The organism is Microcoleus sp. Pol10D4, assembly GCF_036701555.1.
Classification (GTDB): Bacteria; Cyanobacteriota; Cyanobacteriia; order Cyanobacteriales; family Microcoleaceae; genus Microcoleus.
Genome location: NZ_JAUBRA010000029.1, coordinates 1 through 57,671 on the forward strand (window position 1 = coordinate 1; position 57,671 = coordinate 57,671).

The 57,671-nt window shown below is 46.2% G+C and carries 52 protein-coding genes and 1 tRNA gene (1 of these 53 running past the window's edge); 19 read left to right on the forward strand and 34 right to left on the reverse strand.

All coding sequences use genetic code 11. The features are described 5' to 3' along the window. The 4 genes from QUA36_RS15910 to QUA36_RS15925 all read left to right on the forward strand — a co-directional run. Window positions 1-367 (forward strand): hypothetical protein (locus QUA36_RS15910; RefSeq protein WP_333458349.1); only part of this gene is annotated, 367 nt, incomplete at its 5' end. Between the two features lie 90 nt (window positions 368-457). Then, on the forward strand, window positions 458-925 hold the full coding sequence (gene smpB, locus QUA36_RS15915; protein WP_190736615.1) for an SsrA-binding protein SmpB: 468 nt from the start codon (window positions 458-460) through the stop codon (window positions 923-925). Window positions 926-1,822: 897 nt separating this feature from the next. Further along, complete coding sequence (locus QUA36_RS15920) at window positions 1,823-2,539, forward strand: tetratricopeptide repeat protein (RefSeq protein WP_333211142.1); 717 nt, start codon at window positions 1,823-1,825, stop codon at window positions 2,537-2,539. After that, on the forward strand, window positions 2,536-2,766 hold the full coding sequence (locus QUA36_RS15925) for an Osc7112_2153 family protein (RefSeq protein ID WP_333458350.1): 231 nt from the start codon (window positions 2,536-2,538) through the stop codon (window positions 2,764-2,766). The genes QUA36_RS15920 and QUA36_RS15925 overlap by 4 nt, the downstream gene beginning before the upstream one ends. 278 nt (window positions 2,767-3,044) lie before the next feature. On the opposite strand, the gene QUA36_RS15930 is transcribed toward QUA36_RS15925, so the two are convergent. The 9 genes from QUA36_RS15930 to QUA36_RS15970 form a co-directional block, all read right to left on the reverse strand. After that, window positions 3,045-4,508, reverse strand: a complete 1,464-nt coding sequence (locus tag QUA36_RS15930) for an IctB family putative bicarbonate transporter (RefSeq protein WP_333458351.1) — start codon at window positions 4,506-4,508, stop codon at window positions 3,045-3,047. A gap of 171 nt (window positions 4,509-4,679) precedes the next feature. After that, window positions 4,680-4,811 carry a hypothetical protein gene (locus tag QUA36_RS15935; protein ID WP_333458352.1) on the reverse strand — a complete coding sequence of 44 codons (132 nt, stop codon included), beginning with the start codon at window positions 4,809-4,811 and terminating at the stop codon, window positions 4,680-4,682. Further along, entirely contained in the window at window positions 4,786-5,673 is an 888-nt protein-coding gene (locus QUA36_RS15940; protein WP_333458353.1) for a histidine kinase dimerization/phospho-acceptor domain-containing protein, read from the reverse strand. The genes QUA36_RS15935 and QUA36_RS15940 overlap by 26 nt, the downstream gene beginning before the upstream one ends. A 157-nt stretch (window positions 5,674-5,830) precedes the next feature. Further along, window positions 5,831-7,273: a 1-acyl-sn-glycerol-3-phosphate acyltransferase gene (locus QUA36_RS15945; RefSeq protein WP_333450663.1), complete on the reverse strand. Its 1,443-nt coding sequence runs from the start codon at window positions 7,271-7,273 to the stop codon at window positions 5,831-5,833. A 453-nt stretch (window positions 7,274-7,726) separates the two neighbouring features. Further along, a complete protein-coding gene (locus QUA36_RS15950; RefSeq protein ID WP_333458354.1) occupies window positions 7,727-9,733 on the reverse strand; it encodes a ribonuclease R family protein in 2,007 nt (668 codons plus the stop codon). A 310-nt stretch (window positions 9,734-10,043) separates the two neighbouring features. Next, entirely contained in the window at window positions 10,044-10,259 is a 216-nt protein-coding gene (gene rpsR, locus QUA36_RS15955; RefSeq protein WP_006631377.1) for a 30S ribosomal protein S18, read from the reverse strand. 168 nt (window positions 10,260-10,427) lie between these two features. Beyond that, window positions 10,428-10,616 carry a 50S ribosomal protein L33 gene (gene rpmG, locus QUA36_RS15960; protein ID WP_006631376.1) on the reverse strand — a complete coding sequence of 63 codons (189 nt, stop codon included), beginning with the start codon at window positions 10,614-10,616 and terminating at the stop codon, window positions 10,428-10,430. A gap of 38 nt (window positions 10,617-10,654) precedes the next feature. After that, window positions 10,655-11,188 (reverse strand): RDD family protein, encoded by a 534-nt coding sequence (locus QUA36_RS15965; RefSeq protein ID WP_333057226.1) that lies wholly within the window; start codon window positions 11,186-11,188, stop codon window positions 10,655-10,657. Between the two features lie 106 nt (window positions 11,189-11,294). Next, window positions 11,295-11,537, reverse strand: a complete 243-nt coding sequence (locus QUA36_RS15970; RefSeq protein ID WP_333057225.1) for a DUF7219 family protein — start codon at window positions 11,535-11,537, stop codon at window positions 11,295-11,297. A 501-nt stretch (window positions 11,538-12,038) separates the two neighbouring features. Between QUA36_RS15970 and QUA36_RS15975 the strand changes: the two genes are divergently transcribed. Beyond that, window positions 12,039-12,773: an SGNH/GDSL hydrolase family protein gene (locus tag QUA36_RS15975; protein ID WP_333212163.1), complete on the forward strand. Its 735-nt coding sequence runs from the start codon at window positions 12,039-12,041 to the stop codon at window positions 12,771-12,773. A gap of 116 nt (window positions 12,774-12,889) precedes the next feature. Here QUA36_RS15975 and QUA36_RS15980 read toward each other — a convergent pair whose 3' ends face one another. The 3 genes from QUA36_RS15980 to QUA36_RS15990 all read right to left on the reverse strand — a co-directional run bounded on the left by QUA36_RS15980 (window position 12,890) and on the right by QUA36_RS15990 (window position 17,130). Beyond that, window positions 12,890-13,789 carry a DUF4436 family protein gene (locus QUA36_RS15980; RefSeq protein ID WP_333057223.1) on the reverse strand — a complete coding sequence of 300 codons (900 nt, stop codon included), beginning with the start codon at window positions 13,787-13,789 and terminating at the stop codon, window positions 12,890-12,892. 228 nt (window positions 13,790-14,017) lie between these two features. After that, window positions 14,018-15,532, reverse strand: coding sequence for a carotenoid oxygenase family protein (locus QUA36_RS15985; protein ID WP_333212162.1), 1,515 nt, complete (start codon window positions 15,530-15,532; stop codon window positions 14,018-14,020). A 143-nt stretch (window positions 15,533-15,675) separates the two neighbouring features. Continuing rightward, the gene (locus QUA36_RS15990; RefSeq protein ID WP_333458355.1) at window positions 15,676-17,130 is read right to left on the reverse strand and encodes a folate/biopterin family MFS transporter; all 1,455 of its coding nucleotides are present in this window, start codon (window positions 17,128-17,130) and stop codon (window positions 15,676-15,678) included. Between the two features lie 261 nt (window positions 17,131-17,391). On the opposite strand from QUA36_RS15990, the gene QUA36_RS15995 reads away from it, so the two are divergent. Further along, window positions 17,392-17,877, forward strand: a complete 486-nt coding sequence (locus tag QUA36_RS15995) for a cupin domain-containing protein (RefSeq protein WP_333458356.1) — start codon at window positions 17,392-17,394, stop codon at window positions 17,875-17,877. 430 nt (window positions 17,878-18,307) lie between these two features. Here QUA36_RS15995 and QUA36_RS16000 read toward each other — a convergent pair whose 3' ends face one another. Continuing rightward, the gene (locus QUA36_RS16000; protein ID WP_333163389.1) at window positions 18,308-18,514 is read right to left on the reverse strand and encodes a hypothetical protein; all 207 of its coding nucleotides are present in this window, start codon (window positions 18,512-18,514) and stop codon (window positions 18,308-18,310) included. Between the two features lie 431 nt (window positions 18,515-18,945). Between QUA36_RS16000 and QUA36_RS16005 the strand changes: the two genes are divergently transcribed. Together QUA36_RS16005 and QUA36_RS16010 are read left to right on the forward strand one after the other, a co-directional pair. Continuing rightward, complete coding sequence (locus QUA36_RS16005; protein WP_190659577.1) at window positions 18,946-19,149, forward strand: hypothetical protein; 204 nt, start codon at window positions 18,946-18,948, stop codon at window positions 19,147-19,149. Between the two features lie 153 nt (window positions 19,150-19,302). Beyond that, window positions 19,303-19,375 (forward strand) — tRNA-Ala (locus QUA36_RS16010). A 77-nt stretch (window positions 19,376-19,452) separates the two neighbouring features. On the opposite strand, the gene QUA36_RS16015 is transcribed toward QUA36_RS16010, so the two are convergent. Then, window positions 19,453-19,641 carry a hypothetical protein gene (locus QUA36_RS16015; protein WP_333458389.1) on the reverse strand — a complete coding sequence of 63 codons (189 nt, stop codon included), beginning with the start codon at window positions 19,639-19,641 and terminating at the stop codon, window positions 19,453-19,455. Between QUA36_RS16015 and gcvT the strand changes: the two genes are divergently transcribed. Further along, window positions 19,566-20,717 carry a glycine cleavage system aminomethyltransferase GcvT gene (gene gcvT / locus QUA36_RS16020; protein WP_333458357.1) on the forward strand — a complete coding sequence of 384 codons (1,152 nt, stop codon included), beginning with the start codon at window positions 19,566-19,568 and terminating at the stop codon, window positions 20,715-20,717. The genes QUA36_RS16015 and gcvT overlap by 76 nt on opposite strands. Window positions 20,718-20,828: 111 nt before the next feature. Here gcvT and QUA36_RS16025 read toward each other — a convergent pair whose 3' ends face one another. Then, entirely contained in the window at window positions 20,829-21,662 is an 834-nt protein-coding gene (locus QUA36_RS16025; protein WP_333458358.1) for an alpha/beta hydrolase, read from the reverse strand. A gap of 59 nt (window positions 21,663-21,721) precedes the next feature. Between QUA36_RS16025 and gcvH the strand changes: the two genes are divergently transcribed. From gcvH to QUA36_RS16040, 3 genes are all read left to right on the forward strand, one after another. After that, window positions 21,722-22,111: a glycine cleavage system protein GcvH gene (gcvH, locus tag QUA36_RS16030; protein WP_333163397.1), complete on the forward strand. Its 390-nt coding sequence runs from the start codon at window positions 21,722-21,724 to the stop codon at window positions 22,109-22,111. A 307-nt stretch (window positions 22,112-22,418) separates the two neighbouring features. After that, the gene (gene gcvP, locus QUA36_RS16035) at window positions 22,419-25,370 is read left to right on the forward strand and encodes an aminomethyl-transferring glycine dehydrogenase (protein WP_333458359.1); all 2,952 of its coding nucleotides are present in this window, start codon (window positions 22,419-22,421) and stop codon (window positions 25,368-25,370) included. Window positions 25,371-25,620: 250 nt separating this feature from the next. Then, complete coding sequence (locus tag QUA36_RS16040) at window positions 25,621-25,785, forward strand: hypothetical protein (RefSeq protein ID WP_333458360.1); 165 nt, start codon at window positions 25,621-25,623, stop codon at window positions 25,783-25,785. 160 nt (window positions 25,786-25,945) lie between these two features. Here the strand turns inward: QUA36_RS16040 and QUA36_RS16045 are convergent, their stop codons facing one another. The 9 genes from QUA36_RS16045 to QUA36_RS16085 all read right to left on the reverse strand — a co-directional run bounded on the left by QUA36_RS16045 (window position 25,946) and on the right by QUA36_RS16085 (window position 37,647). Continuing rightward, a complete protein-coding gene (locus tag QUA36_RS16045) occupies window positions 25,946-26,818 on the reverse strand; it encodes an MBL fold metallo-hydrolase (protein ID WP_333458361.1) in 873 nt (290 codons plus the stop codon). A gap of 248 nt (window positions 26,819-27,066) precedes the next feature. Beyond that, window positions 27,067-28,305, reverse strand: a complete 1,239-nt coding sequence (locus QUA36_RS16050) for an HhoA/HhoB/HtrA family serine endopeptidase (RefSeq protein ID WP_333458362.1) — start codon at window positions 28,303-28,305, stop codon at window positions 27,067-27,069. 582 nt (window positions 28,306-28,887) lie between these two features. Continuing rightward, on the reverse strand, window positions 28,888-29,970 hold the full coding sequence (locus tag QUA36_RS16055) for an AI-2E family transporter (protein ID WP_333163409.1): 1,083 nt from the start codon (window positions 29,968-29,970) through the stop codon (window positions 28,888-28,890). A gap of 260 nt (window positions 29,971-30,230) precedes the next feature. Beyond that, complete coding sequence (locus QUA36_RS16060) at window positions 30,231-31,301, reverse strand: D-alanine--D-alanine ligase family protein (RefSeq protein ID WP_333458363.1); 1,071 nt, start codon at window positions 31,299-31,301, stop codon at window positions 30,231-30,233. 198 nt (window positions 31,302-31,499) lie between these two features. Then, window positions 31,500-32,840, reverse strand: a complete 1,341-nt coding sequence (miaB, locus tag QUA36_RS16065; RefSeq protein WP_333163413.1) for a tRNA (N6-isopentenyl adenosine(37)-C2)-methylthiotransferase MiaB — start codon at window positions 32,838-32,840, stop codon at window positions 31,500-31,502. A 259-nt stretch (window positions 32,841-33,099) separates the two neighbouring features. Further along, window positions 33,100-34,296, reverse strand: a complete 1,197-nt coding sequence (locus QUA36_RS16070) for a DNA cytosine methyltransferase (protein WP_333458364.1) — start codon at window positions 34,294-34,296, stop codon at window positions 33,100-33,102. 94 nt (window positions 34,297-34,390) lie between these two features. Then, window positions 34,391-34,819 (reverse strand): hypothetical protein, encoded by a 429-nt coding sequence (locus QUA36_RS16075; RefSeq protein ID WP_333458365.1) that lies wholly within the window; start codon window positions 34,817-34,819, stop codon window positions 34,391-34,393. A gap of 59 nt (window positions 34,820-34,878) precedes the next feature. After that, window positions 34,879-36,882: an FHA domain-containing protein gene (locus QUA36_RS16080; protein ID WP_333458366.1), complete on the reverse strand. Its 2,004-nt coding sequence runs from the start codon at window positions 36,880-36,882 to the stop codon at window positions 34,879-34,881. 234 nt (window positions 36,883-37,116) lie between these two features. Then, window positions 37,117-37,647 (reverse strand): FHA domain-containing protein, encoded by a 531-nt coding sequence (locus QUA36_RS16085; RefSeq protein WP_333458367.1) that lies wholly within the window; start codon window positions 37,645-37,647, stop codon window positions 37,117-37,119. 261 nt (window positions 37,648-37,908) lie between these two features. On the opposite strand from QUA36_RS16085, the gene QUA36_RS16090 reads away from it, so the two are divergent. Further along, complete coding sequence (locus QUA36_RS16090) at window positions 37,909-38,130, forward strand: hypothetical protein (RefSeq protein ID WP_333458368.1); 222 nt, start codon at window positions 37,909-37,911, stop codon at window positions 38,128-38,130. On the opposite strand, the gene QUA36_RS16095 is transcribed toward QUA36_RS16090, so the two are convergent. Together QUA36_RS16095 and nfi are read right to left on the reverse strand one after the other, a co-directional pair. Then, window positions 38,127-38,357: a KGG domain-containing protein gene (locus QUA36_RS16095; RefSeq protein ID WP_006631632.1), complete on the reverse strand. Its 231-nt coding sequence runs from the start codon at window positions 38,355-38,357 to the stop codon at window positions 38,127-38,129. The genes QUA36_RS16090 and QUA36_RS16095 overlap by 4 nt on opposite strands. Window positions 38,358-38,817: 460 nt before the next feature. Then, window positions 38,818-39,465 carry a deoxyribonuclease V gene (gene nfi / locus QUA36_RS16100; RefSeq protein ID WP_333458369.1) on the reverse strand — a complete coding sequence of 216 codons (648 nt, stop codon included), beginning with the start codon at window positions 39,463-39,465 and terminating at the stop codon, window positions 38,818-38,820. A 654-nt stretch (window positions 39,466-40,119) separates the two neighbouring features. Between nfi and QUA36_RS16105 the strand changes: the two genes are divergently transcribed. The 4 genes from QUA36_RS16105 to QUA36_RS16120 all read left to right on the forward strand — a co-directional run bounded on the left by QUA36_RS16105 (window position 40,120) and on the right by QUA36_RS16120 (window position 46,099). Next, the gene (locus QUA36_RS16105; RefSeq protein ID WP_333369420.1) at window positions 40,120-40,953 is read left to right on the forward strand and encodes a prohibitin family protein; all 834 of its coding nucleotides are present in this window, start codon (window positions 40,120-40,122) and stop codon (window positions 40,951-40,953) included. Window positions 40,954-41,108: 155 nt separating this feature from the next. Beyond that, window positions 41,109-44,234 carry an EAL domain-containing protein gene (locus QUA36_RS16110; protein WP_445301438.1) on the forward strand — a complete coding sequence of 1,042 codons (3,126 nt, stop codon included), beginning with the start codon at window positions 41,109-41,111 and terminating at the stop codon, window positions 44,232-44,234. Between the two features lie 133 nt (window positions 44,235-44,367). Further along, window positions 44,368-45,105: a Uma2 family endonuclease gene (locus tag QUA36_RS16115; RefSeq protein ID WP_333458370.1), complete on the forward strand. Its 738-nt coding sequence runs from the start codon at window positions 44,368-44,370 to the stop codon at window positions 45,103-45,105. A 277-nt stretch (window positions 45,106-45,382) separates the two neighbouring features. Continuing rightward, window positions 45,383-46,099, forward strand: coding sequence for a Uma2 family endonuclease (locus QUA36_RS16120; RefSeq protein WP_333458371.1), 717 nt, complete (start codon window positions 45,383-45,385; stop codon window positions 46,097-46,099). A 59-nt stretch (window positions 46,100-46,158) separates the two neighbouring features. Here the strand turns inward: QUA36_RS16120 and QUA36_RS16125 are convergent, their stop codons facing one another. Genes QUA36_RS16125 through QUA36_RS16135 form a run of 3 tightly spaced genes read right to left on the reverse strand, consistent with a single transcriptional unit; the run spans window position 46,159 to window position 50,383 of the window. Beyond that, on the reverse strand, window positions 46,159-47,619 hold the full coding sequence (locus QUA36_RS16125; protein WP_333458372.1) for a DUF1802 family protein: 1,461 nt from the start codon (window positions 47,617-47,619) through the stop codon (window positions 46,159-46,161). Between the two features lie 4 nt (window positions 47,620-47,623). Further along, complete coding sequence (locus tag QUA36_RS16130; protein ID WP_333458373.1) at window positions 47,624-49,609, reverse strand: hypothetical protein; 1,986 nt, start codon at window positions 49,607-49,609, stop codon at window positions 47,624-47,626. 54 nt (window positions 49,610-49,663) lie between these two features. Further along, entirely contained in the window at window positions 49,664-50,383 is a 720-nt protein-coding gene (locus QUA36_RS16135) for a hypothetical protein (RefSeq protein WP_333458374.1), read from the reverse strand. A gap of 379 nt (window positions 50,384-50,762) precedes the next feature. Here QUA36_RS16135 and QUA36_RS16140 point away from each other — a divergent pair, with 379 nt between their 5' ends. Further along, a complete protein-coding gene (locus tag QUA36_RS16140) occupies window positions 50,763-51,275 on the forward strand; it encodes a rhodanese-like domain-containing protein (protein ID WP_333458375.1) in 513 nt (170 codons plus the stop codon). A 260-nt stretch (window positions 51,276-51,535) separates the two neighbouring features. Here QUA36_RS16140 and QUA36_RS16145 read toward each other — a convergent pair whose 3' ends face one another. From QUA36_RS16145 to QUA36_RS16165, 5 genes are all read right to left on the reverse strand, one after another. Beyond that, entirely contained in the window at window positions 51,536-52,003 is a 468-nt protein-coding gene (locus QUA36_RS16145; RefSeq protein WP_333285205.1) for an NUDIX domain-containing protein, read from the reverse strand. 37 nt (window positions 52,004-52,040) lie between these two features. Then, entirely contained in the window at window positions 52,041-52,766 is a 726-nt protein-coding gene (locus QUA36_RS16150; RefSeq protein ID WP_333458376.1) for a peptidase, read from the reverse strand. Window positions 52,767-52,856: 90 nt separating this feature from the next. After that, on the reverse strand, window positions 52,857-53,096 hold the full coding sequence (gene secG / locus QUA36_RS16155; protein WP_333030803.1) for a preprotein translocase subunit SecG: 240 nt from the start codon (window positions 53,094-53,096) through the stop codon (window positions 52,857-52,859). 329 nt (window positions 53,097-53,425) lie between these two features. After that, window positions 53,426-55,024: a 2,3-bisphosphoglycerate-independent phosphoglycerate mutase gene (gpmI, locus tag QUA36_RS16160; protein WP_333230614.1), complete on the reverse strand. Its 1,599-nt coding sequence runs from the start codon at window positions 55,022-55,024 to the stop codon at window positions 53,426-53,428. A 426-nt stretch (window positions 55,025-55,450) separates the two neighbouring features. Beyond that, entirely contained in the window at window positions 55,451-56,098 is a 648-nt protein-coding gene (locus tag QUA36_RS16165) for a retropepsin-like aspartic protease (protein ID WP_333458377.1), read from the reverse strand. Window positions 56,099-56,328: 230 nt separating this feature from the next. Here QUA36_RS16165 and QUA36_RS16170 point away from each other — a divergent pair, with 230 nt between their 5' ends. After that, on the forward strand, window positions 56,329-57,671 hold the 5' portion of the coding sequence (locus QUA36_RS16170) for a hypothetical protein (RefSeq protein WP_333458378.1). The gene runs 508 nt beyond the window's last position; only the first 1,343 of its 1,851 coding nucleotides appear in the window; its start codon is at window positions 56,329-56,331; its stop codon lies beyond the right edge, outside the window.

The following is a 57,671-nucleotide window of genomic DNA, read 5'->3' on the forward strand; positions in this document are numbered from 1 at the left end:
TTACAACCGTGCCTGCGGTTCTATAGCCTGCGGTCTACGGTTTGAGCGCCTGACTCTTTTAAGATACAAGGGGCGGGCTGCGCTAAGGGAGTTCCCAATCGATCGCACTACTAATGCTACAATCAGAAAGCCAATTACTATTTTATATAGTGTGGGTATCTCTACAAACGAAGATAACAGCCACTTAACAGCCGAGATATTGGCCCAAAACCAAGCAAGCGCCAGCAAAAAAGGAGCCAGCAAAACCAAATTAACCGCAGGATCAGGAGTAACAGAATCTGGAATTGCAGAATCAGTGATATTGGTGCGCTGCATGATACCGCTTGACATTCACGTTGGTGACATCTTAGCTCAGCCAAATTGGTAATGTCCAGACCGATTATTTAAGTTTTGTCAAGCTTCGATTTTCTCTACAGAGAAGCTAGCGTTATAATAATTAATTTTAACGGAGGTAAAAATGAGCGAAAAAAGCCCAGGATACAAAATTGTTAGCGATAACCGACAAGCGCGCCATCTCTATGAAATTATAGAGACATACCAAGTGGGAATCGAGTTGAAGGGAACCGAAGTCAAATCTATTCGGGAAGGAAAAGCCAATTTGCGGGACGGATATGGCTTAGTTCGGAACGGCGAACTGTGGCTGATCAACGTTCACATTTCGCCTTGGAGAAGTGCTAGCAACTATTTTAATCACGAACCCCGCCGCACACGTAAATTGCTGATGCACAAACAGGAAATTCGCAAATTAATTGGCAAAGTCGAAGAAAAAGGCTTGACTTTAGTGCCGTTAAAAATGTATTTGAAAGGCGGCTGGGTAAAACTTGATATCGGTTTGGGTAAAGGGAAAAAACTGTACGACAAGCGCGAAGATTTGAAGAAACGCGAAGACAAGCGGGATATGGAAAGAGCGATGAAGCAATATTAGTCATTAGTCATTAGTCATTAGTCATTAGTAATGAGTCATGAGTCATGGCTCATTAGACATCTCCGAAAAATAAACTAAAACCTTTGCTACTCTAAGGTTGAAAGTTAATTTATGGAGATGTTTATTAGTCAGGAGTCAATCGATTTTAGATTTTAGATTTTAGATTTTAGATTAAAGAATTGAAGCCTTGACCCCACGGATAAATTCGGGGGGCAAGTTTCATCGGATACAGGTGTTTTACTTCTGGGTACTGAGTCTGCGAAGGAATGAATCCGGGGGCTTGTATCCTGGATGTTTTCGGTCATTAGTGATTCATGATGGGTGATTGCTCATTAATGATTGGCTATTTTAAATCGAGTTCGGTTCATTATTCATCATAATTTTTTTCAAAATCCTCAAGGGAGGATTTTGAGGGCTTCCATCGTCACTACAAACTTAATTAGAGCTATTTCACCGGAGTCCATCTTACAGAAGATTCTATGTTGAGGAACTAAACTCCAGCTCGTTCGCTCCCGGTAGGCAAACGGCCCAGGCTAAGTTCCTAAACTTCATAAATGTGGAATACGCTGTATCTCCTCATAAAGTCGCATACTGTCGATCGACTGACCGTCAGCTAAGTATTATTACTTAGACAAGGCGAACAGTTCCACCTTCTTCCTGCTTCCCGCTTCCTTTTTCCTGAAAATATCCGGATGGCTTGTGGAGTCTCAGGAATGATTAACCTATGCTCGAATACATCTAGGTAGTGGGAGCATTACCCAAGCATTCGGCTGTGGACTGACAAACTCTTATAAGAAATGGGCTCAAACCTGAGTCATTTCGTTTATATGCCATTAGGGTGGCAATTAAATCTGGAAAAAAAATATCGCTCAACTCTCAAGTTAAAAAATGCTAAAAATGACACCATTAGCTAACATTTTCAATGCTATGAAAGAGCCAGGAAAAAAGCATCAGAACTCCAAGTTGGGAGCCTTTTTGCTGATGCTAGCTGTAGGCTTTGGCGGCTGGCAAATTGGGTTGCCGGAACTGGCATCTTTTTTTAATAATATGGCTTTTGAAAACTACAAAGCCAATCGATTCGCTGATACTCAACAAGCATATGAGTTAGCGCTCTGGGTAGATCCAAAAAGCCGAACAGCTCTTTATAATTTAGGATGGCTTTGCGAAGAGGTGCAAGATTTACAATGTGCCAGAGGAAAATATCTGCAAGCTGCAAAACTCGGTCTGCCTGCTGCTTACAGCAACCTGGCTCGATTATATATAGTTGATCAAAAAAACTATCCGGCTGCGGTTCACTTCCTGTGGCAAGGTTTGAAATTAGCTGAGGACGATCAAGTAAAATATTCTTTACTCAAAAACTTGGGATGGGCTCGCCTGGAACAGGGTCGATATTCAGAGGCATTGCAGCATCTGGATGAAGCGATTAAACTTGATAGTGAAGGACCAGCAACTTACTGCTTAAAAGCGCAAGTCCTAGAAAAAATGAAAAATACTAAGGCAGCGCTACCGCAGTGGAAAATTTGTCTAAAGTATGCGGATTCTCAAGAATTCGATGAGGATATATGGATAGGGATGGCACGTCAACGATTAAACGAGGAAAAAACAAATAAATGAAACGCACAGTTTTGTTTTCATCAACCATACTGGCAATTATAACGGTGCTGAAGCTAAGTCAAGCCTCAACAGCACTGCCAACTCCTTCGACTCTTAAAATTACAGTTAATGAATCAGTCGAAACGCCGTTCGACTCCAATCAAGCGAGGAGGCGGCGGTGCAGAGATAGAGATGGTGGAAAATATCCGTGTCCCAGATTCATCATGCCTTCAGAGAGCGAAGCATAAGAGTTATTTTCAATAAATTTTGTAGAGTGTACCATCACCACTTTACAGCAACAGGTATGTAGTATGTAGTAGTATGCAGGGTGCCACGTCCGCACCTTATAGCATTTGAGATTTGAGATTAATAATTGAAGAATTGGAAATAACTTATGGCGATAATGGTTTGCAGCTTGCATAAAGCTGCATTCTTTTTTTGCACTAATATAACTCTTAATCATTGCTGTATCGGCTAGTGCTGGAATCCACACCGGGCGGGGATAAAACCCCGCCAGCAATTCTATCTACTCGCCCTCGGTCAAAGCTGAATCTTGCGGCTGCTGATCCGAGTTTCTGTAAAAACTAGCAATAATCGCCACCATCAACCACCAAAGCATATTAACTTCGGGCCTGTACCAAACTGTATCGACAAAACCGTGGGCCATCATGCCGGCTAAAGTTGCGATCGCCCCAATCAACCAAAACCCCTGATTCGATTTGAGATTTTGGATTTGAGATTTGGGATTGCCGGATTCTTCCTCTAAACTAGAGATTTTAAATTGTGAATCCCGCAGATTTTTTATCTGCAACAAACCTTGATTGACGGTAACAGTCATCAGCCAAAGGAAAGACATTAAACCGATAAAACCGGTTTCCACCGCAATTTCCAGCAGCACGGAATAAGCGCTCAAAGCAGTGAATTTCGGCTTCATATAAAGCGGATAAACTTTATTAAAAGCAGTGTTTCCCGGCCCAATGCCGAGAATTGGTCGATCGCGAATCATGTCAATCACGGCCGTCCAAACATTAATCCGAAAATTGTTGCTGCTGTCACCTCGGCCGATAAACATACTCGAAACTCGATCGCGCAGAGGCTCCACTAAAGCCACTCCCAAAATTAAGGTTCCCGCCAAACCTCCTAACCCTAACGGCAGAGCCCAAGTCCGCCAGAACCGAGGCATCAAAGGGCTGTACCAGTACCACAGCAGCACTAAAAATACCACAAGTAGAGCCACAAAACCGATCCAAGCACCCCGGCTGTCCGTGTAGCGCAAACACGCGCAATTCACCACCAGCATGGTCAATGCTAAAATTTTTGTTCCCCATCCTTTCCACACAAAAAGTGCGGCGGCGCTCAATGCAATGGCCGGCAGTAAATAGGAACCCAGCAAGTTAGGATTTCCCAGAAAGCTGTAAACTCGCGTGACATTGGCTTGAGTAGAAGTCGGATCGTTCCAAGTAGCTAAGGGCGGCACTTTGTCAATCCACTGCCGCACGCCGTAGAAACTGACAATTAAAGAGACGTTCAAAAATACGGCAATTAACCACGATCGCCAACGGGGCGATCGCAATATCCGAGCCATCAGCGCAAAAAACAGCAAATACAGCGTTAGCTTGCTCCAACCAGTAGCAGCGGCGACTTTCACCGGCGACATCGCCGTTGCGACGGTGGCAATGCCCCAGTACAGAAGTACCAGCAAGTGAATCGGCGTGAAGGGGATCTCGCGATCGTCCGAAACAGTCAGCAGCACCCAAAACGCAGCGCTAGCCGCCATCAACACCCCCACCAAGGCATTGTTTACAAACGGCGCCAAACCGAAAGTCAAGGCCAGCAAAACAAAACCCAAGGGTTCTGCCCACTGCATCAGCCAGCTACTCTGCCGCCAACTGCGTAAAGAGCCGATCGCCAAATTGAATAAATAACTTTTACTTTGCCACTGAGAGAGCGGCAAATTTGCCAGAGTTAACTGTTGCCAAACTGAATTCATTGCTATTTTAGATTTGTACTTGGTAATCGGTAATTGGGAATTGGGAATTGGTAATTGGGAATCGCTAATCGCTAATCGGGAATTGGTAATCGAGAATTGGTAATCGGGAATTGGTAATGAAGAATTGATAATTGAAAAAAGTTGAGTTATTTTTCTTCCTTCTTTCAGCACTTACGTCCAGTACACTGCTTCTTCCTTCTTCCTTCTTCCCTCTTCCTTCTTCCCTCTTCCTTCTTCCCTCTTCCTTCTTCCTTCTTCCTTCTTCCTTCTTCCTTCTTTAGCCTTCCAACAATTCCGTAGCATTTGTGCAGGGCAGCCAGAGCAGGTAGCGATATCCAGATTCCGGGGTTCCTTGAATTGAAAGTTGACCGCCTTGAATTTCCACCAATTGGCAGCAAAGCAGCAGCCCCAAGCGTTCCCGCGCCCCGTAACCAGCTAACACCGGTGCGGTATCCTCTGCATTCTGTGCCACCAAAGCCGCCAACTCAGAAAACGCCAGCGTTAATCGCTGCGAACCCTTTGTCGGGACTTGCGCTTCGAGTCCGGGGGAGTCGGTTTCGGAGTTCGATGGCGAAGCGCTACCCGATCCGACCTTCAACAAGTAGTCGGAGTAGAGTTTAGCATGGGGCAAACTTTCCCCTAACCAAGGATGAAAAACCCAAACTCCGATGTTGATACCGTCTTCTTTCCGAGAAACGTGGACTCGAATCACGCTGCCTGCCCCAGCAGATTGAATAATGCTAAAAATTAAGTGGTGCAGCATTTGCTGAACCTTATCTTTATCTATCAACCAGATGCGCGACCCGGGCCCCATCGACAAATTAATTTCTTGCTCTCGTCTACTTGCCACCGACGACAGGATTGTCACAACCTGCTGGCACAAAGTTTCTATATCGACTGCGGTTCGCTTCAAGGTGAAAGCGGAATCATCTAGTTCTGCCAGTTCCAAAATTTCTTCAACTAGCGATCGCAAAGAGCGGCTGCTGTCTTGGATCACGTCAATATATTCTTTTTGCTTGCTCGTTAAGGGGCCATAAATTTCTTGTTTCAACACGCTTGCCATGCCGAGGACAGAAGTGAGCGGTGTGAGCAATTCCTGCGCTAAATTATTCAGCAGTTTTACTTTAATTGAGTTAGTAGACAAATCGATAGGTTTGTTAGTCATCGCTAATTTTTATTGGTTCATTGTCGAGCGAGCGTTTGCGGTTCATTAGACCTATTCCAAAAGTCTATAACAATCTGTTTATAATTCACCACAAAAAAAGGTAGTGAAGAAAAATATATATTCCTTCTTCCCTTGAAGCTCTTCCTTATCTGAGTAATTAAGATTTAATCATTGCTTCTAAAGCTGATTGCAAGTCTTGAGTGAGTTCGGCAACTGCTAACCTGCGGCTGGTTTGATATCGATCCCAACGATCGCTCACTGATATGGGTTCGCCCACGGTCATTTGTACCTGCTGTTTGCCCAACTTCGGTCTGCCGAAAGGATTTCCCCCTTTGATGCGAGCTAGTACGTCCCACAGCAGTAAAGTTGTTTCTGCCAAACGTTCTGCTGTCAGTTGTTCTGCGACATACCTGCCTGTCACGGACACGAAACTTTCTACAAGTCTCATGTGCCACATCCGGAGACTTGCTTCTTCAGCGAGGCGATCGGCTAATCCTCTTTCTAAGGGAGAAAGTGCTGCAATATCTTTGATATCTTCTCGATAAATATACTCCCAGCCTGCTTGTTCCACACGGCGGCAGCGGTCTATTAAACTGCCTTTGGGCTTTAAGTTAAAATATTCTTCTGCTACTTGCAAGCCCACGTCTAACAGGGCTTTCAGTCGAGCCATCATTACTTCATTGCCAGAATCATTTCCTGTTTTGTTGGGGAGGGATAATGATGTTAAAATAGATGTTTCTGGCTGTAAATTTTTATGATAAAAACGGCCGTAAAACTCTTCCATTACTGCTAGCAAATGGCTGCCCAGTCGAATCAGGCGCAGATATTGGAATTTGTGATTGTGATTTTCAGAATCGGGATTTGCAGTCTCTAAATTAGCGATATCGGTGCGTTCTAAGGGTGGCAGTCCGCAATCAATTTCTAATTGAGTTAAAAGTTTTTCTAGGGGTTGCCAAGGTGGATTGACATAGCGGTATTGAATGCCGATCGGCACAATTAAAACTTTTTCAGTGCGTCCGGCTTTCAGCAAATCTTCAACGCACCAGAAGCCCATTTGAGCAATTCCCGGTTCCAGGGGGCTAACTATTTCATTGTGACCGTTGGTAGCGCCTTCTGGGGCTGCGGCGATCGGGAATTGGCTGTTGGCAAATAAATTGCGGGCCGATCGCAATCCGGCACGATCGATCTTGCCGCGAACAATCGGAGTGCCGCCGAGTTGGGAATACAACCAGCCGACTCCCGCACCGGCCCACAGGGGAATGCCACGATCGTAGATAAAGTGGGAATGTACCGGGAATTGCAGGGGAATGCCTTTGGCGCGGGCTGCCTGGGGAACGAGTTTCCAAATTAGTTGTCCCAAACAGTAGGGATCGTCTGAGTTGGGGTGGCGGAAGGCTAGCAAGAAGCGAACTTTCTGATTTTGAAATTGGTGGAATAGTTCGGCGAGGGTTTCGACGTTTTCGGCTTGAACGTGGCTGATACTCGTCCGAAATCGCAGCCACCACGGGAAAATTTGCTTACAACCTTGCACCACTAGCGGGTTGTAGGCTGGAGGTATGAATTCCAGCGGCGGCTGAACTTGGCTAATTGAATTGGGCATTTGGCTATTTTAAATTTTAGATTTTAGATTTTAGATTACTAGGCTGCGGTAAAATTTTCCAATTTTTATGACGCTGAAGTTTTTTTATTAACCGCAGAGGACGCAGAGGACACGGAGGAAGAGAGGAGATAGCAAGCCGTGTCAATTTAACGTCAAAAGTATTACCCGTCTTGGATCGGATATTATGTCGAGTCGATCGACCCCAATATTTTCGTCGGGGCGAGTTTACGGGATTTCTGGCTTATATTACAACTTGGGGGTAAACCCGCCCACACAAGAATTACGATTATTTTACAGGACTAGATATGAACCCATCATCTTTTTTACCCCCCTGCCCTTGACAAAGGGGATGCGAGGAGATGGGAAACTCGACTAAAAAGGTGATTTATCCTCAGTTTCAGCCTTCAACACAGATTTTTGCAATCCCAAATCTAAAATCTAAAATCTAAAATCCTATTGTGCGGCTTCAAATATCATTTCTTGGAAGTTAATGACATCCGATCGCGGATCGCAGTGAGTGACTTTGACTTCTAGCCGATCGCCTATTGCGACCGATCGACCAAATCGCATTGCCAATTCTAAACCCAAATCTTCCAATAAAATCAATCCGAGATTGCTGTCTTCCCTCAGCCAGCGCAGCATTAAAGCTTCCCAAACTTCATCGGGGTTGCGCCGCAAATATTCCAATCCCCAATAGCGGTTTGTTTGGCGTTCGACGGTGGATGCTTCTTTAACTGCGGTGCCGAGACACATCACAATGTCCTGTATTTCTTCAGCGGAAAAAGGTAGTGGTTCGCCCCGCAGGTGGGCTTTGATTTGGAAGTGAGTCAGCAAGTCGGTATAGCGGCGGATCGGGGAAGTAACTTGAGTGTATAATTCCAAGCCCAAGCCGGCGTGGCGTCCGGGGGTGAGGCCCATTTCGCTGCGGGGCATACAGCGGCGCACGGCGCAAGCGCGGGCGGGGCCTGCAGGCACCGCCAGCAGTTCTTCATCGGGAGGGAGTTCGGGCTGTGCCTGATAGCGGTAGGGTATGGGCAGGCTGTGAGCTTGACCGTAGCGCGCGGCTAGTTCCCCGGCTAAAATCATCATTTCGGCTACTAGCATCCGGGCTGTGGAGTCGTCGATGACGTGAATTTTGATGTCGTCGCCGTTGACTTTGATGACGGATTCGGGCATGAAAATGCTGATTGCGCCTTGGGCTTCCCGCCATTTTTGCCGCAGTTTTGCCGCAGAGGCGATCGCTGCTATTTCCGGTTCTGCTTCGATTCCCAACTCCAGCATTTCGTCTACGTCATCGTAGGTCAAGCGGTAGGTGGGTTTTATGGTGCTGATGTGGATGCTGTAATCTTGAGCCGCGCCGATTTCGTCTAAGGTGACGCTGAAGCTGAGGGCGCTGCACTCTTTGCCTTGAATTAAACTCATCGGCCCGGTTGCCAAAGCTGGGGGAAACATGGAGATCATTCCCGTGGGCAGGTAAACCGTAGTGGTGCGCTTTCTGGCTTCGAGGTCGAGTTCGTCTCCGGGGGAAAGCAAGCGGGTGGGATCGGCGATGTGTATCCAGATTCGCTGCTGGCCGTTTTCGAGGAATTCTAAGCTGAGGCCGTCGTCGATTTCGGTGGTGCTTTCGTCGTCGATCGTGTAAACCTTGAGGTGAGTTAAATCGAGACGATTTGTGTCGGAGTCGGTTGGGGGATTTTCTAGGCAGCGTTGGGCCACTTCTAATACCTTTGCGGAGAATTGTAGGGGAATTTGGCTTCGCCGCAAAAACAGGTTTTCGTGGGTACTCCAGAGGCCGAGCTCGACTAGGAGGCCAAATGCTGCTTCGGGGTTTTCGGACCGTTGTAAGCTGGCTAAAGTTTCTAAGGCTGGGGTGCGGTGCGTTGCTTCTTCTCCGAGGAGGGCAAAGCGTTCTAGGGCGTCGAGGCGAGTTCGATCGCTATTTTCCCAATCTACATTTTCCCCTGCCAGCCGCTGTTTGACTCGATCCCAAAATCCTTGGGATTCTTGGTGTCGCTGCTGTTCTACTTCTTGCTGGTGTTTGATTTCGGCTACTTGGGCGGCCGATCGCGGTTCGTAGCGATCGCCCTTTTGTTTGAAATACAGTTTGTCTGTCGATAGCAAACAGTAGGCCGCGTAACACTGGGCCGCACTACTCTCCGAAAATAGCAGTATTGCCAGGGATTCGGGATCGGCTGTTTCTCCGTCACCGACTAGGAGTTCCCAAGCGACTTCCAAACTCGACGGATCTGAGTATGCTTCTACTTCTTTGAGAAATTTGGGAATGTCGGAGGGTTTGTAAGTTTCTCCGACTACTTCGTAGCTGATTTGTTTGGGCGGTATGCTGTGCGGTTGACTGTTTTCGTCTACCACCACCCAGTTTTTCTTGCCATCGGGGCGATCGGCAACTGCCAGACGGCGGTCGCCGTGCACTCTAAATTCTACTAACGTTCCCTTCTCCACTTGCCAGCTTTATATTTGAGATTTTGGATTTTTACCGTGGCCACTTATCGAGTTTCGAGCTTGCGATTTTAGATTTTGGATCTTGGCAATTTTTCTGGTCAATTGTGAAAGTTAAAATCTAAAAAGTTGTTCTTTTCTTCCTTTATTTTTAACTTTTGACTTTGGATTAAAACTTGCGCCGCCGCGACTCTCAACTCTATTTCGCGATGGTTTCGCTGCATTCTTGCTGCACTCTTAATGGCAGAAAGACGTTGTTTTCGCGCAAGTCTTATCCCAGTCCAAAATCTAAAACCCAAAATCCCAAATCCTGTTAACCTTCTTGGTTTACGAAGGGCATCAAAGCTACAATTCTTGCTCTTTTGATGCTTCTGGTCAGGTCTCGCTGCTGTTTTGCAGTCAAACCTGTAATCCGGCGGGGCAAAATTTTACCGCGTTCTGTGACGTATTTTTTGAGCAAATCTACATCTTTGTAGTCGATCGGGTCTCCTGGTTTGATGGGCGAAACGCGCCGGCGAAAGTAAGTCATGGTTTGTTGTTTGTTGACTGTTGTTTGTTGACTGTTGATTGTGAGTTTTTAGTTATTAGCCGTTAGTTGCTAGCCGTCAGGAAAGCATTGGTTAATTATCTGCTTTTCGCCGATCAATATCAATTGCCAACAACTGATGACTGATGACTAAGGACTAATGACTAATCGCTACTTGATCTCTTTGTGGGCAGTGTGGCTGTTGCAATGGGGGCAGAACTTTTTGAGTTCCAGCCGCGCCGTCGTGTTGCGACGGTTCTTGGTGGTGGTGTACCGAGACACGCCTTTTGAGCGTTTGCTTACGTTTGTACGGCACTCAGTACACTCTAGAGTAATTATGATGCGGACGCCTTTAGCCATAATTCTAAATAAATTTCGACTAATTTAAACACAATTTATTATCTTCTCACATTGCTCTGCACTTGGTCAAGCAATCTTCTAACTTTGATGTCGAGGGAGTAGCCACGGCGGGTTCCAACTACGATCGTCCCGCCGATGCGATCGTGGAAAGCTTGGGGAAACCTTTCGGCGGAGGTGAGGGCTACGCTACAGTCGATCGCCAGGGGCAGCATCAGCAGCAAGACGGCGGCGTTGGTAGATGTGAGTCCACCTATACCTGCGAAGGCTAAGGCCGCGCAAAAGCCCAGCAATGCCTCGCGCTTGCACAGTTTTTGCACTCCGGGAGTCCGTTGGAATCTGGGATCGACAATTTTCATGTCCAATGCCCAGCGCCCGAGACTTTGGCCTTGGTTTTTCCTGACGATGGCTACGCGCATGATCAGCCACAGCAAAACAAAAAATATGATTTGGACGATCGCATTAGTACCCAGAAGCAAACTGGGTAGCCAAACTGCGATTCCGTCGATGCAGAGGGCCGCGGCGCGGCGGCCGACGGATACTTTGGGAAGGAGAGGTACTAAATCGGAACTCATAGGCAAAAAGGTCGATCGCCACTAGCTACTTTTTGATCTTAAGCTCTCGATTAATCGATCGGCATCAATGGCGTGTAACTCAACTTCCAAGCCAAGCGCTAATTATTCAAGCTGAAAATGGATGTTCGCCAATTCCCAACTGCTTTTTCGACTTTTCCACCTGTTCCCAGAGTGTTTGGATCTGAGTAAATGCCTGTTCCACAGAGATTTTACCGTTAGATGTCAAGGAACTGATGTAACCCACTCGCTGAGAAAACTCTTGTAAATTCGCATTAAATACTAAATTCTCTGGCTTTACTTCACCGTAATAACGATTTTGAGGATATAAAAAATTTGAATTTGCTACCATTGCTTTAACCTCGCTTGAAAACCTTTTTTTCTAGTTATCTATATTATAAACCGCGATCCCCTTCTAAAGTTGTGCTGTAAGTAGCAGAAATTATGTGACATTTGGCGAACTTTTTTGTGATGGCAATTACACGGATAGATGAGGGCGACAAAAACCTCAGTATTTTCACCTGTACAACTTACGCAGGCGGGGTCAACAACCAGGTTTATGCCTTAAGGCTTATAACTTCGGATGTTGCGTCCAAACCAGGTTTTTGTTAGTCCAGGACTGAGTTATTGAAAGAAGTGACAAAAACCCCTGAAATGGATAATATTATTGCAGAGATAAATAGTTAGACTTTTAGTAAAAAACTGCGTAGTGTATCCCAATGCGCGTCAAGCGAAGCTATCCCGAAGGGAATCGCCCCGTCCCAAACCCCGGCTGAGGCAAGTTTTAATCAGACTTCCCATCGCCGTAATTGCTGCTGTTATTGCCTTCAACCTTCTTCACTCCTTAATTCCAGTGTTTAAAGAATCTGTATCCCAAGCAACGCCGCCACCAGAAATCCAAAACGTGCTCGCCGGCAATCGCAAAATTGTGATAGTGGGCGACAGCATCACCGAGGGTGGGAAATACCCCGGAGGTTACGTTTGGCTGCTGCAACGCTATCTCAATGCCCTTTATCCCGATCGCCAAATCGAAATCGTCAACGCCGGAATCTCCGGTAACAAGGCGACTGATATGCAAGCGCGCTTCCAGAAAGATGCGATCGACCAAAAGCCAGATTTAGTGATGATTAATGTCGGAGTCAACGACGTTTGGCACGCTTTCTTTGACTTCCAAAACCTGCGATTTTATCCGCAAGGCAAGTTGCCCACGGGAGTGCCACTGGCAGAATATCGGGAGAAAATAACTCAAATGGTGCTGGCGGCAAAAGCCGCAGGAATTCGAGTTGTACTGCTTTCTCCTACTCCTATCGGCGAAATTCTCGACGGCCCAGAAAATCGTAGGTTGCAAGAGTATATTGCCGCGATGCGAGAAATTGCGTTAGAGAATCAGTGCTTGTTTATCGATTTGAATGCGCCTTGTCGGGAAGTTATCGCCACGTATCAAAAGCACGCGGGCAAAACTCTGAATTTGTTGGCTGCAGATGGAGTGCACCCAAATCAATCGGGATATCGAATTATAGCTTTTACTATCTTGCGCGGTTTGGGCGTACCCGCAAAGGATATTGAGAATTTGGAAGTCAAAAATTGAATCTTTGATTTTAGTTAACAGTTGACTTTGGGGTGTTAATTGAAAGTATCAAAGCTACAAGCCCCCTGATTTATGTCGCGGGTGAATTATTCCAATATAACATCTAAAATCTCAAATCATTCAATCGGCGGATGATACCGCTTTAACCAACAACTACCGATAATCACCAACGCCACCACAACTATAATTTCTGTCCAAAAAAACGACAGAAAATCACTGGCAGTTCCCACCGGAGGCACCCCAGGTTGAGCATTGCGAATAGCGGGAAAAGCAAATAGCATTACACCCGTCCAACTCAGCATTCCTACTTCCGGTAACTTACCCGATTTCATCACTTTTAATGCTAGCAAAAGCGCCATAATTGACAGCACCCACATGATCACAATAATCACTAAGGCAAAGAACTTCACCGGGAGCGATCGAGTTGCAGAAACATCGATATAAATAAAGATAGATGAATTCTCTTCCATCGGCTTATAACTGATGTCGAAACCGGGAACATCGGCATGGAAATTAAATTCCAGAGGTACGGGATTCAGTTCAAAGGGAGCAAACTTTTTCCCAATCGAAGGCAGCGGGTCGATCGAAATAGCTACTTTAGCAATGTGGGTGTCAAACGGGTAATTGTTAATTTTCCCTTTGACTAAGTTAAACTTCAATGCAGGGACAATCATCGGTTTGCCTTCTTTAAAGGTAATTTCCGAATCCGGTACATTTGCGCCGTTAACTGTCATTAACAAGTCTTGAGCCGGGTAAGTTGGCCCTTTTTTATAAATACCTTTGAGTTCAAACTGCAAGCGGGCTTCTAATTCGTTTTTAATGGGGTCAACGGCAATTAATGTCATTTTTACCTCAACCAAGCCTTTCGACGCTACAGCGCTTTCTGGAGATGGATTGTAAGGCTCTTGGGCGTTAGCATTGTGAGAGTAAATAGATAAGATAATTGCAAAGATTACGACCAGACTGCAAATTAAAATAAGTATTTTTTTGAGATTAACTTTGTTGATACTTTGCATTTAATAGGGATTTTTATGTGTTAAAATGTTGTTAGTATTTCCCGCAGTCCGCCAGGGGTTTAAACCCCTGGCTCATAGCTAAAGTCGGTTAAAACCGACTGAAGAAACTTGAGCGATAATAAATGTTGGTTTTAGTCCTCTTTTAGAGGACTTTCGCTGTGAGCCGGGGTTTTCAACCCCCGGCGGGCTGTGGCGAGCGGCGCAAGAACCAGGCGAATCAACGCGAAACTACGAACCGATAGGAAGCAGTACATTTGATGTAAAACTGCCGTGCAAGCCGTAGGGAATGTGCTGTTTTAAATGCAAGCGCGCTACAGGGCCTTTGGTAATGTCGCGAGCATCTAAAATCACTAAGGTCGATCGATGATTAGCTGCATCATACATTAAAACCAGCAGCCAGCCGTCATCCTCAGCCGTTGCACCTTCAGGCGAGACGCCTGAACCACGGGGAACAAACACCGGTTCCCCCGCAAAACCACGCGGTGCGGCACTCCAAATTTGCCTTTCACCAGTCACGAAATCAATTTTGAGGATAGCTTGCAAAGGAGCATTTCCCGTGGGAGCATCCGCAGCACCGATATACAGATATCGGTAAGGTTGTCCGACATTCTTGGGATGCAAAGTTGGAAACTCGCAGCACCGAGTTTCAACAACTTGATGCTGTACGGTTTTGTCTTGCAAATTCAACTTAAACCGCCACAATTCGCCCGCTGGAATGCTCTCAAAATCAACCTCGCGAAAATCGCCGTCTGCTTCTACAGTTGGAAATGATTCGTAACAAACTGAATCCACAAAAACTTCGTCTCCTTCTTCCCATGCGTTGCAGTGGTGGAACACAAAACAAGGTTCGGTTTCTAATATCTTCACCTCGTCAGTGCCGTTGCGGGGAATTAAAATTGCTTGCGTTGGCTTGTTTGGCGAAAATTGAATGCACTGGGATGCACTCCGAAATCCTAACAAGAAAAGCAGCGGATTAAATGAGACGGGATTTTGGAAGAATATGCAGTAATTCGGGGTAATTACCATGTCGTGCAGGAAGGCAAAACCCGGTATTGCATGGGCGTGACGCTGCAAAAGTTTGCCGCTTTCGTCGAATTCGTAAATCGTGATGGTACTCGACAAACCGGGCTTGACGGAAAAGTTTACTAATCTGTCTCCTTTGCCATTTTTCCCTTTTTCAATTCTGGGGTGGGCGGCGAAGGCTTCACCGGGTTGTAAAACGCCGTCTAGGGTGTCTAAGCCGAGTGTTTCTAGGGTGCGGGGGTCGAGTCTGTAGGGCTGTGCGGCTTCCCAAAGTGCTAGCAGTTTGTCGCCCCAATAAATGATGTTGGTGTTGGCAATGTTTTTGATTTTGACATCAAAAATGTTGGCCAGCGGGCCCCCTGGCTTTTGTGTGCCGAAAACGCCTCGGTGGAGGATTTTTCCGGCTTTTTGTTCGGCGAGATAGCCTTCTGTGCGGACGAATCGGTTGCGGAAATGGGCGCGGCCTTCGGATATTGCGATCGCACAAACCATCCCGTCGCCGTCAAACGGATGGTGGATGCGCTGGCCGTTGACATCTAATAATCCGGGCCCGTTGCGAAAGAATGTGCCTTGCAAGCCGGGGGGGATTTCGCCTTCTATGTTGTCAATCCAGTAGTCGGATTCGTTGGGTTGGGATTCGTAGCCGCGCTGCCAGTCTGTGCGATCGTATGATAGGTTTTGGGCGGCTGTTTGAGGTGGGGAAAGTTGTAAGTTTTGCATGGGTGTAATAAGCTTTTCTTGATTTAACCGCAGAGAACACAGAGGGCGCAGAGAGAAGGAAATTCGGAGAATGGGGAAACACAGTTAAATTCATCCGTTAAATTCATCCGTGTATCCGTGTCAAAATCTGTGTGTGCCTGCCTTTATTTACTGTCTGCGGTGCGACTTTGTGACCTTACTGTCGGTACTAAGTCGGGAAAGTATTCGGGCATGAAATGCTGTCCGCCTGGTTTGGAACTGCTGATTTCTGGTTCTAATACGGGAAGAGACTTTTGAGAATTTGGATCGGCGCTTTCTGTACTATCGGCGGGCAGCCAATTTAAGAAGGGTAGGGGCAGAAGTGTGGACAGGTTTGTGATGACAATTAGCAGCCAGAGGTTATCGAAATTGCGATCCGTAATTCCTAGCAAGTGGGTCAAAAGTGCGCCGCCTTCGTGGGAAATAAGTCCTGCTAAGTTGGTGACTGACATTAACACGGCAAATAAAGTTGCTTCGACGCCTGGGGGACACAATCTGGCGGAGAGTACGAGCACCGGCATATAAGCAATTTGTCCGATTACTGTCAGGATCAGGCTGTCTCCGATGCTGAACCATTGATCGTCAATTCCTAAAGCTCTGTTGGCATGAGTTACTAATAATAAAGTAGTCATGCCCAAAGCAGCCGCAAGGACGGTTGACCAGCCAAAAATTACTCGAAATGGAACTGTTTTGAGGAAGCGTTGAAACAGCCAGATGCCGGCGAGGGCTGCAATGCTGGTAACGAGGCGCACTCGGCCGAGAAATTCTGGTTGAAAGCCTAATTCGTTGGTGGTGAAAAAGAAGAAGGCGGAGTCTGAACTTGGGGTGGCTTGCCAGAGGAAGAGAAAGGCGGTGGGCAGCCAAATTGTTTTTTGGGTAACAGCTTGTCGTAGTTGTTTGAATTGGTCTTTGACCGTTTCAAAGTCCGTTCTTTTGTTGGTTTTTTCTTCGGCAATTAACCAAGCTGTTGCTGATACAATTAGCGGGAAAGATGCGGTGATTAAAAATATTGTGTGGGTGCTGAAGTGTTGCAGCAGGGAACCGCTGAGGTAGGCGGTAATTAGTCCGCCGAGGGCTGAAGCGCCCCAAGACAAGGATTGCAGGGAACCGGCGTCGGTAACGGATTCTTTTCTGGCCCTTTCGACTACCAGGGAGTCGGCAATTACGTCGCTGACGGCGAGGGAGAGGGAACTCAGGGCGATCGCGCCTGTAGCTGCAAGCGGTGTGTGTACAATTGTTGCGAGGCTCACCCATGCTAAGGTTCCCAGTACCCCGGAGAGGACGATGTAAGGGCGTCTGCGGTAGCCGAATATCGGCAAGCCGTCGGACATGAAGCCGAACACGGGTTTGATAATCCAAGGCAGGGCTACGACGCCCAGCATTGCCGAGACTTCTGCCGGACTCATGCCGAGTTCGTCTTTAAGAAAGAAGCTGACGGCTAAGCGGGCGAGTCCGAGAATGCCTTGGACGAAGTAAATCAGTAAGATGGCTATGAGTTCGGGGGTTGGCTCATTCCCAAAGAATATTTTTTCTTTTAAAGATTCTTTGAGTTTGCTGACGCCGGAGGGGGAAACGAGCATTTGAGCAATATTTCTTAATGAATCTCAATATTTATAACACATTCTTAATGAGTTGGGGGAACTGTCGGAGGTGAGAGGCGAGAGTGGCGGGGATCTGGTAAGTGCTATAAAATTGTATTTATCTTGAATTTAAGCGTGTTTTGTAATAAAAAAAACAGAAAAACGAACCACGAAGGCGCGTTAGGCGAAGCCGCGCATAAACCGTAGGACGCCAAGCAAGAGAAAGAAGAGAAAACTCACAACTGCTATCAGCTTTTTTATATGATTATTGACCCTAAAGATGTGCCGGAAATTACGGGTTCCAAGTACCCTCAGCAATTCCAATCTGCTGTTGCGGGGAGGGTTAAAAAACGCTTGGGCGATGCTGCCGGATTGCAGAATTTTGGGGTAAATTTGGTGAGACTTGCGCCGGGAAGTTGTTCTGCTCTCCGACATTGGCACACCCGGCAAGATGAGTTAATCTATGTTCTGGAAGGGGAAGTTACTCTGATTACAAATTCGGGAGAGCAAGTGCTGAAACCGGGTATGGTGGCGGGTTTTCCGGCGGGTGATGGAGATGGGCATCATTTAGTCAACCGCTCAGATGCAGATGTTGTTTATCTCGAAATTGGCGATTCCCTTCGGGATAGCTTCGCTTCACGCACTCCGGGAGATAGTGCCGAATATCCCGATGACGATCTAATTGCGAAAGCTAACGGGAATAGTTGGATTTTTACTCGCAAAAATGGCGAGGTTTATGAGAGTTGAAATTTTATGAGTTAAGTGAATCTTGGGACTTCGGCGGAACAGGCTTTGTGGTATAGCATTCATCATAAAAATGAGGTGTGATATACCAATACTCAGGACAGTTTTTTAGCAGCTAAAGTATCATATCATGTCCGATATATTAACCATAATGTCTCCGTCGGGGCGGGTTTTTGAGATAGTCAATTATTGGCAGGTATGGTTGGCTCACGGGCCCCTACAAGAATCGCGGTCGCTCGACCGGACATGATGTCATAAGATAAGATTGAAGGAAGATTAGGATGATTTTAAATCAAATCCGGGTCTAAATTTAACTTTTCAGTAAAGGTAGAAAGTAAGTTTTTAGTGAATTTCAGTCGTTTATAAGAACAGATTGAAAACACAAACGACTTGGCAGATGAGTGATAACTATAGAGTTGATATTTGACTCAATTTAAGGCAATAAGACTGGCATTAAAATGGAAATCAAGCCGTGGTAAATGACGAGCTTGACAATCAGACAATCCCGTAAATTGCTTGGCGTCACGAAAAATACAGCATATTCCATGTAGATGTAGATCGCGATCAACCGGGTTTTTTGAACAGAAGCAGTAAGGATGCGAGAACTGTCAAGAAACCCGGTTTCTGGGGTGTACTTCATAAACCTGGAATACGCTGTAATAGTGGGAATTATAAGGAGTGCTACAAGGAACACTTAGATAACACTATTTATCGTCCACTGATTGCTCAAATAGTGGAAAATTTGGAATCACAACAAGTCGGTAAAGGCTAAAGCTATGAAAGTAAGGGTTTGACTCTTGAGCGATCGCACCCTACCCCCTCAAAAAAGCGTGTAAAGCGCAGCTATCCCGCTCTTAATCCCTCGCTCAAGAGTCAAAAACGCCACCTCTAAAGCTGAGCTAGCTCTCATTTACTTTGCATATTGTAATTATCAACAAAAGCTATCATTTTTTCTCACTCGCTTTCCGCTGCTCCCTTCGGGTTTTACAGCAAAAGTTAAATACGCCTGAGCTGATCTGCACGGAGCGAAAAGTTTTGTTACAATAGGTAAGCTGTTACAAATCGTAACTTATGCTGGTTTCTATTTTAATAATTGACGTTGCCCTCGTTGCCTGGTCTTTGCACTTGATGCAAGAGGCGATCGCGCAACGGGAATTTTCACTAATGCTAGCCGGCACCCTAGTTGCGGTCTCAGCCGCCGCTCTGCTAGTCGTCTACTTCCTCATGGGGTCTTGTTTGAGCCATTTAACCGAAATATCCCAACACACTTACTAAATGATAGTAGGCGATTGACCATTGTCCAGAAGCGAGGAGAGTTTTGTGGAAAAAAAGCCGAAAGCCTTGCCAGCCGAAGGCTCAAAACTAATTTCCCCAAAAAGCTTGACAAATATTGGTCAGTTAAGGCATGATTGAGAGCGCGAAAAGAAAGGGGAATTAGCTCAGTTGGTAGAGCACTACAATGGCATTGTAGGGGTCAGCGGTTCGAGCCCGCTATTCTCCATAAATCAAGATTAGGGATAAATTACTCGTGTATTTTTACTAGGGAAACGACACTGCCGTGTCCTCATCGGCGTGTACTTAGTCGTAGGGAAACAGCATTGCCGTGTCGTTAAATTCGATCGCGCCACACACCGCGACAACCAATTTTCCCGTAAAATCAAAACAGTCTACCCGCAACCAAAGCGCTACCTGTGGCAAAGTCAACTGAACCCAGCAATCCAGAGAGTCCGAGCCAACTTGCCCGCACGCCTCTGTACGACCTATCATTAGAACTCAAAGGCCGAATGGTACCCTTTTCCGGGTGGGAGATGGCGGTGCAGTACGGAGGCATCAGCAGCGAACACCAAGCAGTACGCCAGCAAGCAGGAATGTTCGACATTTCCCACATGGGAAAATTTGGTTTGAGAGGGAAACAAGTAATAGAAAAACTTCAACCCTTAGTACCCTCAGACTTGAGCCGCTTGCAACCCGGTCAAGCTCAATATACAGTCTTGCTAAATGCCAAAGGCTGCATCTTAGACGACATTATTTTCTACTGCCAAGAACCAGACCCTATCACTAGCGAAGAACGTGCAGTAATCATTGTCAATGCCGCCACTCGCATCGCAGACAAAGCATGGATCACCACTCACTTAGAATTGAGCGAACTCAGTTTTACAGACCTCTCCGAAGATAAAGTTTTAATTGCTATTCAAGGGCCAGAGGCTGTTAACTATCTCCAGCCTTTTGTGGAAGACAACCTCGCACCAATTAAGGCATTTGGTCACTTAGAAACAAACCTGTTGGGACAGCCGAGTTTTATCGCGAGAACTGGTTACACCGGCGAAGATGGGTTTGAAATCATGGTGGATGCCGAAGTAGGAAAAGAACTATGGCAAAAATTGTTAGATGCTGGCGTTGTACCCTGCGGTTTGGGTGCGAGAGATACCTTGCGTTTAGAAGCAGCAATGGCTCTTTACGGTCAAGATATCGACGACAATATCACGCCTTTAGAGGCTGGATTGGGTTGGGTTGTTCACCTCGACACCAAAGGCGATTTTATTGGTCGCGAAGTTTTGGAACAGCAGAAAGCGAGTGGAGTATCAAAGCGGTTGGTAGGGTTAGAAATGCAGGGGCGGCACATTGCACGCCACGGCTATCCGGTAATATTTGAAGGTGAAACAGTAGGAGAAGTTACTAGCGGTACATTATCGCCTACTTTGAATCGGCCAGTAGCCCTCGCATTTGTTCCCGCAAAATTAGCGAAAATCGGTCAGCAATTAGAAATCGAGATTCGCGGTAAAAACTATCCCGCTAGTGTAGTGAAAAAACCATTTTATCGATCGCCAAACCGCCCCAGTTAACTTAAGTAGGTAAACCTTAATTCAGGGGCGTTGCTCAGAGCAACGGTTCACAATAAAGTGTAAGTGTATGTGTTGTTGTGGAACAAGCTTCTAGCGCGTTGCTCGTATTGGTCAAGAAGACTCATCTACTAGCTTAGCAAATTGTCGCAAAGTTGCAGCATAGCGATCGCCCGCCACATCCATCAAATCATTATGACCGGCTCCATCAACCCAAAAATTCACTTTCGGCTCGTTGGCGGTGGCAAACAACTGCTCTCCATGCCAAAAATGCACAACCTCATCAGCCTTACCATGAATCACCAAAACAGGCGATCGAACTTTGCCAATCTTATCAATATTCACAAACTTATCAAAGGGTAAAATCGGAATCCGCGTCAACACGCGAAAAGCCGAAACAAAGGCACTTTCAACCACCAAACCGCCGACTTTTTGCCGCGAAGCCAAATCAATTGCCGGCCCACCCCCCACAGAACGCCCGTAAAGAATAACTTGGTTTGCAGGTACTCCCAACTGTTGCGTTAAATAATTGTAAGCAGCCTCAATATCACGATAATTATTATACTCAGAAGGCTTTCCCTGACTCGTGCCGTAACCTTGATAATCATAGGCAAACACAGCAAACCCGCTATCTCGAATCTCTCTGAGTAGCCACAAAATGCCGTCCAAGTCTTCCGCATTTCCGTGACTGTAAAGTATGGTATATTTAGCTTGCGGGTTAGGAAAATGAACAGTAGAAATTTTCACGCCATTAGCTGAGCTAACTTTGATAACTTCCCTGCTATCACTCTGACTAGATGGGGGAGGTTGAAAAATTAGCCGTTCTGAAAAAAAGAAACCGTAAAAACATAAAAATGCGTAAATAAAAATTATAGAGCGCATCAGTCGTTTGACAGAAAATTCTCCAAAAAGCAAACGTTTAATATTTTTTCTGTTCCATTTAGTCATTACTAAAGGCTCATAGTTGAATAAGATTTAACTAATACTTTTTTATTGCGAGAAAAGACATGGCACTAACATACCCCGATGACTTGAAATACCTAGACACCCACGAATACATCCGACTCGAAGGCGAAATTGCCACCATCGGCATTAGTGCCTTTGCAGTTGACCAACTCGGCGATATCGTGTTTCTAGATTTGCCAGAAGTCGGTGCAGGGTTGGAAAAGGGCGAAGCTTTCGGTACAGTCGAGTCAGTGAAAGCGGTTGAAGACTTGAAAGCGCCAGTTACCGGTACAGTCGTAGAACGCAATGATGACATTATAGAGTCTCCCGAAAATTTGGCGGAAGACCCCTATGGCGCTGGGTGGCTGCTGAAAGTGCGCGTTGACAACACCAGCGACGCAGATGACGCTTTCTCGGCCCCGGAGTATCGCAAAATGGTGGAAGGGGAATAGGGAATAGGGAATAGGGCATAGGGCATGGGGCATAGGGCATAGGGTTCGTTGATAATTCCACAATCCGCCAGGGGTTGAAACCCACGGGGCTTTTAGCACAAGTCGTCTAAAGACGACTGAAATACCAAGCTGTTGCGGGGGGAGTTGCGATAAGTGCAGCTTAATCTACAGTCGCCGACCGACGACTTTAGCTATGAGACAGGGGTTTCAACCCCTGTCGGACTTGGATAGACGCAGAAAATCTTCCTGGTTTTCTTAGCAAAATGTTACAAACAAAGAAGCAAAAGTCTATTCAGGAGAATCCGCCTTGGTACTCTACAGCCCTCAACTTGAACCCAGTCAGCAGCAAAACCTTTCCTGCATCAATGGTTTTGCTGGCCGGCACATTGGCCCGACACCCAGCGAAATCCAGCAAATGCTCAATGTTTTGGGCATTTCCAGCCTCGATGAGTTGATTGACAAAACGGTTCCAGCGGCGATTCGCATTTCTCAACCATTACAACTTCCCGCAGCGCAAAGCGAGTACAGCGCTTTGGCAGAATTGAAAGAAATTGCTGCAAAAAATCAGGTATTTCGATCGTACATCGGCACTGGATATCACGATTGCATCACACCCCCGGTCATCCAGCGGAATATCCTAGAAAATCCCGGCTGGTATACAGCTTACACTCCCTATCAAGCCGAAATTGCTCAAGGACGATTGGAAGCTTTACTGAACTTCCAAACCATGATAATTGACCTCACGGGTTTGGAAATTGCCAACGCTTCTTTGCTGGATGAAGGGACTGCGGCGGCGGAAGCGATGGCGGTGAGTTACGGCATGAGCAAAAATAAGGGAAAAGCGTTTTTTGTTTCCCAAGATTGCCACCCTCAAACTGTGGAAGTGGTGCAAACTCGCGCTAAGCCACTAGGAATTGAGGTAATTGTCGGCGACCATCAAAGCTTTGAGTTCGATCGTACAATCTTCGGCGCTCTCCTGCAATACCCCGCCACAGACGGCGCAATTTACGACTATAGCGATTTTATTCGATCGGCACACGAAGTCGGCGCATTAGTCACAGTCGCAGCCGACATTTTGAGCCTTTGCTTGCTCACACCCCCCGGCGAATTCGGCGCGGATATAGCCGTAGGAAGCACTCAGCGCTTCGGAGTGCCGATGGGATTCGGAGGGCCCCACGCAGCCTATTTCGCCACACGAGAAGAGTTTAAACGGCAAGTTCCGGGGAGAATTGTCGGCGTTTCTAAAGATGCCAACGGCAAATCTGCTTTGCGTTTGGCCTTGCAAACTCGCGAACAGCACATCCGCCGCGAAAAAGCAACCAGCAATATTTGTACTGCTCAAGTTTTGCTGGCAGTGATGGCGAGTATGTATGCTGTTTATCACGGCCCGTCTGGACTGAATGACATTGCTGAGAAAGTATGGAATTTAACTGCCCTTTTGGCATCCGGTTTAAGAAGTTTCGGATATAAAATTGGTTCTCAACATTTCTTCGATACTTTGAGAGTAGAATTGGGAGAAAAACCGCTGTCAGAAATTCTAGAAGCTGCTAAAGTTCGGAAAATTAATATCCGAGTTTTCGATAACTCGACAGTAGGAATTAGTTTAGATGAAACTGTCACCGTTGAAGATGTGCAAGAGTTGTGGAAAATTTTTGCCCAGGATAAGGATTATATCAGGGCAGACGGGCAGAATTCTCTCAACATTGCAGTGGATGCAGACGCCTTAAGTTCCTATTTGACCTTACCAGATTTTTGCGATCGCACCAGCAGCTATCTCGCACATCCAGTTTTCAACAGCTACCATTCAGAAACTGAACTTTTGCGCTATTTGCACCGTCTAGAAGCCAAGGATTTATCGCTAAATACATCGATGATTCCCTTGGGTTCTTGCACAATGAAATTGAATGCAACAGCAGAGATGATGCCGGTGACTTGGGCGGAATTTGGCAAGATACATCCTTTTGCACCCCGCGATCAAACTCGCGGCTATCAAATGATGTTCGTGCAACTAGAACAGTGGCTGGCAGAAATCACCGGTTTCGCGGGAATTTCTTTGCAGCCAAACGCTGGTTCCCAAGGCGAATACGCGGGCTTGTTAGTTATTCGTCAATACCACGAACACCGAGGCGAATCTCACCGAAATATCTGTTTGATTCCCCAGTCCGCCCACGGTACAAATCCGGCTAGCGCGGTGATGGCGGGGATGAAAGTAGTTGCTGTCGAGTGCGATTCTCAGGGCAATATTGATGTTGCGGATTTACATAAAAAAGCCGAGAAACACAAAAATGAACTAGCGGCGTTGATGGTAACATATCCATCAACTCACGGCGTTTTTGAGGAAGAAATTAAAGAGATTTGCGAGATTGTCCACAACTGCGGCGGACAAGTTTATATGGACGGCGCAAATATGAATGCTCAAGTTGGTTTGTGCCGCCCCGGTGATTTTGGTGCTGATGTTTGTCACTTAAATTTGCACAAAACTTTCTGTATTCCCCACGGCGGCGGCGGGCCGGGAATGGGACCGATTGGGGTAATGTCTCATTTAGTAGAATTTTTGCCCAGTCATTCTATTCTTAATAGTCAACAGTCAACAGTCAACAGTCAACAAATATCAGTTGGTGCTGTTTCCGCAGCGCCTTGGGGAAGTGCTAGCATTTTGACTATTTCTTGGATGTACATTCGGATGATGGGAGGATTCGGTTTAACTGAGGCAACAAAAGTAGCAATTCTTAATGCTAATTACATGGCCAAACGGTTACAATCTTATTATCCGGTCTTGTACAAAGGGAAAGCCGGTTTAGTGGCGCACGAGTGTATTCTAGATTTGCGATCGCTCAAAAAATCTGCGGCTATTGAAGTCGAAGATATCGCTAAACGGTTGATGGATTACGGCTATCACGCGCCGACGGTTTCTTGGCCGGTTGCTGGTACGGTAATGGTGGAACCTACCGAAAGCGAATCGAAGCAGGAATTAGACCGTTTTTGCGATGCGATGATTGCGATTCGAGCGGAAATTGCGGAGATAGAAAAAGGCAATGTTGACGCACAAAATAACGTCTTGAAAAATGCGCCGCACACCGCAGAATCTCTAATGGTTGATGATTGGAATCGTCCTTATACTCGCGCGCAAGCGGCTTATCCGGCACCTTGGACTCGCGAACATAAGTTTTGGCCGGCGGTGGGCCGGATAGATAATGCGTTTGGCGATCGTAATTTTGTCTGTTCTTGTTTACCAATGGAGGCTTACAGTCAAGGTTAAATAAGTCTCTCTGGGTGCACAATGGGCATCTTACACACATACTATTGTGGGGAGTAGGGGTTGGGCTTCTAGCCCGCCCCAAAAGTTAAAGTTAAATGTAGAACTGCTGATTAACCTAGATAAACGCGCTGAAAATAATGTAATACCATAATCTAAAATTTTTTAGGTAAAATAAAAAATGAAAAGACGATTTTTGTGACTGGCTCACGAAAATAAACCGCGTTGGATTATCCTATTATTTTTAGGTGTTTTGGCTGCTTTGGGGGTGGTAGCAACAGCAGCTTACCTCAAAACGCCGATCGCCCAAACAGCCAATCCCACCTTATCTGTAGACGTTAAAGCCGATCGGCATCCGATAAGCCCCGACATCTACGGTATGAACGATTATGCACTAGAACCCGCCCTCGCCAAATAGTTGCCAATTCCGCTAGAACGCTGGGGGGCTAATCACACCAATCGCTACAACTGGTTAGTCTATTCTTCCAACAGCGGCGATGACTTCTTTTTCGTGGTTGGCGGCGAAAGTGTGTGTAGGATTGGTTTCAACCGCCTAGTATAAAAGGGGGTTTAAACTATTAAGCATCGACCATCCAAGCAATACACTGTTGCATTTGCTCGTGCATTGTTTCTCGATCGGCATTATACCTGCGGCCGTGTCCCGGCAACACCCATTCAAACGAGTAATTAGCCAAATTTTGCATAGATTTGATTTGTTCCGGCCAAGAATACCAACAGACTTCCCGAAAGCCAACTAGCTGCTGCAAACTTTCCGACCAAGCAAGATGATCGCCGGTGAACAAAAACTTGTTATTGTAAAGCAAAACTGTGTGACCTTTCGTGTGACCGGGTACAGAAATAATCAACAAATCATCTGCGATTTGATGCGGTTCGCTACCAGACAGTTGAATTTCTACACTGCGAGTACCAGCGTTAATTTCGTCAGCGTGGAGAATGCGATCGCACCCAAAATGATCGTGGTATTGTTGATGATCTGCCACATCGTCGCGGTGAGTTAAGTACAGATAGCGAATGCCGCCCATTGCTTCTATGTTTTTGACGAGCGGCGGCACAAAACGGGGAGAATCAACTAAAATGTTTCCTTCTGGACGGACAATTAAATAGCTGGCTGCGGCGTAGGATTTCTCTGAGTGGTAGCCGCAGTGATAGACATTTTCTGCTACGAGGGCGGGCAAATTTTTCTGAACTTCTTTAATTCTTGTGGGTTTTTCAACAGTGCCGATCGAACTTGTGGGACAAGACAAAAGAGCCGCGAGCGATCGCATTTCTTCAGTTTCATTAGTTGGCTGGTGGTAAACCGCAGACTGTTCTCCCGCTTGACCAAATACTTCAGGTGCCATCCACCGACAAGTATCACAGTCAATGCAGGTACTGTCTACATAAAAGTTACCGTTAATATTTTCAGTACGCCTCCGATTAATGTTAGCCATTTTTCTACCTCTTAATAACCCCTATAAATTATGGTAACTTACTAGAACGACTACCCCCGACATCCCGCCGGAGGTTTAAATCCGTCTCACAGCAAAAGCCGGTTAAAACCGACTAATAATTACTCCTTATTTATTCACAATAATTTAGTATCAGTCCTATGCAAGAGGACTTTCACTTTGAAGCAGGGGTTTTAGCCCCTGCCGGACTCTTGCTTCTGCGTGCAAGATCTAAGTTTCAATCAACAATTCTACTGCTGCTGATCCGCTGGAAAAGCACCCGCTTTCACCGCCACAGTAACAGGTTGTCCGCCGCGGCTCAATTCAAGCTGCAGCTCGCTGCCCACTGTACTTTTCTCGACAATTTGCTGTACGCTGCCAGCATCGCTGACTTCTGCACCATTGATTTTCTTGATCACATCGGCAACGCGAACTCCAGCTTGTGCCGCCGGAGAATTTTTGCCAATTCCCAGAACTAACACGCCTTTATCTTCAGTCAGCCTCAATTTGGGGTTGGGATTTTTATTGAATTCTGCCTTGATTTCGGGAGTAATGCTCAACATCCGAACGCCGAGATAAGGATGTTCGGCTTTTCCTGCTGTTACTAATTGGTTGGCAATTTGTTGTGCTCGATCGATCGGAATCGCAAAACCCAATCCTTGAGCGCCTTGAATAATCGCCGTATTCATACCGATAACTTGACCGCGCTGGTTCAGCAGCGGGCCGCCTGAATTGCCGGGATTGATCGCAGCGTCGGTTTGAATAAAGCTGACGCGCTTGTCGGGAACGCCGACATCGGCGCTAGAACGGCCTGTAGCGCTAATAATTCCCACAGTCACAGTATTGTCCAAACCGAGGGGATTGCCGATCGCGATCGCCCATTCTCCCGGCTGTAACTCTTCAGATTTACCCAAATTCACCACAGGCAAATTGTTAGCTTCAATTTTAACAACAGCCACATCAGTAACTGTATCTACGCCTAAAACTTTGCCGACAAATTCGCGGCCATCCTTCAGTTTTACCGTCACCGTATCCGCGCCATCAACAACGTGAGCGTTAGTCAAAATGCGGCCATCGGAACCAAAAACAAAACCCGAGCCCGATCCCCGTTCTACCCGATTTCCCGGTTGAATGGGAGATTCTGAACCGAAGAAGCGGCGGAATTGCTCGGGTATCTCATCTGGAACTTGGTTCGGCACCGTGCGAGACGAATTGATCCGCACCACTGCCGGGCCGACTTCCTGCACAACTTGAGTCACAAAATTAGAGTCTTGAGAGGGCAGTATATTTGCAGGCAATGCTGAGATTGGCGCTGCATTTGCCGGTTCAGCTTTGATGGCGTTAGAACTTCCAGGAACTTGAGAAGTTAGGGCGTTGCACCCAACAGTTGCGGTGGAGCCGAGCAAAACAAGGGATAAAAAAGCCAGTTTTTTCGGCAACGAAAAACGGCGAGAACGCACAGTTGCAGTAGGCATATTTTTGGTTGACATAGTATTGATTTGGTGGGAGTTAGAGCGAGAGTTATAATTAGGGTTTTGCATTTTTAGCACTTACTGGAATTAAGTTAGAACTAAAGACTCTTTAATTTTAATTCAAGCATTTGTGATATCTGCTTGACTGGTGTGGTTTACCCTACAAGGTGGGGTAGAAACCGGACAGTCGCAGGCAAATTGTTTGTGGATTCCAGCTTTTGAGTGCGATCTAACTGGGTCTGCACTGGCGAATTGCCGCTTGAGTGCGATAATACAAACTACGCTAGCCAGCTCGCATATTCCGCATTTCCCGCGAACTTTTCACAGGATTGATATCCGAAGTCAACAACAATCTTGCACTCAAAAAAACCAGGATTATACGCAAAATCTTCGTTGTGAGCGATCGACGTTAACGTAGAAACGGGATTTTTGACCCCACCTGCATCCAGGAAGGATAGCAGCTAAAGAACCGGAAAGCCTCACCCTAAAGCAGGAAGTAAAAAACCTGTAAAGCCTCAAGCTAAAGTACCAACTAAACCTAAGTCAAAATAGCCTGCAAAAACTCTCTTCAAATCTAAAATTTGAACCTCTGGAATAATTTTATTCCTCCAGAGGTTCAATGGAACTAAGCGAATCGATTTTCCTCGACTTGTTCCTCGAACTTTCCAAAATATCAACAGTATTCTTAATAAAACCAGCCATCGGCACAGCAACTAACAAACCTGCTACTCCCGCTACCTTAACCCCCACCAGCAGCGCTACTAAAATCCACACAGGATTGAGACCGATAAAACCGCCTAATAACCGAGGAGCAACCCCGCTTTCAATTATTTGCTCAATTACTGTAGCGACAGCTAAAACTGTGACGCCGAGCCAAAAATTGTTTAATGTGATCAGCAAACTGACAATGCAAATACTGAAAGGTGCCCCGAAGGGAATCATAGTCATTACACCCACACCCAAACCGAACAGAAGTCCGAAGGGAACTCGCATAATTAAAAAAGCAACAGTGATAGACAGTCCCATCAAACCCGCCAAAGTTGCTTGCCCGACGAAGTAGTTGTGGAAGCTTCGCGCCAGCAACTCTCGCAATTGAAGGCTCAGCTTGGAGGGAAACCATTTAAACAATCCTTCCCATACGCGATCGCCGTGCAAGAGCAAGTAGAATGTCACGACTATTGTGAGGAGGAAATTCAACAGACTGTCTGCAGCACCCAAACCAAATCTGAGAATTTCGCCAGTGAGAGACTGCAATTGAAATGAAAGTCGATCGCTCAATTGGGTTGTCAAACCGCTAACATCAATGCGGAGATTTCGATTTTCCGCCCAATTGTGGAATGCTTCAATCTGTTCTGTTCCAGAAACTATCCAAGTCGGCAGTCGGGTGGCGAGATCAGTGATTTGGTTTAGGAGAATCGGGGCCAGAGTGAGACCTAAAACCACCAATAGCAGTAAAGTCAAAAACAATACCGACAAAACTGCTCGATCGCGCTTCAAGCCGTATCTGTGCAGAAAGCGCACTGGATAATCTAGCAAAAAAGACAGCACTGTAGCCACTACCAAAACTGTAATCAGGGCGCGAAAATATTCAAAGACTAGGAGGGCTAACCAGCAGTTGAGTACCGCTAGGGGAAATACCAGTCCGTAAGTCCACCACTGCGGCAGTTGAGTGAAACGTCTCATCTAAGTTAACCGAGTTAAAATTTGAGATTCAAGGTGTGAGATTGACACTGCTATTCGCCCTTCTCCGTTAACCATCTTATAGTGCATTTATTTACACCCGACTGCTTAAAATTCCCAGTTGCTCGACTAGCAGCGGAAATCGGGTTGCTGGCAGGCAGTGCCTGCCACAACTATGTTATATCGTTTCCGCTGGTATGGATATATTACCTGCGAAAATATTTTATTTTCGGTTGGCACGGCAGCGGTTTACAACTCGCCATTCAACCTTTTTCCCCGTGCCGTTCGAGAGATAATTGAATTAAACGGTCTACTAATTCAGGGAAAGAAATGCCGTCCGCTGCCCACATTTGCGGATACATACTGGTAGCTGTAAAGCCGGGGAAAGTGTTGATTTCGTTAATCAAAACTTCTCCGGTTGATTCAATGTAGAAAAAGTCTACTCGCGCTAAACCTGCCGCGTCTATAGCCAAAAATGCTTGCACTGCCATTTCTTGGATTTGCGAGACGATCGCACCGCTGACTTTTGCCGGGATTGAGCAGTCGGCTTGTCCCTGGGTATATTTAGTTTCGTAGTCGTAGAAATCGCTTTGAAAAGTAATTTCTCCCACCGTTGAAGCTTGGGGATTATCGTTACCCAAAACTGCACATTCTAATTCTCTAGCAACCACACCCGCTTCGACAATTATCCGCCTGTCGTAGCTGGCGGCGCTGTCGAGAGCTGCTTCTAATTCAGCGCGCGATCGAGCTTTAGAAATTCCCACAGACGAACCCAAATTCGCAGGTTTGACAAAGCAAGGATAGCCCAAACTTGCTTCAATTTTGTCGCACAGTTTGGGGAAAACGCAAGGATTAGACCAGATTTCGGAACGGTTGACAGCGACATATTTTACCTGCGGCAAACCAGCCTGAGCAAAAGCCATTTTCATCGCAATTTTATCCATTCCCAGCGCTGAACCTAAAACGCCGGAACCGACAAAAGGAACTTGCAATAATTTCAGCAATCCTTGCACCGTACCGTCTTCACCGTTTGGTCCGTGCAAAACAGGGAACCAAACATCTACAGCATTAAAATTAGGAAACTGTCCAGCGGGAGAGTCGTTTTGTGCTGTTTGTTCCTCTATTTCCAGAGGTTTTCCGGTGGCTAAGACTTGTTGAGGTAATGTTCCCGACAGCCAGCAGCCGTTTTTTTGGATGTAAAAGGGCAGAACTTCGTATTTAGAGGCATTTTCCTCCGCAGCGAGGGCACGTGCGATCGCCCGCGCCGAACTAATTGAGACTTCGTGTTCGCCCGATCGCCCCCCGAACAATAGCCCGATCCGCATCGTTGTCATTTTTCACTACTCCTAGGACTTTTCGACAAATATACACGCAGAGAGCGCAACTAAGGCACATACGAACCGCTTTAAGACTACTTATCTCCTCCCTTCCACTCTTCCTCTGTGTCCTCTGCGCTCTCTGCGGTAAAAAAAATTACATCTTCTTAGAAAAGTTCACAAGTAAGCCGTCCCCTAATCTCATTCCGGTGCTATTTAAAGCATTTCCCCCGTCAAACTAAAAGCGCGAATATCTGTAATTTTAACCCGCACAATTTTACCCGCCAATTCAGCAATATCGCCCTTAAAAAATGTGAGACGATTGCCGCGAGTGCGCCCCATCACCTGAGTTGGATCTTTGAGATTCTGGACTTCCACCAAAACCTCTTCAGTGCGTCCGAAATAGCGCTGCGATCGTTCCATCGCCGTTGTTGTCACTACATGATTGATTCGTTGCAGGCGATCGGCTTTCACCTCCTCAGTCAACTGATTTTCCCACAAAGCCGCCGGCGTCCCAGGGCGAGGGGAATAAGCCGCAGTATTCACCAAATCGAAACCAACGTCTTCGATTAACTTCAAAGTCTTCTCAAACTGCGCTTCCGTCTCACCGGGAAAGCCGACAATCGCATCCGCAGTAATCGAAGCATCCGGCATATAACGGCGAATTGTATCAATAATCCGGCGGTATTTTTCCTGAGTATAACCGCGCGACATCGCCTTCAAAATATCATTATCTCCCGACTGAAAAGGAATGTGAAAATGTTCGCAAACCTGCGGTAATTCAGCACAAGCCTTAATCAATCTTTCTGTAAAATAGCGCGGGTGGCTAGTAGCAAATCTGAGGCGATCGACACCAGGCACATCCTGCACAAAATAAAGCAAATCCGTCAAAGTATGCTGGTTGCTGCCGTCCGGTTTTGTCCCCGGCAAATCGCGTCCGTAAGCATCAATATTTTGCCCCAACAAAGTTACTTCTTTGTAACCTTGACGGCCCAAATCCTCCATTTCCGCGCGAATTGCCTCCGGCATTCGCGACTGTTCAACCCCGCGAACATTCGGGACAACACAATAAGTGCAGCGTTCATTGCAGCCATAAATTACATTCACCCAAGCAGTCACCTTGCTATCGCGGCGCGGCTTAGTAATATCCTCCATAATCTCAACAGCTTCAGTCGCCACGACTTGATTGCCCTCAAAAACTTGTTCGAGTAAATCTTCAAGTCGGTTAGCGTGTTGTGGCCCCATTACTAAGTCTAATTCCGGCACTCTCCGCAGCAGCGCTTCACCTTCCTGCTGCGCGACGCATCCAGCTACAACTAAAGTTAAACCCGGTTCTTGGCGCTTGCGATGAGCTTGCCTTCCGAGGTTAGAATAAACTCTTTGTTCGGCATTATCGCGAATCGTGCAAGTATTGTAGAGAATCAAGCTAGCTTCGTTCGGGTCTTCCGAGAACTCAAAGCCCATATTTTCCAGAATGCCGGCCATCCGTTCCGAGTCGGCTTTATTCATCTGGCATCCGAAAGTAGTGATGTGATAGCGGCGGGGTTTAACGGTCATGGCGAATTGCAGGCAATAAAAAATATAGGTTTTCAACCTTAACCAACTATTATATAACAAGTGTAAACCATTTGTGAATTTTTCTTTTTATTAGTTCATTTAAACAACGGCTTTCACCAATCTCTAGCTTGTGTGAGGCGCAACGATTAACTGTTACATGGGGCTAGAAAGCCGATTTTTTCTACGAGTTTTGGGATTAGTCACGACAAATCTAGCAATAAACCGGGTTTCTGAAATACTCTTGCGCTTATTTATCTATTTATTTTGTCTGTAAAAACTGTAAAATTGTTTTGGCAACACCTTGTGCAGCCAAATAAGGAACTCCATTGCCAACAGTTTTAAACATATTAGTCAACGTCATTTTGGCTGGCAGTGCAAAATCTTTTGGCAGTGACTGAATAGCCAGTGTTTCTGCAACAGAAAGTCGGCGAAGTTTGTAAGGGTGCAAGTGAACTTCGTTATTGCCGTAACAAGCTGTTGGCGAATAACGCCATCGATGCAATCGCTTGAAAGATTTTTTTGAATCATCTCCTTCATCAACGGAAGCAAACCGCTTAAGGCCTGCTTTGGGTTGGAAATAGTGTTTGGCATTGGGATGGTTGAGAACGTCATTTTTTTGGAACCAAAATTCTACCGTTAAATCTTGGGGAATGCCATCAGGACAAGGCACGAAACCATCATCTACAAACGCCGTTCTATCAGGCCAAGGATGAGAAAAAATTTCTGATTTGGGATATAATACCTGACTTTGCCAAGGAAATAAACTTTCGGCTAACATTTGGCTTTTTTCCTCTAGGGAAATGCCCAGATTTCTGACAAGGTTTTTTCTAAATCCAATCAAAATAATTCTATCCCTATCTTGCGGAACACCGTATTCTATCGCATTAATTAAACGTTCGGCAAAAACGTATCCCGACTCATACAACTGATTTTTGAGTTCGTCGTAAAAAGCTTTATGTTTTTTGGTTCTCCACAAACCTTTGACATTTTCAAATAAAAAGAAATCTGGCTGCTGCTGACAAATCAATTCAATGTAGGAAGCTGAAAGTTGACCTTTATCTCCTTCCCCACCTCGGTTTTTGCCACCAATAGAAAAGTCAGGACAAGGCGGCCCCGCGATAAATCCCACAATATCGTGATGCTTGCGGGCATCCTGCATTAATTCCCGCAGCCGAAAAGCTGGTTCTCCCCCTACAAGTCGAGTTACATCTGCTTCCTCTCTTTCGCAATATCCGTATTCTGGTAGTGGCAAATTCATGCACTGCCGAGAATAGCGGTATGCTTGCATGAAAGGTGGGAAAATTTCATTGACATACGCTACATTAAAGCCGATCGACTCAAAGCCCAAATCGAGGAAGCCTGAACCTGAAAAAAATGAGAAAATACAGGGGATGGGGAATTGGGAATTGGGCATGGGGAATTGGGAATTGGGCATGGGGAATTGGGAATTGGGCATGGGGAATTGGGAATTGCTAGAATAGCCGGAGCGGGTTTATGAGATGATTGGTTTGAGGCGATTATTGTTGGTAAAACCGCCGCTACAGCTATTATTAAAACCATTGCCCGCCTCGGAAACGCCAGTAGGGAAACAAAATCCGCATTAGTGTTTGCGATGCCAGATAAATAGCCAGCCACACTAAACTGTAATGCACAGCAAAAACTCCCAAGTCAAAATCTTGTACTGCTATGCCCGGCAAACCGATAACTTTGATTAAAAATAACACAAAAAGTGCTTCCCAAATCCCAGCGAGTAATTGAAACGCGCCGGGCCAATCTCGATCCCAGCGGAACTGTTGGATGTAGATATATAAAGCATCCCAGCCGAGACCAAAAATCGCTACATACCCTAAAATCCAGAAAAAGATTGAGCCTGATTGAGAAGTTATTAAACCTAGAAAAAATGGCAGTGTTGCTAAAACGCCTACAGTTGCAAATAATAATATTCGAGTTTGCCATCGGCCAAATAAGGTGGGAGTCATTCGATTTTAGATTGGGAATTTTAGATTTTAGATTGAATGCGAAACGGTTTTGTTTCTAATCAATCGGGAGATTTATTTAAAATCCACTTCAACCACTGCACAAACGATCGCCAAACGCTCAATTTCCGCACACCAGCAACTCGGTTGGCGGCCAGACTTTCAACCGATCGCAAGGCGGCGTATTGCAAGCCCAAAAAACTGTCTACCGGCGCGTAAGGCCCTCCCAGAGTAATCGCGCCGGCTGCGTATACTCGGCCTTCTGTGTTGCTAGCAGAAGAATTCCGCAATTCGGGCACTTCAAAATCGTTGTTAACACTCAGCCGCCCCAAACCGTTGAGGGGAAGATTGTATTGAACTACCAAATCGTTTAACAGGGGACTGGTTTTTACCTTAGCGTCCAAACCCGTAGCATCAATAATAAAATCAGCTTCTAACTTAATTTGCCCCTTGAGTTCCTTCTCCTGAATGTACGTCACCGTGCGATTTTGACTGTCGCGTTCGACTCGCTCGACTTCGCCGAAGGTAATTTGATACCATCCTTGACTTAAACCTTCTTTGACAATCCGCTGCCAGTCGCTGCGCTGGGCTGTGGTAGTGCCGCCCCAGTCGGTGAGCAACTGTGGCCGCAATTCAGGGGCGGCTTGTTCCAAAAGTACGCGGAGTTCCCCGCCCCAGCAAGCTTTCGGCCAGTTGAAAGGTTGAAATTCGTAGTGATTTTCGACTCTTCGCTCAGCGAGCTTAAATTTGTTACCTTGAGGTTTGGGCGATCGCATCAAATGCAATACTTGAATGTTGCGGTTCCGCTGTCGCGCTTCGTAAATTCGCTGCACCACCCGCGAAGCCACAATTCCCCGGCCTCTAATTAAAACGCTGCCGCCACTGGCCTCCAATTTTTCGTAAACGCCGTCGTGCTTTTCGTAAGCGTTGACAACCGACTCAAAATCCTGGGTTTTTTCGCGGTAAGCTTGCAAATCGGGCAGAAATTGAATGGCGGGATAGCCAGTGGCTAAGTGTACGTATTTGGCGATTAAAAAAGCGTGCTCGCGGTGATCCGCATTCGATCGAGAATAAGCGATCGCGTACCTGCCGTCATCTGTTTTGCGAATTCCCCGCACTCTACCGTAGCGAAACATCTGATTCCACCCAATTCGATCGACTTCCCTGTCAATAGAATCAAACACATTCTCCGCACGAGGCGTATAAGTTTCGGCAAAAGTCGGTTCAGTAAACACCTGCCACATCAACTTCAACGACATCCCCAAATGCCCTTTGAGCAATTCGTGCCAAGCTTCCCGCAAAGCATAGGGAGGCCACCCCCAAATGTTGTCTGGACAAGAGTCAGAATTCGATCGTAGGCGTTCCCGCAGCGGAATTTGAGAATTCAGGCACAGACGCAGATAGCGGGCGTAAGGCTGGTTTTCCATGCCCAAAACCGCAATTCGATCGATTTTCACGCCGCAAATTCTCAGCAAATCCACCCAAATAAAGCTGCCCAAACCACCGCCAACTGCCGCCCAATCAACTTCTGTCACAGGGAGTCCCCTAGATTCGAGCGATCGCATTGACACTTGAGAAGCTTGCAAAAATGCGATCGGCGGAAATTCTCCCCTACTACCTGTTTGAGGAACCTGCAACATTATTTGCTGGCCCAGTGCGGGGTCTGGGCCATTAGTCTGCGGGTTAAAGAAAATGTGAGAATTGACCGACGGCGTTTCAGGGGAATTAACAGCAAAAGAAATGCCGATCGCGTAGGGCCCAACTTGGAGCATATCTCCGTTTGCCAGCACGCAACGGGTTTGGCGAATGCCGTTAACAAAAGTACCGTTGCGGCTACCAGTGTCAGTGAGTAAAATACTGTTACCTTCGGTGCCAATCACTGCGTGAAAGCGAGAAACTTGACTGCTGCTGAGGGCAATTCGAGAAACTCGTTTCCCGTTGATTGTGGCGGGCATAGCTTCAAAAATTCGTCCCAAAGCGATGGGTAAGTCGAGTATCGGGGATCGACAATCCCCCGTAGCTGTATCTGTCCAAGTCAGTCGCAGGCGCAAGGGTTGAGAATTCATGATTATTTTTTAAACATCAGCCATCGGCTTTGAGCTTTCTGCAAAAAAAGATTTGTGAATTTGAAAGTGTTTAGCGGATACCCTGATTTTCCGTTTTTCTTAAATCTTGCACCATTGTCAATTAGCCTTTTATGAACAGGCTTTCCGGCCTGTTCCACAAGAAAATTCACTCTTTGTGGAACGGGCATCTTGCCCGTTCTTGAGAATGGTGCAACATCTCAGTTTTTCCAACTTTCACGGAGACAGCATCACACTCGCCGCCGCCGCCAAAGAAGTACCGCACCACGGACACCCCGCATTCAACTGTGCGTAAGGCGAAATTCGGCTGCATTTGGGACACTGCAAACCATATTTTGAAGGCCCCGTCGGCTGAAAGTTACCAGGTGCGGGAGGCCCTGACAGCAAAACTGTTTGGGGCGCGGCTACCTGCACCTCCGTCACATTCACCACCTCGATTTGCACTTGGCCTAAATGGATGTGACTTCCCGAGTTCAATTTTGCTTCGCCTCGGGCGAGAATTTTTCCGTCTACCAGTGGCGGATTGCTTTCGCGCAAATTCCGCACTGCATACTCCTGCAATTCCTGATTAAAAAATATTTCAACGTGCAGCCCCGATACGCTGGGATGCGAAAATACTATATCGCACTTCGCCGGATCGCGCCCTAGCCTCACGCTTCCCGGATTTTTGCTGGGCTGTCCGTTTTCAATTGTCAGAGTTTGACGAACCCCAGCTTCTGTCCATGCTAAAGTGAGCTGGTTTGTCATGATTGTATAGTGTGCTGCTCAAAAAGATAAAAAAATATTAACTGATTTATTTTGAGGACGGAGTTCCTCATCAAAAAACTTAATTAGAATTATTGACGCGGACTCGATCGCACTTCTAAAAATATTATGTACAGCTATACAAAAAAGCCCTGAATTCGGGGCTTTTAGTGCTCGTATTGGCTTTTTTTGAGAGACTTAATCGCGCTTGTCAGCTTTTCTTTCCCGCAAAATTATTGACCGCAGTGCAGCTTGGTTAAAAAATTGCTGTTCAAGATTGGCCAGCGATTGCTAAAAACTAATTCCTGTGAGGTTTTCACCTTTGCGAAGCTTTGGTGCGCTAGTGACGAATTTTGGAGGTTTGGCGATCGAACTACCTCGGTAACTTCGATCGCCCCACCTCCTCAAACGCTCAATGTCCTAGTGCTATCTCTCACGCTGCAACTGTGCAATCTTTCATTACAGGGCCAGCCTGGAGAGACTTAAGCTTCGCTTTTGCGGCTTTTCCGACCGCCTTCGCGACCAATTTGAGCCATGTGTTCGCGATTTCTGCTGACAGCTTCGCCGCCTTTTTGGCCAGCTTGTCTGGCTTCTTCAGGGGTGAATTCGTGTGCAGTTCCTTTCTCGTGTGCAGCTTTTCCGCCTTTGCTAGCAATTGCGCGCTGTTTTTCTGCATCCATAGAAGCGAATCCGCGTTTGCTTTTCTCAGCCATGACTGTCTCCTTGTTTGTTTCTGATTTTTTAGCTCGATCGCGCCTTCGCCTCCCACTGTCGTGGTTACTTCCAGTCAGTGGTGAGATATCCGACGGTAAATTATGAAACCTTATCAGACGAATCTCAGCTTTTGGTTTAACTCGCAGAATTAATTTTTCATAATTTACAAATGTGAACTAAAAATAGTTCACGCCTGGGCACTGTGGTTAGAGCCACCAATGTTTTAAGCTGGTTACTGTCTTTCAATCATTCTATAAACCCCCCCAACTTTTATACCTCTTTCTCAGGTATAGTCATTCTTTAGTTCGCTGGAAGGATGGAACCGAAAGCTGATTGGCAGTAGACTCAGAGGATTTTTTGACTCGGGCGGGGCCACCTCAAAAATTAAAAGTCCAAAGACGGATGCTTTTTTGGTCTTTTTACTTTTTTTTTGATGCCTTCGGCACTTGCCAGTTGTCCCTATGTTAGTTGGTCTGCCGATCGAGTTGTTTCTGGTAAGCGATATTTTGGGGCGCAGCGCAGGACGTACTCGATCGCACTTATCAAGTTTACCTTATGACCTATCGAAACATAAATCGGCTTTACCCCTGTTTGCGTCCTCAGCGCTGCTCCTACCGTTGATCCCTCCAACAGCAAGGGTTGCCAACTGCCCCGATCGAGTCCGACTTCTGAATGTTCTCCAATAAATCGATTTTTGGCAACTCCGATCGTGGCAATCCCTGTCAAAACGCCCAAATGGCAGGCAAGACCGAACCTGCGCGGATGGGCTAGTCCTTGACCGTCGCACAATATCAAGTCTGGCGTCAAACTGATATTTTCTAAAGCTTCGAGAACTGCCGGCACTTCTCGAAAAGACAGGAAACCCGGAATATAAGGAAAAGTTGTAGGACTGCGAACTACAGCTTGCTGCTGCAACTGCAAGTCTGGAAAGCTCAGAACTGTTACAGCGGCCCGCGATACCTCGTTTGCACTGTCGTAGCCGACATCTACGCCTGCGACGTACCGAACTGTCTCCAGTTGATTTTCGGTAATTACCTCTGACCGAAGCTGTTCTTGAATGGCGATCGCCTCTTCAACTGTCTGCGGCCAAGGGTGTCGCTGCAACATTTTGATTTTTCTTCAACCGTTCTCATCTAAGATTAACTTATTTTCGGGCATTTTTAAACTCGGATTTTTATCGTTTGTCGCTATAAATTCCCAACTTGCCCAAGGAGTCTTTTTTTTTACTCAGGATGGTTGAGCAAGACGGGCCGATGCCAATTCTACATATAAAGTCTGTACGTCGGAGACTGAAATTCTATCTTTCGCTTGTGATTGAACCAACCCCCAAAGGTTTTATCAGCACGTCCCTCCAATTTTCTACTCAAAATTTACAAAAAATACCTGTTTGATGCTGTTTTTTTAGCTTTCTAGAAAGCTTTCTCTTGGCGATCGCTATTTTATCGCTTCTCAAAGAGCGATCGAGCTATCTATTTACTTCTGCTTTATCTAAAACAAACCTCTTTGTCAAGATGATTGAAACATTTATTCATCAATAATTTCAGCTAGGTACAAATGCCATTGTTCATACCAGAGCCTCAATGTAACGGCAATCTAATATCTTTTTGATTTAAAAAGCTTTCCGACCCTCAAAATCCTATGACTTTTATGAAAAAAATAAAGAAATTTATGAGTTGTTGCACCATTAACCGGAAGTTATAATCTTAGATAAGAGCGAATAGACAACTAACATCCAGTAAAACAACCTAGCTGAATTAACCTATGAAAACCGTGCAAAGTGTTAAGTACAACCTAGCTCTCTACATCGTCGGTGGCATCGTCTTCATCATCGCCGCCTTAATTTTAAGACCTTTTGCCCTCGTCGGCCCAGGGGAACGGGGCGTTATGATGCGCTTCGGGAAAGTTCAAGACGCGATTTTAGATGAAGGCATCCACCCGATTTTACCGCTCGTCACCTCTGTAAAAACTCTCAGCGTGCGGGTACAAAAAACTGATTTGAAAGCAGATGCAGCCTCCAAAGATTTGCAAAGCATTACTACAGATTTGGCAGTCAACTGGAATGTTGACCCTGCCAAAGTTAATCAAGTTTTCCAACAAGTGGGAGACGAAGAACAAATTGTTACCAGCATTCTGAGTCCGGCAATTTCGGAAGTTCTCAAAGCAGCAACTTCTAAAAAGACTGCCGAAGAAATAATCACTAAGCGCACGGAACTCAAAACAGAAATCGACAACAGTCTCAAAAAGCGTTTGGAACCTTACGGTGTCATTGTCAGAGATGTTTCTTTAATAAATTTTGGCTTTTCTCCAGAATTTAGCAAAGCCATCGAATCCAAACAAATAGCAGAACAAGAAGCTAAACAAGCAGAATTTACAGTTAAAAAAGCCACCCAAGATGCTCAAGCTGAAATTAACCGTGCTAAAGGTAAAGCTGAAGCTCAACGCTTGCAGCGGCAAACATTAACAGCCGAAATTTTGCAGCAGCAAGCGATTGAAAAATGGAATGGCCAGTTTCCGACAGTAATGGGAGGAGGCGGAACTTTGCCATTAATTAATATTGCGCCGCCGACTTCTCAAGCTGCAACTCCTGCTAAATAAGCTGCTGCAGATCATGATTGCCAGGGCGCGGGGAGAAGGGGAGAGGGGGAGAGAGTCTGAGGGGGAGAAGAATAGAGGGTTTTTCACTGCGGAAGTGAAGATGTGCTTTTTTAAATGCCGAACAGCAAGGGTAGAAAATACAACTAACCACTAAGGTGAAATCTCGCTTAGTTAAATGCGGAGATATAATTTACGTTGCGCGAGTCCTGAAAAACGTTACAGTAAGAAACAACTCGGAAATTGTAAAGGTTTGCTTGAAAGTTCGGCTGATGGGAGATCGGGAGAACCAGTCAATTTCTAATTTAGATGAAGTCGGGGATGTCGGCGATCGCCATACTGCGTCAGACGCACTGTGGCTAAGCGATCGAGCTTTGGCCGCTACTAGCAGTGGCATTGTCATTGCTGACGCCAATGCACCCGATTGTCCTATAATTTATTGCAATCCGGCCTTTGAACGGATGACAGGTTACTGTGCCGATGAAATCTTGGGGCGCAATTGCCGATTTTTGCAAGGCCCGGATACCGATCGCACTACTGTAGCTAAGATCCGCGAGGCCTTGCGCCAAGGTCTAGAACTCCAGACAACAATCAAAAATTACCGCAAAGACGGCAGTCCTTTTTGGAGCAAATTGTCGCTATCTCCCGTGCGAGACGACAACGCTAATTTGACTCACTTTGTAGGGATTCAGTCGGACTTGTCGGAACCAATATGTGAAGTGCAGCAAGCATTGCAGCAAGCTAACGACCAACTGCAAACGATTTTGGAAGCTGTTCCGGGAACAGTATCTTGGATTAGCTCGGATTTGCGCTATTTGGGGGTTAACCAGCACTTAGCCAAACTGCATGGTTTGCGGCCGTCGGCTTTTGTCGGTCAAGATATTGGTTTTTTGGGCGCTAGCTCGGATTTTAACTCTTTTGTGGTGGAGTTTTTTGCCGACGACGCTACGGAAGCGGTTAAAGAACTCAACGTTAAGCTACAAACCGACAGGGGAGAGTCGGAGGGATACTATTTGATTGTGGCTCAAAAGTACGATCAGGGCAAAGCAGCTTGTCTGGTAGGGATTGACATTACCGAGCGCAAGCGGGCAGAAGAAGCTCTGGTGCTGACTCGCAAAGCGGTGGAAAGTTCGAGTGACGCGATCGGCATCAGCGATGCGAACGGCACTCACATCTATCAAAATCAAGCGTTTTCTCAGCTATTTGAATGGGAAACCGCAGAGGAATTTAAACTAGCCGGAGGTATATCGGCAGTTTTTGCTGACCCCGCAGTCGCCAGGGAGGTACTCGACACGATCGCCCAAGGTTATTCTTGGTTTGGTGAAATTACCAACCGTACTAAAAGCGGTGAAACTTTGCAGGTGTTGCTGCGGGCCGATGCTATTAAAGACCGCACAGGGAAAATTGTCGGTCTGATTTACATGAATACCGATATTACCGACCAAAAGCGCACGGAACAAGAGCTGCGGCAAAGCGAGAAGCGCTTTCGATCGTTGATTGAAAATGCTAGAGACATTATTGTGATTCTCGACGAGAAAGGCTTTTGCCGCTATGTATCTCCTTCTCTAGAGCGGATTTTGGGCTACCCGACGGCGGAAGTCCTCGGCAGATCTATATTTGACTTGATTCACCCTGACGAATTGCTGATAGTGGATCAAGTGTTCAAAGGTGTCATGCAAACGCCGAGAGTTAGCCTGGGAATGGCGGAATACCGAGTGCAGCACAAGGACGGTTCCTGGTGCGTGTTGGAAGCGGTGGCGACGAATTTGCTCAACGAACCTTCGGTGCGGGGAATTGTGGTCAACTGTCACGACGTGACTGAGCGCAAGATGGCTGAAGAACAACTGTTGCACGATGCTTTGCACGATGCGCTGACAGAGTTGCCCAACCGTGCTTTGTTGACTGACAGGTTGGGACAAGCTTTTGCCCGCGCCCAACGGCATCCGAGCGAGCAGTTTGCGGTGCTGTTTCTGGATTTGGACAGGTTTAAGGTGATTAATGACAGTCAGGGACACCGCACGGGCGATCGGCTGTTGGTGGCTGTGGCTCGCCGTCTCTTGACTTGTTTGCGGCCCGGCGATACGGTGGCTCGTCTGGGGGGAGATGAGTTTGTGATTTTGCTGGAAGAAATTCACGGTGTTGAGGAGGCGATCGCCCAAGCAAAGGAAATTCTCAAAACGATCGAACGACCGCTTTATTTGGAAGGTAATAAAGTTTTAATTACTGCTAGCATCGGCATTGCTTTAAGTACCAACAAATATCAGTGGCCGGGAGATATTTTGCGCGATGCTGATATTGCGATGTACCGGGCAAAAGCTCTGGGTAAAGCTCGCTACGAAGTTTTTACCAGTGCGATGCACACTCGGGCTGTGGCTTTGATGCACTTGGAACACGATTTGCGGGAGTCGGTTGAAGAACTAAATTTGAAATATTCGATAGTGGATTTCGGATGTGTGGCGGTGGAGGAAAACTCACCGATGAGCGAAATAGAGCGGAAGTTGGATCGTCCGAAATCGCCATTGGCTCCTTATAAATTGGAATGTCCTTTTACTGTTTATTATCAGCCGATCGTTAGTTTAAATAGTGGCTCAGTTATCGGATTTGAGGCGCTGGTGCGCTGGCTGCACCCGGAAAGGGGTTTAGTTTCCCCGATGGAATTTATTGCCATGGCGGAGGAAACAGGGTTAATTACGCCTTTGGGTTTGTGGGTTTTGAACGAAAGCTGTCGCCAAATTATTAAGTGGCAGAGTTTGAATTTACCTGTGGGAAATTCGCCGCTGACTGTAGCAGTAAATCTTTCGGGGAGACAGTTTGCGGAACCGGAATCGATCGAGCAAATTAAACAAGTTTTGCAGGAAACGGGTGTTGACGCTCGGTGTTTGAAGTTGGAGATTACTGAGAGTGTGGTGATGGAAGATGGGGAAGCGGCGGCGGCGATGCTTTCGCAGTTAAGAGACTTGGGTATCGGGCTGTGTATTGATGATTTCGGCACTGGTTATTCGTCTCTGAGTTATTTGCACAAGTTCCCGATTAATATTTTGAAGGTCGATCGCTCTTTTGTCAGTCGCATCGGAGAAAAGGGTGAAAATTTGGAAATCGTGCGGGCGATCGTCATGCTGGCGCGCAGTTTGGGGATGGAGGTAGTAGCAGAAGGGGTCGAAACCGCTGTCCAATTGGCTCAAATGCGGGCGATCGGCTGCGAGTACGGTCAAGGGTACTTTTTCTCTAAACCTCTCGATAGTGAGGCAGCTACAGCCTTGTTGAGGCGATCGCCCAAATGGTGAACTGAACTAAATATTTAACCGGATCAAATTGCTTGATTGTCAATAAGGGCGATCGATCTTTTCTTACTCAATGCCTTGAGTGTTAAAATTAAAATTTAGTATAATAGAAAACTATCGAGATAGGTAAAAATATATGTCTCAATCTGTTGTGCCAGCAGTCGAAGAAAAACAGCTCGATACTTCGCCGACATTAACTTTTGAAGAATACAGAGTTTATCAAAGCAAGGACGATATAAAATATGAATTGTACAAAGGCAAATTAATACCGATGGCAACGGCTAGCGCATTACATACAAGCATCTGCGAATTTTGGGTTTACAAATTGCAGCGTTACCTAGCTGAACATAATCTGGATTTAGTCGTAAAAACTTCTGTGGGAGTCAGAACAGAAGATGCTACATCCCGCATTCCCGATGTAGTTGTTTGCACAGAAAGTTTGTGGCAACAAGTTCTTGCCAGACCCGGTTCTGGCATCTTAGACTTGAGCGAAACACCTTTATTTGTAGTAGAAGTAGTGAGCCAAGATCGGCGAGCTGATTATGTACTTAAACGAACAGAATACGAACAGGCTAACGTGCCGGAATATGTGATTGTTGATCCGACACAAAACAGACAGCGGGTGCGAGTTATGGCATTTCCCGAAGGTGATGACGTTTATACACAGGTAGATTACTTGCCGGGTGAGGAAATAATATCTGTAGTATTTCCCAATATGAGATTATCAGTCAATGAAATTTTAGATCCGCCATTGGTAGAAGGGTTAATTAAGGCAGAACAAGCTCAATTGCAGCAACTACAAACAGTCGAACAACGCGCTGAAAGATTGGCGGCGAGGTTGCGGGAACTGGGCATAGATCCTGATGCTGTGTAGGAAATTGAATGAACTACGTGAAGCGAAGATATCCCGCTCTTAATCGCCCTTGACGTATCTCAATCATCTATAGCCATCCTAAATCATTTGTGAATTTCTTACTCCTTCCCCTTGATAAAGGGAGGGTTGGGGTGGGGTCAAAAATTTACGACTCCTGCAAGGATTGCTATAGCGGCAAGTCGTGGAGTCAAGAATGGCGATCTTTGCCGAACCGAAGCCTATACTCTTAAAATCAAAATTGAGTATAATAGAAAACTATCGAGATAGGTAAAAATATATGTCTCAATCTATTGTGCCAGTAGCAGAAGAAAAACAGCTCGATACTTCGCCGACCTTAACTTTTGAAGAATACCGATTTTATCAAGGAGAATCTGATGTAAAATATGAACTGTACAAAGGCAAATTAATCCCGATGCCAACAGCAACAATTTTACACATCAAAATTTGCGAATATTTAGTTTACCAATTGCAGCGTTACCTAGCTGAACACAATCTCGACTTAGTAGTAAAAACTGGTTTGGGAGTGAGAACAGATGAAGATAAATCTCGGATTCCCGATGTAGTTGTCTGCACTCAAAGTTTTTTGGAACAAGCTGCTGCTAGACCAGGTGCAGGTATCCTCGAATTTGATGAAAAGCCGCTGTTAGTGGTAGAAGTAGTCAGCGAAAATCGCCGCGAAGATTACGTGATTAAACGCGGAGAGTACGAATTAGCGAATGTGCCAGAATATTGCATTGTTGACCCTAAAACTGGCAAGCAAAAAATCCGGCTTTTTGCATTGATTGAAGGTGAAGATGGTTACACGTATACAGATTTCTTGCCGGGTGATGAAATGGAATCTGTAGTATTTCCCAATCTGAGATTATCAGTCAATGAAATTTTAGATCCGCCATTGGTGGAAGGGTTAATTAAGGCCGAACAAGCTCAATTGCAGAAAGCTGAAAGGTTGGCGGCGAGGTTGCGGGAGTTGGGCGTAGATCCTGATGCTGTGTAGGAAATTGGATGAAGTACGTGAAGCGAATTTATCCCGCAGGGAATCGCCCTTGACGTATCTTAATCATCTAGCGGCAAGTCGCGCAGGAAATAAAAGCGATCGCTTTGCCAATTTTCTCCTTTAATTCGCCCCACATAATTTGTCAAAGGAGAGGAAAGCTCAACGAGAATTTCGTGCAAGTCTTTGGGTGATAACGGTCTAAGTGCATTAGACATTGAATAAGCACCACTAACAGCCTCGACACTTGCTCGTTCAAAACCACTCTTTTCCTGATACTTTTTCAAACTATGCAGAACATCTGATCGCACTTTAATTTCTTGTTCAACTTGCTCAATATATTTAGCAACTTCATCATCAGATTGTCCCGGTTTCAAGTATTCTTTAAGTTTAAATAAGTCCACCGAGTTAGGATAGTTGCTTTGAAGTTTAACCAGTTTTTCCAGCGTCTCAGGGTTCATAATTGCCATACCGTGTTTTTTTGCTGCATCCATAAGTTGAGTAGTTGGAACGCCAGGCCCAATAATCAACTTAGTTGCTTTTGCGAGTGTTTCTTTATCTGGGAGGCGTAGCGTTCCTAAATTCAGCAATTGAACTGCTGTATCATTGGGGATTTTTTTCCCGGCTTTGCACTCGCCAACTAAGGGGTAAGGTTTGGAGCATAATAAATCTAAGCCGCCAGCACCACCTTTGTGAGCATAATCTATTGTAAACCCCAAAAACTCAAGGCTATCGCGCACTACAATTTCAAAGTCTGTTCCTGCTTGATAGTTGCTTTTGTTTGTATCTAGTTCTTTGGTGCGATTTCCCAAAGCTGCTATGGTATTTATCCAAGCTAAATCCGGTTTGATTGGTTTTACAGGCTTATCGCTACTCCAACCTAGAAACATTTTGATTTCTGCGTCGAGTTGTTTGGCTTTTGGGTTGGTGGTGGATAAATGCACTAATGCACTTTGCAACTCTTCCAATTCAGGATGTTCTGGTGGCTCTAGTTTTTCCAGCTTTTGACGGCGTTTAGCAAAGATAGACTCGCTCAACACTGGCGTTGAATCAGTAACATTTAGGGGTTTTAGCAAAGATACAAAATTGCCGCTGGGATGCACTGGCATTTCCAGCGGCTGAGGTAGCAGATAAACCCGAAGATGAGCTAGAAAAATATAACGTCGTTGCAGGATAGTTTGCTGTAATGCCTCTGTTGTCCAGACTGTTAACTGCGACACAGCCTCTAATGATTCTGGATCGTTTAGTATTTGACACCATTCGCATTTAGCCCAAGCTTTTATCAAAACCTTCTCAGAACTTAACTGAGAAAATGAGTTTTTAGCAATTGGTAAAAAGCTCGATCGGTAATATTGCTCATGGGGTAGCAAATTAATCGAAATATTGGCTGGATATAGGGCAAATGACCTACCAGGCTCGATGAAAATTCGAGGCATGGCTGCAATCACTCGCCCTTCGATTAAGGCTTCCACATCTGGGGCAGGTAACTGCAAAGCCGTATCAACAAAAACAGAATAACTCATCCACTTATTGACCTAATAATTTATCAAGTGCTTCGTCGAGGTTGTTAATTTCCGTTGTATCAGGCAGGAAGGTATTTTCAGCCATACTTTCTTCATCCAGTTCAGCCATCTCACATCCATCCAGTTCAGCCATCTCACATTTCTCAAGCAACTCATCAGGAATCTGACCCCAATGAGCACTAAGCAACCCATCAGGAATCTGACCCGACGGAGCGCTAAGAATTTCATTAATTAAATAATTTTCTTGGGTAAGATTTTTATGAACAATAAACTGCTGTATTTGCTCTTCTGTTACCTCGTAATCTTCGCGAGCCTTGTTGACAAAATAAATGGCTAATAAAGGCTTGATATCTTCACTTGTGAGTTTGACAAATTCTCCACCTAGTTCTGGAGAAAGAAGTTGGTCTAAACACTGTTTGCCTACAGTATTCGACTTAACATCTGTAGAACGAACTAAACAACCACGAGTCATATCAAACTTTTGATACTGAATTAACCGCTTTAATGCCGCGGTCACAAATTTTGCTCGCGATTCTTGAACTACTGCTACTACTATCTTGACAGACCGTCCATTTTCTTTACCTCGAATTCTAAAGTGGAGATAACCTCTGTCTGCCGCTCTAGTTTTTACTTTTTCAATCTCCTCAACTTGCACTTCTTCCAAAATCTCGCCTTTTACTGAAAGGAAGCCAAAATATAGAGCCTCGGCTAAAATATCGCTATCGTCAAAATATTTCTCTATTGTTGTCTTAAGTGCATTTAGTTCCTTGTTAAATGCAAGTTCAACTTGATGGAGTGGATCTGCTGCTGTTGGCGGTGGAGGCTCACCAGGCACTTTCCAATTCTTAGCACACTCCTCTAAAACCTTTCTGACAATTAACTTTTCTTTGCCCAGTTCTCTCAGTTCAGCTTCATCAAAAGGATAAACGGAATAAGGTGGAATTAAACTTTTACTGTCATAAAATTCTTGGAGCCATTGAGAAACTAGAGTCACTACATCATCAGCATTGAGATACTTTAAATCAAAAATCTTTTCACCCATTCTAGCTGTGACTGACTCTGCCTGCGGTAAGGCTCTAATGTTAAACCAAGTTTCATCAAACATAGCTGTCATTAAGACACCTCGTTTTATTTTACCGTACAGGTCTTTTACTAAGAGTGCGACGACCTGCGCCCTGTTGAAACCAGCTTCATTCCGATCTACACTCTCTAACTCATCAAAGCCAATTACTAGAGTTCTGTAATCACCGATTAAGTCTAAAATTTGGCAAACAGTCTGCAATGCTTCGCCTTCTTTATCCTCTTCTGTAGAATTTGGTAAACCCATTGCATCAGCTTGTCCCTGTGCCAAGGCTTTTCCAGAAAGCCAGTTGGTTGCAAAGCTCACTTTATCTGAAGAAAGTGTCCACAGAATAGCCTGGATCAAATAAGGATTTTCGATGTTTGACTTGACTTGAAGCACTTTTTCAGTTAAGCGCTCGACTAATTTAGGATTTTTAGCTAATGCCCCCGAAAATTGCTTGACTAAATTTTGAGGTATGTGATTTTTTCCTAATGCCTCATTTATCAAAGCAGTTGCTAATTCTTGCCACTGCATTACGCCTTCGTTACCAATCTGTTTCAGGCTTAAAGACAAAGTGTTTAGAAAGTTAGCGTTGACTCGGTTTAAGTTTCCATAGTCTACGTCGCTCATATAAACAAAGAAAGAACCACCTTCATCTAGAAGGCGGGTGCGAATCCGACTCATTAAGTGGCTTTTTCCTAGACCTTTTTCAGCTCTGATCGTGATACCACTAACTGTGCGATACCCGGCACGAATTTGCTCGATTGCTTGAAAAACACCATCAGAGGCATGAGCATTGATAGAAGGAACATCAGGAAAACTTGGCTTCCAAATATCATTGCTCCTGACTATTAACGATCTGTCAAAAGGGTTGTGACTTGCAATAGCTTGATCGAGATATGCGATTGAGGAGTGAAAGTCATTCATCGTTTTGTGTGAGTGTGAAGATAAAGGAGCGAATGCACTACTAACTCAAGTTAATTAGGTTAAACGCTTGACATAGCAGCGCAAACCGTTCACTTTTGTGGTGATAGAATCTTCGATTTTGTCGGGGGCACTGTCTTCTACACTGCCACCTATAAGTTGGAGAATATCTTGAGCCTGCATTTCCAACAGCCACTCATTGAACTCCGATCGCCCTACCCTTTCGCCGATCGCCCGTCGCATCCGATAAATCGGCACTAAATCGTCTAAGTTATAATCCCGGTTCAAGCTGTCATACACATCGAGCGCCACAGCCTTAAAATCGTCATAGGATGCGATCGCCCCTACATCCCCCTTCCCTTTCTCAACCCGAACACTTGCCGCACCATCCTGATGCCGAATCCACTTCAACAAAGAATTTCCCAGCCGAGTACCAATTTGAGAACCATCAAACTCAAACAGAGAATCCTTACTTTTCAAGCCATCCGCTAAAACTTCTTTCCCCTTCGCCGTCAATTCCACCAGCGTCACCCGATTTACCAGCGAATACTCGATCGCCCCAGTCGCCTGCAACTCGCCGAGCACTTCCAGATATCTCTGACTCGTCTCATTAGTGCGAACAATCCGCTTAGTCAACTCCCCCTTTTTCACCTTCATCTTCCCGCCGCTCAAATCCCACAAATTCAGCAGTACCCGAACTTTAGCCTTCGCATCCCACACCGCTTGCTCTTCCGGTGTCAAAGGTTTAGGCACCGCAATTTCATCTTTCTCAGACATATCTATACCTTTAAATACTTGTTTTTACTTTTAAATTTTACCAGAAACCTTGCTGGCAAACATTTAAACTTTTCCGCAAAAATCTGCGCGAGGCTACGTACAACTTATGCAAATTTTATTTAAAAATAATAGGCATTGACTAAAATCTGATTATTTGATAAAATATCGGATCGAATGAGCGATCGCACCTCCAATTCTCCGCCACAAATGCGATCGAAAACATTTTAAGCACAGCCCGCTACCTCCTAGCAACCTCAACAAATGTAGCGATCCCAACCGCAGCTAACAACCCACAAACCAGCTTAACTGCGACTTTAGTTCAATGCCGGATTCAGTCTTTAGAAAGACGAATTCAACCTAAACATCTTGTTACATTGCAATGGCAATCAAAACATTGAACAACATTTTTCCCATGAAAACTATTCCCGACCAAATTTCCAACATCAAAGAAAAACTTCCCGACATTACTCCCACCCCTCCCGGTTTAAAAGCTCAAGCATCTAGCCACGACCTCAAAGCCCGTTTAGATTGGGGCGAACCCGGACTCACAATCATCGACGCCCGTGATTTTGAAAGCTTCACCAAAAGCCACATTACCGGCGCCGTAATGATGCCAATGGACGAATTAGTCGATCGCGCGCAATCGAGTTTAGAACCCATCCGCGATATCTACATCTACGGCGAAAACGACCAACAAACCGCCGAAGCCGCCAATCTTCTCCGCGCAGCAGGCTTTAGAAAAGTAGCCGAACTCAAAGGCGGAATTCCTGCTTGGAAAGCCATTGATGGCCCCATAGACGGTGCTCAGGAACACAATACTCCCGGCCCCGACGCCTATAACGTTTTTTCTCGCTTGCAACACCACGCCGAAGCTCAGAAAATCAACAAATAATCACACCGAATACCTAGATACCCGACTTATTGAAGAAGTTGGGTATCTAACCAAATAATTCGTTTGTAGTAAGGAATCGAACTCTCTCTTAAAGCTTGCAGTCACTAAGCACTAAAGTCCTTACTACAAACTTAATTGCGATCGTATAACCGGACTAGATATTAACATTCGCGGACGCAAAAAGTGCTTTAACAGGCCACCTATAGCGTAAAGTGAACAATGAACATCCTACATAAACAAGTGTGTGTATCCAAGACTCATTAACACTCTTTCCTCGCGTCCAAAAATGCTTTGACTTCCCTTAAAACTTGCCGATTCCCATCAAAAGTAATCAGCTTAACTGCATCCTCAAATGAACTCCAGGCCGAATTTTGAACTTCCTCTACTTGCAACTGAACTTCCATTGAATTTACAAAAGCCAAAAAGTAAGTAACAGTCTTTTCAATTGATTCTCCTTCCTTTGCAGAGGAATAATGTTCCACAGAACTAGGCTTCCCTTCCTTAACAAAGGAATAACGTTCCACAAAACTAGGCTCCTCAAGCACTTCACAATCGCGGATGCCAGTTTCCTCCTCAAACTCTCGCTTCGCCGTTTCTAGCGCAGATTCTCCCTGATTCGCGTGACCTTTGGGAAACGCCCAATGTCCGGCTTGATGTTGAATTAACAAAAACAAACTATCAGTTTCAGTCGCAAAAACTGGTACAATGCCAAAAGCTTCATCTTTCATCTTTTTACTGACACGATTTTACATATCAAAACTAATATTACCACCCCAACCGAGTCGGCTGTTCATAAACCCGCTTCAAAGTATTAACATCCCTAGCCGAAATAGGCGGAGGATTTCTCACTTGAGAAAAATAAAGCACATCAGTTTCCATCAAACTGTGGCCCCAAATTCCCAAAGCGTGACCCAACTCGTGCCGCGCCGTCGCCGGAATATACTTACCCACTTGATTCGGATTCAAATAAACCGAAAACCGATGAGATAACACTGTTTTATCCCCATCCCGACGGGCATACAATTCATAGGTAGCCTCTCCAGAACGCGATCGCAAAACCCCTTGACGCAAAGGCGGAGCCCGACGTAAGATCCTAATATCAGCCACCTCCGAACTATCCACCACTTCCAAAGGCAAATAAACCCCCCATTCCCGGACAACATCCAACACAGCCGCCACCCATTCTTCAGACCTATTAGCATCAACTGGACGCTCAACATAAACCTGAATCGGAAACTTAGACCATAGCAAATGACCGAAATTCGGTGGCTTAACCTGGTCAAAATAATCACCGCTATCCGTGGAATCTTGCCAATTCGCTAGCATTGGTGGCAAAGGGTGAACCTGTGGATGCGGCAAACTATTCGGGAGAGGAGAAAGACTCGCCGCCGGAGTATTAACCTGAGTAAAAATTATCAGGCTAAAACAACATAAAGCCAATCCCAAACCAGCCAGCAATCGAGATTTTACCGTAACTTTCCACAACCGCATTTTGCAACCGCAGATAGACACAAATAAACGCAGATGAACTTGAGATTATCTGCGTCTATCTGCGTTCATCTGCGGTTAAAAATCCAAATCTTATAACTTAGGCGTCAACCAACCAGCACTCAAAATCACAGTCAAACCCATAAAAACAATAGACAGACCCCAAGTAATCCGGTTCAGACTCGTTTCTGCACTCTTGGCACTGGTAAACAATTGAGCTTGTCCGCCAATCCCTCCAATGCCATCGCCTTTAGGACTGTGCAGCAACACAAAAATCACAAGTCCTAAAGCAGACAAAGACCAGATAACTTGTAACACAGAAACAATATTCATAATCTGGAGTAATTGGTAATTAGTAATCGGTAATTTATTATCATATCAAATTTGGTCGATCGCACACAATTTATGCAGAGACACTCCAAGAGCCCAAGGCGTGTCAACTTAAGCCTGAAAGCCTTGATAAATCTCGTTTTTACCTGAGTCCCGATCCCCCTAAATCCCCCTTAAAAAGGGGGACTTCGATCCATTTCCGGTTCCCCCCTTCTTAAGGGGGGCTAGGGGGGATCTAGGCTTAATAGTCAAACAGCAATTCTGTGACTGGGTTTGACGTTAAATTGACACGAAGAAGGGCGAAAGCCTTTGTCCCTACTGCTGCGTCCCTACTACAATCGGACTCGCACAGGAGTGCGATTGGCGCGAACTTCAAACTCAGCCGATCGAATCATAGAGCGTCCCGTCATCTCCGGGGGCTGAGGCAACCTCAACAGCTCCAAAATTGTCGGCGCAATATCCGCCAAACAACCATCCGCCCTCAGAGGAACATCCGTTCCGTGACCCGGAATCTTCCGACCTTCACCCTCTACCAGAATAAACGGCACGGGGTTAGTAGTGTGAGCCGTCCAGGGATTCCCGTCCTCGTCAAACATCTGCTCAGCATTTCCGTGATCAGCAATAATAATTGCCGTTCCCCCAGCTTTACTAATGGCGCTCAACAGCCGCCCCAAACATTTATCCACAGTTTCGATCGCAATTATCGTCGCATCCATCATCCCCGTATGACCAACCATATCCGGGTTAGCGTAATTAATCACCATAAACGAATAGATGCCTCTTTCCAAAGCCGTCACCACCCCATCCGTCACCAAGTCCGCCGACATCTGGGGCGCCTCATCGTAAGTCCCCACCATCGGGCTCTGCACCAACTCCCGGTGTTCCCCGATAAAAGGCTCTTCCAGACCCCCATTAAAAAAATAAGTCACATGAGCGTACTTTTCAGTTTCCGCCGTCCGCAACTGCTGCAAACCGTGCTTAGAAATCACCTCGCCCAGAATATTGTTCAAATTCTGCGGTTCAAAAGCCACCATTACCGACAGTTTCGGGTCGTACTGAGTAAAAGTCGCAAACGCCAGGGGTTCAATTAACTGCCGTTCAAACCCCTTAAAATCGGGAGATACAAAAGCCTGAGTCAATTCTCTAGCCCTGTCCGGGCGAAAATTGAAGAAAATTACCCCATCGCCGGATGCCACTGCTCCGCGGGCAATTCGAGTCGGAACTGCAAACTCGTCGGTCACTCCTTCAGCATAGGAGGCCTGCAACACATCCACAGCCGATCGACCGTCAGGCGCACCCTCAGTCGTCATCACCTCGTAAGCGCGCTGCACCCGATCCCAGCGCTTGTCCCTGTCCATCGCGTAGTAGCGGCCGCTAATAGTCGCAATCCGACCCACCCCTACCTCTGCGATATAACTTTCAATCTTGCCTAAAGCTTCGACACCCTCTTTCGGAGTAGTATCACGACCGTCTGTAATCGCGTGAATGCAAACCTCAGAAATTCCCTGTGCCTTTGCTAATTGCAGCAAACCCTTAATATGACTGAGATGGGAATGAACCCCACCCTCGGAACAAAGACCAGTCAGGTGCAACTTGCCGCCCGTGGCGCAGACTTTTTCGCAAAGCTCAACCAGCGCCCGGTTGTTGAGCAAAGAACCGTCTTCCACTGCATCCGAGATCCGCACCAACTCTTGAGGAACCACGCGGCCCGCGCCCAGATTCAAGTGACCAACCTCTGAGTTACCCATTTGCCCGTCTGGCAGCCCTACAGCCCGACCCGATGTGTGGATCAGAGTGCTAGGATAAGCGGCCCAGAGACTGTCCATCACGGGTGTTTTCGCAGCGGCGATCGCATTTCCGTCTTTTTCTTCACGATAACCCCAGCCGTCTAGAATAATCAGCACTACAGGAGATACAGACGCTTGTGCCATGCGAATACCTTATTTACAATAATTAATTTCTCGATCGTCATGATTTCCGATTTTGCGGAACATCTGCCGCTAATCAGTTTACATATTTTCTACGCTCCGGCTAAACAATGCCAACCAAAATTCCCTCAGCCACAGCATTTTGGGAACTAATCTCGACCTGCTTTGAGAATTGTTTAATTGATTCCCTTGCCCTGTACTGTTAATGCACAGTCGGAGGCTGTTACCGATCTCACCAACAGCGACCCTGCTTTTGCCGCCGCATTTTCACCAATTGTTCAACGGTAGGTTGCTATTGAAACACTAAGAAGACTACCACAGATGGCGGACTTTGACTACTGCCTTAAGGAATAGATTAAAAAGCTTTGACTGGGCTCGGAATAACGTTCAACGAGTTGAGCAAAAATCGGTTTCCGAATCCGCTCACTCTCAGCGGACATAAAATTCTACAACATCTTTTTTAATTTTGACATCGTAATTGCCAAAGAAATCGTGACCGAGCAGACCTATTGGCATTTGTTTCGCGATCGCCACTTCGACATTTTGGATCAAAGCACCGCCAACCCGAATCGATCGCACTACGCCGATCGGGAACTCGACAACGCTACCGTCAGCGATCCCCGCTCTCACAGTACGCACCGGCCTTACTCCCAGTGCAGTAGCCATCCGCTGAGAAATCAAAGTGCCGCTAGCCCCGGTATCGAGAATCATCTCAAAAGTCTTGTTGCCGTTAAATACCACATCAATCACCGGCGTCCCGCCTGCGCGGCGCTTGATTTTAGCTTGAAATACCTGTGGATTTCCCGGTGGCTTCGCCCGTTGATTGGCTGGGGGTTTGGCACCAGGATTGGATGGGTTCCAAAACTGAGAGTACAATTTGCCAGTTGTCAATCCCGATCCTGCGATCGTGCGATCGATCTGCTGGGAACTCACATCAGGCACCAATGTCATCACCTGGGCTTCTGGCTGATGTGAATGAGAATACACCTCGCCGCCTCCCACAGAGCCCACACCCACCAAAACAGTCGCAAAAACCAAGCCCGATCGCCAAATCCGCTTGAGAATCACTTTTGCCATTATTTAAATACCTTAATTAATTCAATATGTCGAACAACGGCCACCATTGATATCCTAACTTGCTCCAGAAAACCGATCGCCCGAAGATGCTGATCAGATCATGAGAAAAACTTGGCAATTTTTAAGCGATCGCATAACATCGAACACAGATAAACTTATAAACGGCAACAGGCTGTAATTGCAGAGCCTTGTTGGATATCTTGAAATTAAGGATTTGGGGGCGATCGGCAATGCACAAACTTTTATATTTTGCAACTATAGGACTACTAGCTTTCTCGATCGGAGGATGCGGTGGCGACGAGGCCAGCAACACAGCCAGCCCCAGCCCCAGCCCTAGTGCAGCCTCTCCGTCTCCGGCAGCCTCTGCCAGCCCCACTCCAGGAACTCAGACTTTCCCGTCCCCAATAGTAGCCGCCCAGCCTCCAGGGTTAATTCGATCGACCAACCCAGACGAACGAGCAAGACAGGCTCAAACAAATATCGGCGACAACAAAAATAGGAATCCAACCCTTCCGCTTCAGCCAGTGCCCCAAGGCCCTGTGACAGCCAATCCTTCTCAGTTAGATCCCTTTGGGCCGCTGCCGCCGATCACAGTTCAAAACCCTCCCGGAGTTGGCGATGTCCCCGGCGGAGTCCCAGCAGGGCCGATGACAGCCAATCCGTTGCCCGAACTGCCGCAGCGACAGGTGGCGATGATACCTAAACTGCCAGAACTATCCCGCCCCGTCCAAATTGGAGGAACTAAGCTCAGAGGCCCCGCCGCTCCCCAAATCAATCTCAGCCCGACAGCAAGAGGCGTTGTCAGCGAATTCAGGACTCTTCAGGCTTTGCTAGACGACACCACACAATATTCTGAGTACCGTACAGATCTGGGTACATTGGTTGATACTATTTACGGAAAAGAAGGACAAAAGAATTCAACCAGACGAGAGTTACTCCTAACTAACCGGCCATTCTTCAGAAGAATACAAAAGACTCTCGATGAATATCGGACAGCCTCAAGTCTGTGGAACCTTTATGGAGATCAATCGCCTGCTGATGCTCTCCGGTGTTCCATAGTGCCGGAAATTGCAGAGGCAATTGAGGTATATCGACCGCCGACAGTAAGAAGGGGGGAACTTTCTTGTGTGACGCGAATCAATTTGCTGCAAGCAGTTTGGCGGCAGGGCAAGAACAGACTTGATGCAGCCCTCCGCGATCAAGACTATGAGGCTCGAACAATCGCAAAAGCGCCTCTTCTGCCAGTTCTATCCGCAACCCCGACAAATCGTGAACCCGCAGGCGAGAGGGCCCTGGGTCGGCAATTAGCTTCGTTGCCAGAAGTGCCTGGGCTAAGCCCCCCGCCAGTAGGGCGCCGCCCAGCGGGAGCTCCATTAATAGCAGCGGGCCCCGGAGATCCTTCTCTGCCGGGAGGCGAAGGCGCGCAAGTTGGCTCCCCGCGACAAGTTCCGGGAGTCAATGCGCCTCAATTGGGCAGTCGCCCCGGACAGCCAGGCCTGCCGGGAGGCGATGGATCGCAAATTGGCTTGCCGCCCCAAGTTCCGGGACTCAATCCGCCTCAATTCGGCCGCCG

Excerpts from the sequence above, each read along its gene's own strand:
- smpB (WP_190736615.1), top strand. The coding sequence starts at position 458 with ATGAGCGAAAAAAGCCCAGGATACAAAATTGTTAGCGATAACCGACAA.
- QUA36_RS15920 (WP_333211142.1), top strand. The coding sequence starts at position 1,823 with ATGACACCATTAGCTAACATTTTCAATGCTATGAAAGAGCCAGGAAAA.
- QUA36_RS15925 (WP_333458350.1), top strand. The coding sequence starts at position 2,536 with ATGAAACGCACAGTTTTGTTTTCATCAACCATACTGGCAATTATAACG.
- QUA36_RS15930 (WP_333458351.1), bottom strand. The coding sequence starts at position 4,508 with ATGAATTCAGTTTGGCAACAGTTAACTCTGGCAAATTTGCCGCTCTCT.
- QUA36_RS15935 (WP_333458352.1), bottom strand. The coding sequence starts at position 4,811 with ATGCTACGGAATTGTTGGAAGGCTAAAGAAGGAAGAAGGAAGAAGGAA.
- QUA36_RS15940 (WP_333458353.1), bottom strand. The coding sequence starts at position 5,673 with ATGACTAACAAACCTATCGATTTGTCTACTAACTCAATTAAAGTAAAA.
- QUA36_RS15945 (WP_333450663.1), bottom strand. The coding sequence starts at position 7,273 with ATGCCCAATTCAATTAGCCAAGTTCAGCCGCCGCTGGAATTCATACCT.
- rpsR (WP_006631377.1), bottom strand. The coding sequence starts at position 10,259 with ATGACTTACTTTCGCCGGCGCGTTTCGCCCATCAAACCAGGAGACCCG.
- rpmG (WP_006631376.1), bottom strand. The coding sequence starts at position 10,616 with ATGGCTAAAGGCGTCCGCATCATAATTACTCTAGAGTGTACTGAGTGC.
- QUA36_RS15965 (WP_333057226.1), bottom strand. The coding sequence starts at position 11,188 with ATGAGTTCCGATTTAGTACCTCTCCTTCCCAAAGTATCCGTCGGCCGC.
- QUA36_RS15970 (WP_333057225.1), bottom strand. The coding sequence starts at position 11,537 with ATGGTAGCAAATTCAAATTTTTTATATCCTCAAAATCGTTATTACGGT.
- QUA36_RS15980 (WP_333057223.1), bottom strand. The coding sequence starts at position 13,789 with ATGCAAAGTATCAACAAAGTTAATCTCAAAAAAATACTTATTTTAATT.
- QUA36_RS15985 (WP_333212162.1), bottom strand. The coding sequence starts at position 15,532 with ATGCAAAACTTACAACTTTCCCCACCTCAAACAGCCGCCCAAAACCTA.
- QUA36_RS15990 (WP_333458355.1), bottom strand. The coding sequence starts at position 17,130 with ATGCTCGTTTCCCCCTCCGGCGTCAGCAAACTCAAAGAATCTTTAAAA.
- QUA36_RS15995 (WP_333458356.1), top strand. The coding sequence starts at position 17,392 with ATGATTATTGACCCTAAAGATGTGCCGGAAATTACGGGTTCCAAGTAC.
- QUA36_RS16000 (WP_333163389.1), bottom strand. The coding sequence starts at position 18,514 with ATGAAGTACACCCCAGAAACCGGGTTTCTTGACAGTTCTCGCATCCTT.
- QUA36_RS16005 (WP_190659577.1), top strand. The coding sequence starts at position 18,946 with ATGCTGGTTTCTATTTTAATAATTGACGTTGCCCTCGTTGCCTGGTCT.
- QUA36_RS16015 (WP_333458389.1), bottom strand. The coding sequence starts at position 19,641 with ATGATAGGTCGTACAGAGGCGTGCGGGCAAGTTGGCTCGGACTCTCTG.
- QUA36_RS16025 (WP_333458358.1), bottom strand. The coding sequence starts at position 21,662 with ATGACTAAATGGAACAGAAAAAATATTAAACGTTTGCTTTTTGGAGAA.
- gcvH (WP_333163397.1), top strand. The coding sequence starts at position 21,722 with ATGGCACTAACATACCCCGATGACTTGAAATACCTAGACACCCACGAA.
- QUA36_RS16045 (WP_333458361.1), bottom strand. The coding sequence starts at position 26,818 with ATGGCTAACATTAATCGGAGGCGTACTGAAAATATTAACGGTAACTTT.
- QUA36_RS16050 (WP_333458362.1), bottom strand. The coding sequence starts at position 28,305 with ATGTCAACCAAAAATATGCCTACTGCAACTGTGCGTTCTCGCCGTTTT.
- QUA36_RS16055 (WP_333163409.1), bottom strand. The coding sequence starts at position 29,970 with ATGAGACGTTTCACTCAACTGCCGCAGTGGTGGACTTACGGACTGGTA.
- QUA36_RS16060 (WP_333458363.1), bottom strand. The coding sequence starts at position 31,301 with ATGACAACGATGCGGATCGGGCTATTGTTCGGGGGGCGATCGGGCGAA.
- miaB (WP_333163413.1), bottom strand. The coding sequence starts at position 32,840 with ATGACCGTTAAACCCCGCCGCTATCACATCACTACTTTCGGATGCCAG.
- QUA36_RS16070 (WP_333458364.1), bottom strand. The coding sequence starts at position 34,296 with ATGCCCAATTCCCAATTCCCCATGCCCAATTCCCAATTCCCCATGCCC.
- QUA36_RS16075 (WP_333458365.1), bottom strand. The coding sequence starts at position 34,819 with ATGACTCCCACCTTATTTGGCCGATGGCAAACTCGAATATTATTATTT.
- QUA36_RS16080 (WP_333458366.1), bottom strand. The coding sequence starts at position 36,882 with ATGAATTCTCAACCCTTGCGCCTGCGACTGACTTGGACAGATACAGCT.
- QUA36_RS16085 (WP_333458367.1), bottom strand. The coding sequence starts at position 37,647 with ATGACAAACCAGCTCACTTTAGCATGGACAGAAGCTGGGGTTCGTCAA.
- QUA36_RS16095 (WP_006631632.1), bottom strand. The coding sequence starts at position 38,357 with ATGGCTGAGAAAAGCAAACGCGGATTCGCTTCTATGGATGCAGAAAAA.
- nfi (WP_333458369.1), bottom strand. The coding sequence starts at position 39,465 with ATGTTGCAGCGACACCCTTGGCCGCAGACAGTTGAAGAGGCGATCGCC.
- QUA36_RS16105 (WP_333369420.1), top strand. The coding sequence starts at position 40,120 with ATGAAAACCGTGCAAAGTGTTAAGTACAACCTAGCTCTCTACATCGTC.
- QUA36_RS16115 (WP_333458370.1), top strand. The coding sequence starts at position 44,368 with ATGTCTCAATCTGTTGTGCCAGCAGTCGAAGAAAAACAGCTCGATACT.
- QUA36_RS16120 (WP_333458371.1), top strand. The coding sequence starts at position 45,383 with ATGTCTCAATCTATTGTGCCAGTAGCAGAAGAAAAACAGCTCGATACT.
- QUA36_RS16125 (WP_333458372.1), bottom strand. The coding sequence starts at position 47,619 with ATGAGTTATTCTGTTTTTGTTGATACGGCTTTGCAGTTACCTGCCCCA.
- QUA36_RS16130 (WP_333458373.1), bottom strand. The coding sequence starts at position 49,609 with ATGAATGACTTTCACTCCTCAATCGCATATCTCGATCAAGCTATTGCA.
- QUA36_RS16135 (WP_333458374.1), bottom strand. The coding sequence starts at position 50,383 with ATGTCTGAGAAAGATGAAATTGCGGTGCCTAAACCTTTGACACCGGAA.
- QUA36_RS16140 (WP_333458375.1), top strand. The coding sequence starts at position 50,763 with ATGGCAATCAAAACATTGAACAACATTTTTCCCATGAAAACTATTCCC.
- QUA36_RS16145 (WP_333285205.1), bottom strand. The coding sequence starts at position 52,003 with ATGAAAGATGAAGCTTTTGGCATTGTACCAGTTTTTGCGACTGAAACT.
- QUA36_RS16150 (WP_333458376.1), bottom strand. The coding sequence starts at position 52,766 with ATGCGGTTGTGGAAAGTTACGGTAAAATCTCGATTGCTGGCTGGTTTG.
- secG (WP_333030803.1), bottom strand. The coding sequence starts at position 53,096 with ATGAATATTGTTTCTGTGTTACAAGTTATCTGGTCTTTGTCTGCTTTA.
- gpmI (WP_333230614.1), bottom strand. The coding sequence starts at position 55,024 with ATGGCACAAGCGTCTGTATCTCCTGTAGTGCTGATTATTCTAGACGGC.
- QUA36_RS16165 (WP_333458377.1), bottom strand. The coding sequence starts at position 56,098 with ATGGCAAAAGTGATTCTCAAGCGGATTTGGCGATCGGGCTTGGTTTTT.